This window comes from Enterovibrio makurazakiensis, assembly GCF_050336585.1.
GTDB classification, from domain to species: domain Bacteria; phylum Pseudomonadota; class Gammaproteobacteria; order Enterobacterales; family Vibrionaceae; genus Enterovibrio; species Enterovibrio gelatinilyticus.
Window position 1 is genome coordinate 1 of the sequence record NZ_JAKJSE010000022.1, and the last position, 57,671, is coordinate 57,671.

At 48.1% G+C, this 57,671-nt stretch carries 52 protein-coding genes, 4 tRNA genes and 2 rRNA genes (1 of these 58 running past the window's edge); 34 read left to right on the forward strand and 24 right to left on the reverse strand.

The genetic code is table 11. The features are described 5' to 3' along the window. The 3 genes from L4D06_RS16875 to L4D06_RS16885 form a co-directional block, all read left to right on the forward strand. Nucleotides 1–152: ribosomal RNA gene (locus tag L4D06_RS16875) — 23S ribosomal RNA — on the forward strand; the annotation flags it as partial. A 118-nt stretch (nt 153–270) separates the two neighbouring features. Then, nucleotides 271–386 (forward strand): 5S ribosomal RNA (rrf, locus tag L4D06_RS16880). Between the two features lie 106 nt (nt 387–492). Further along, nucleotides 493–569: transfer RNA gene (locus L4D06_RS16885), tRNA-Asp, on the forward strand. Nucleotides 570–654: 85 nt separating this feature from the next. On the opposite strand, the gene L4D06_RS16890 is transcribed toward L4D06_RS16885, so the two are convergent. After that, on the reverse strand, nt 655–948 hold the full coding sequence (locus tag L4D06_RS16890) for a SemiSWEET transporter (protein WP_274166973.1): 294 nt from the start codon (nt 946–948) through the stop codon (nt 655–657). A gap of 100 nt (nt 949–1,048) precedes the next feature. After that, entirely contained in the window at nt 1,049–1,939 is an 891-nt protein-coding gene (gene ilvY, locus L4D06_RS16895) for an HTH-type transcriptional activator IlvY (protein WP_429740504.1), read from the reverse strand. 154 nt (nt 1,940–2,093) lie between these two features. On the opposite strand from ilvY, the gene ilvC reads away from it, so the two are divergent. Beyond that, the gene (gene ilvC, locus L4D06_RS16900) at nt 2,094–3,578 is read left to right on the forward strand and encodes a ketol-acid reductoisomerase (RefSeq protein WP_274166975.1); all 1,485 of its coding nucleotides are present in this window, start codon (nt 2,094–2,096) and stop codon (nt 3,576–3,578) included. A gap of 97 nt (nt 3,579–3,675) precedes the next feature. On the opposite strand, the gene ubiK is transcribed toward ilvC, so the two are convergent. From ubiK to L4D06_RS16920, 4 genes are all read right to left on the reverse strand, one after another. After that, complete coding sequence (gene ubiK / locus L4D06_RS16905; RefSeq protein WP_028025735.1) at nt 3,676–3,936, reverse strand: ubiquinone biosynthesis accessory factor UbiK; 261 nt, start codon at nt 3,934–3,936, stop codon at nt 3,676–3,678. Nucleotides 3,937–4,121: 185 nt separating this feature from the next. Further along, nucleotides 4,122–7,181, reverse strand: a complete 3,060-nt coding sequence (locus L4D06_RS16910) for a multidrug efflux RND transporter permease subunit (protein WP_429740505.1) — start codon at nt 7,179–7,181, stop codon at nt 4,122–4,124. A 9-nt stretch (nt 7,182–7,190) separates the two neighbouring features. Beyond that, nucleotides 7,191–8,252, reverse strand: coding sequence for an efflux RND transporter periplasmic adaptor subunit (locus L4D06_RS16915; RefSeq protein WP_420791250.1), 1,062 nt, complete (start codon nt 8,250–8,252; stop codon nt 7,191–7,193). Between the two features lie 35 nt (nt 8,253–8,287). Continuing rightward, entirely contained in the window at nt 8,288–8,875 is a 588-nt protein-coding gene (locus tag L4D06_RS16920) for a TetR/AcrR family transcriptional regulator (protein ID WP_274166978.1), read from the reverse strand. Between the two features lie 216 nt (nt 8,876–9,091). Here L4D06_RS16920 and rep point away from each other — a divergent pair, with 216 nt between their 5' ends. Next, the gene (rep, locus tag L4D06_RS16925) at nt 9,092–11,110 is read left to right on the forward strand and encodes a DNA helicase Rep (protein WP_274166979.1); all 2,019 of its coding nucleotides are present in this window, start codon (nt 9,092–9,094) and stop codon (nt 11,108–11,110) included. A gap of 57 nt (nt 11,111–11,167) precedes the next feature. Here the strand turns inward: rep and L4D06_RS16930 are convergent, their stop codons facing one another. Then, nucleotides 11,168–11,746, reverse strand: a complete 579-nt coding sequence (locus tag L4D06_RS16930; protein ID WP_429740506.1) for a sugar O-acetyltransferase — start codon at nt 11,744–11,746, stop codon at nt 11,168–11,170. 137 nt (nt 11,747–11,883) lie between these two features. Then, nucleotides 11,884–12,300 carry a c-type cytochrome gene (locus L4D06_RS16935; RefSeq protein WP_274166981.1) on the reverse strand — a complete coding sequence of 139 codons (417 nt, stop codon included), beginning with the start codon at nt 12,298–12,300 and terminating at the stop codon, nt 11,884–11,886. 342 nt (nt 12,301–12,642) lie between these two features. On the opposite strand from L4D06_RS16935, the gene L4D06_RS16940 reads away from it, so the two are divergent. The 10 genes from L4D06_RS16940 (at nt 12,643) to L4D06_RS16985 (ending at nt 21,414) form a co-directional block, all read left to right on the forward strand. Then, a tRNA-Arg gene (locus L4D06_RS16940) sits at nt 12,643–12,719 on the forward strand. A gap of 38 nt (nt 12,720–12,757) precedes the next feature. Continuing rightward, nucleotides 12,758–12,833: transfer RNA gene (locus tag L4D06_RS16945), tRNA-His, on the forward strand. Nucleotides 12,834–12,835: 2 nt separating this feature from the next. After that, a tRNA-Pro gene (locus L4D06_RS16950) sits at nt 12,836–12,912 on the forward strand. A gap of 1,026 nt (nt 12,913–13,938) precedes the next feature. After that, a complete protein-coding gene (locus L4D06_RS16955) occupies nt 13,939–15,531 on the forward strand; it encodes an ABC transporter substrate-binding protein (RefSeq protein WP_429740507.1) in 1,593 nt (530 codons plus the stop codon). A gap of 71 nt (nt 15,532–15,602) precedes the next feature. Continuing rightward, nucleotides 15,603–16,616: an ABC transporter permease subunit gene (locus L4D06_RS16960; RefSeq protein WP_274166983.1), complete on the forward strand. Its 1,014-nt coding sequence runs from the start codon at nt 15,603–15,605 to the stop codon at nt 16,614–16,616. Between the two features lie 11 nt (nt 16,617–16,627). After that, entirely contained in the window at nt 16,628–17,533 is a 906-nt protein-coding gene (gene dppC / locus L4D06_RS16965) for a dipeptide ABC transporter permease DppC (protein ID WP_274166984.1), read from the forward strand. Nucleotides 17,534–17,542: 9 nt separating this feature from the next. Continuing rightward, a complete protein-coding gene (gene dppD / locus L4D06_RS16970; RefSeq protein ID WP_274166985.1) occupies nt 17,543–18,523 on the forward strand; it encodes a dipeptide ABC transporter ATP-binding protein in 981 nt (326 codons plus the stop codon). Next, nucleotides 18,520–19,500, forward strand: a complete 981-nt coding sequence (locus L4D06_RS16975; protein ID WP_429740508.1) for a peptide ABC transporter ATP-binding protein — start codon at nt 18,520–18,522, stop codon at nt 19,498–19,500. The genes dppD and L4D06_RS16975 overlap by 4 nt, the downstream gene beginning before the upstream one ends. 119 nt (nt 19,501–19,619) lie before the next feature. Continuing rightward, nucleotides 19,620–20,411 carry an SPOR domain-containing protein gene (locus tag L4D06_RS16980; RefSeq protein WP_429740509.1) on the forward strand — a complete coding sequence of 264 codons (792 nt, stop codon included), beginning with the start codon at nt 19,620–19,622 and terminating at the stop codon, nt 20,409–20,411. Between the two features lie 202 nt (nt 20,412–20,613). Then, nucleotides 20,614–21,414, forward strand: a complete 801-nt coding sequence (locus tag L4D06_RS16985; protein WP_429740510.1) for an SPOR domain-containing protein — start codon at nt 20,614–20,616, stop codon at nt 21,412–21,414. A gap of 59 nt (nt 21,415–21,473) precedes the next feature. Here the strand turns inward: L4D06_RS16985 and L4D06_RS16990 are convergent, their stop codons facing one another. From L4D06_RS16990 to L4D06_RS17000, 3 genes are all read right to left on the reverse strand, one after another. Next, entirely contained in the window at nt 21,474–22,823 is a 1,350-nt protein-coding gene (locus tag L4D06_RS16990) for a hypothetical protein (RefSeq protein WP_429740511.1), read from the reverse strand. A 329-nt stretch (nt 22,824–23,152) separates the two neighbouring features. After that, a complete protein-coding gene (gorA, locus tag L4D06_RS16995; RefSeq protein ID WP_429740512.1) occupies nt 23,153–24,508 on the reverse strand; it encodes a glutathione-disulfide reductase in 1,356 nt (451 codons plus the stop codon). 89 nt (nt 24,509–24,597) lie between these two features. After that, nucleotides 24,598–25,437: a 23S rRNA (adenine(2030)-N(6))-methyltransferase RlmJ gene (locus L4D06_RS17000; protein ID WP_274164332.1), complete on the reverse strand. Its 840-nt coding sequence runs from the start codon at nt 25,435–25,437 to the stop codon at nt 24,598–24,600. A gap of 385 nt (nt 25,438–25,822) precedes the next feature. On the opposite strand from L4D06_RS17000, the gene prlC reads away from it, so the two are divergent. Then, nucleotides 25,823–27,865 carry an oligopeptidase A gene (gene prlC / locus L4D06_RS17005; protein ID WP_429740513.1) on the forward strand — a complete coding sequence of 681 codons (2,043 nt, stop codon included), beginning with the start codon at nt 25,823–25,825 and terminating at the stop codon, nt 27,863–27,865. Nucleotides 27,866–27,929: 64 nt separating this feature from the next. Here the strand turns inward: prlC and gppA are convergent, their stop codons facing one another. Together gppA and rhlB are read right to left on the reverse strand one after the other, a co-directional pair. Next, on the reverse strand, nt 27,930–29,411 hold the full coding sequence (gppA, locus tag L4D06_RS17010; protein WP_429740514.1) for a guanosine-5'-triphosphate,3'-diphosphate diphosphatase: 1,482 nt from the start codon (nt 29,409–29,411) through the stop codon (nt 27,930–27,932). 21 nt (nt 29,412–29,432) lie between these two features. Continuing rightward, complete coding sequence (rhlB, locus tag L4D06_RS17015; protein WP_274164490.1) at nt 29,433–30,734, reverse strand: ATP-dependent RNA helicase RhlB; 1,302 nt, start codon at nt 30,732–30,734, stop codon at nt 29,433–29,435. A 113-nt stretch (nt 30,735–30,847) separates the two neighbouring features. Here rhlB and trxA point away from each other — a divergent pair, with 113 nt between their 5' ends. From trxA to fre, 6 genes are all read left to right on the forward strand, one after another. Next, complete coding sequence (gene trxA / locus L4D06_RS17020; protein WP_028025756.1) at nt 30,848–31,174, forward strand: thioredoxin TrxA; 327 nt, start codon at nt 30,848–30,850, stop codon at nt 31,172–31,174. Between the two features lie 186 nt (nt 31,175–31,360). Beyond that, complete coding sequence (gene rho / locus L4D06_RS17025) at nt 31,361–32,626, forward strand: transcription termination factor Rho (protein WP_028025757.1); 1,266 nt, start codon at nt 31,361–31,363, stop codon at nt 32,624–32,626. A gap of 263 nt (nt 32,627–32,889) precedes the next feature. Beyond that, nucleotides 32,890–33,888, forward strand: a complete 999-nt coding sequence (locus L4D06_RS17030; RefSeq protein ID WP_429740515.1) for a hypothetical protein — start codon at nt 32,890–32,892, stop codon at nt 33,886–33,888. Between the two features lie 90 nt (nt 33,889–33,978). After that, nucleotides 33,979–35,883, forward strand: a complete 1,905-nt coding sequence (ubiD, locus tag L4D06_RS17035) for a 4-hydroxy-3-polyprenylbenzoate decarboxylase (protein WP_429740516.1) — start codon at nt 33,979–33,981, stop codon at nt 35,881–35,883. Nucleotides 35,884–35,904: 21 nt separating this feature from the next. Continuing rightward, the gene (locus tag L4D06_RS17040) at nt 35,905–36,165 is read left to right on the forward strand and encodes a 2Fe-2S iron-sulfur cluster-binding protein (RefSeq protein ID WP_274164337.1); all 261 of its coding nucleotides are present in this window, start codon (nt 35,905–35,907) and stop codon (nt 36,163–36,165) included. Then, nucleotides 36,155–36,874, forward strand: coding sequence for an NAD(P)H-flavin reductase (gene fre / locus L4D06_RS17045; RefSeq protein ID WP_274164338.1), 720 nt, complete (start codon nt 36,155–36,157; stop codon nt 36,872–36,874). The genes L4D06_RS17040 and fre overlap by 11 nt, the downstream gene beginning before the upstream one ends. A gap of 99 nt (nt 36,875–36,973) precedes the next feature. Here the strand turns inward: fre and L4D06_RS17050 are convergent, their stop codons facing one another. Together L4D06_RS17050 and L4D06_RS17055 are read right to left on the reverse strand one after the other, a co-directional pair. Beyond that, complete coding sequence (locus tag L4D06_RS17050) at nt 36,974–37,849, reverse strand: carboxylate/amino acid/amine transporter (protein WP_429740517.1); 876 nt, start codon at nt 37,847–37,849, stop codon at nt 36,974–36,976. A 103-nt stretch (nt 37,850–37,952) separates the two neighbouring features. Continuing rightward, nucleotides 37,953–38,378, reverse strand: coding sequence for a universal stress protein (locus tag L4D06_RS17055; RefSeq protein WP_028025763.1), 426 nt, complete (start codon nt 38,376–38,378; stop codon nt 37,953–37,955). 285 nt (nt 38,379–38,663) lie between these two features. Here L4D06_RS17055 and ftnA point away from each other — a divergent pair, with 285 nt between their 5' ends. From ftnA to cspE, 5 genes are all read left to right on the forward strand, one after another. After that, nucleotides 38,664–39,191: a non-heme ferritin gene (gene ftnA, locus L4D06_RS17060; RefSeq protein ID WP_274164340.1), complete on the forward strand. Its 528-nt coding sequence runs from the start codon at nt 38,664–38,666 to the stop codon at nt 39,189–39,191. 56 nt (nt 39,192–39,247) lie between these two features. Then, nucleotides 39,248–39,589 carry a universal stress protein UspB gene (locus tag L4D06_RS17065; RefSeq protein WP_274164341.1) on the forward strand — a complete coding sequence of 114 codons (342 nt, stop codon included), beginning with the start codon at nt 39,248–39,250 and terminating at the stop codon, nt 39,587–39,589. Between the two features lie 101 nt (nt 39,590–39,690). Then, nucleotides 39,691–40,815 (forward strand): mechanosensitive ion channel family protein, encoded by a 1,125-nt coding sequence (locus tag L4D06_RS17070; protein WP_274164342.1) that lies wholly within the window; start codon nt 39,691–39,693, stop codon nt 40,813–40,815. A gap of 89 nt (nt 40,816–40,904) precedes the next feature. Next, complete coding sequence (locus tag L4D06_RS17075) at nt 40,905–42,089, forward strand: BaiN/RdsA family NAD(P)/FAD-dependent oxidoreductase (RefSeq protein WP_429740518.1); 1,185 nt, start codon at nt 40,905–40,907, stop codon at nt 42,087–42,089. A gap of 363 nt (nt 42,090–42,452) precedes the next feature. Next, entirely contained in the window at nt 42,453–42,665 is a 213-nt protein-coding gene (cspE, locus tag L4D06_RS17080; protein WP_274164344.1) for a transcription antiterminator/RNA stability regulator CspE, read from the forward strand. Nucleotides 42,666–43,064: 399 nt separating this feature from the next. On the opposite strand, the gene L4D06_RS17085 is transcribed toward cspE, so the two are convergent. The 3 genes from L4D06_RS17085 to L4D06_RS17095 form a co-directional block, all read right to left on the reverse strand. Next, nucleotides 43,065–44,507 carry a coniferyl aldehyde dehydrogenase gene (locus tag L4D06_RS17085; RefSeq protein ID WP_429740519.1) on the reverse strand — a complete coding sequence of 481 codons (1,443 nt, stop codon included), beginning with the start codon at nt 44,505–44,507 and terminating at the stop codon, nt 43,065–43,067. 75 nt (nt 44,508–44,582) lie between these two features. After that, nucleotides 44,583–45,194: a tRNA-uridine aminocarboxypropyltransferase gene (locus L4D06_RS17090; RefSeq protein ID WP_274164346.1), complete on the reverse strand. Its 612-nt coding sequence runs from the start codon at nt 45,192–45,194 to the stop codon at nt 44,583–44,585. A gap of 298 nt (nt 45,195–45,492) precedes the next feature. Further along, nucleotides 45,493–47,067 (reverse strand): COG3650 family protein, encoded by a 1,575-nt coding sequence (locus L4D06_RS17095; protein WP_429740520.1) that lies wholly within the window; start codon nt 47,065–47,067, stop codon nt 45,493–45,495. A gap of 113 nt (nt 47,068–47,180) precedes the next feature. On the opposite strand from L4D06_RS17095, the gene L4D06_RS17100 reads away from it, so the two are divergent. Next, a complete protein-coding gene (locus L4D06_RS17100) occupies nt 47,181–47,645 on the forward strand; it encodes an EVE domain-containing protein (protein WP_274164348.1) in 465 nt (154 codons plus the stop codon). A gap of 77 nt (nt 47,646–47,722) precedes the next feature. Here the strand turns inward: L4D06_RS17100 and L4D06_RS17105 are convergent, their stop codons facing one another. From L4D06_RS17105 to L4D06_RS17115, 3 genes are all read right to left on the reverse strand, one after another. Beyond that, on the reverse strand, nt 47,723–48,520 hold the full coding sequence (locus tag L4D06_RS17105; protein WP_429740521.1) for a Cof-type HAD-IIB family hydrolase: 798 nt from the start codon (nt 48,518–48,520) through the stop codon (nt 47,723–47,725). A gap of 145 nt (nt 48,521–48,665) precedes the next feature. After that, nucleotides 48,666–49,673 (reverse strand): alpha/beta fold hydrolase, encoded by a 1,008-nt coding sequence (locus L4D06_RS17110; RefSeq protein WP_429740522.1) that lies wholly within the window; start codon nt 49,671–49,673, stop codon nt 48,666–48,668. A gap of 210 nt (nt 49,674–49,883) precedes the next feature. Continuing rightward, nucleotides 49,884–51,485 carry an AbgT family transporter gene (locus tag L4D06_RS17115; RefSeq protein ID WP_429740523.1) on the reverse strand — a complete coding sequence of 534 codons (1,602 nt, stop codon included), beginning with the start codon at nt 51,483–51,485 and terminating at the stop codon, nt 49,884–49,886. A 234-nt stretch (nt 51,486–51,719) separates the two neighbouring features. On the opposite strand from L4D06_RS17115, the gene L4D06_RS17120 reads away from it, so the two are divergent. Next, the gene (locus L4D06_RS17120) at nt 51,720–52,721 is read left to right on the forward strand and encodes an acyltransferase (RefSeq protein WP_429740524.1); all 1,002 of its coding nucleotides are present in this window, start codon (nt 51,720–51,722) and stop codon (nt 52,719–52,721) included. Here L4D06_RS17120 and L4D06_RS17125 read toward each other — a convergent pair whose 3' ends face one another. Then, entirely contained in the window at nt 52,722–53,060 is a 339-nt protein-coding gene (locus tag L4D06_RS17125; RefSeq protein WP_274164353.1) for a DUF2500 domain-containing protein, read from the reverse strand. Between the two features lie 234 nt (nt 53,061–53,294). Here L4D06_RS17125 and L4D06_RS17130 point away from each other — a divergent pair, with 234 nt between their 5' ends. The 4 genes from L4D06_RS17130 to L4D06_RS17145 all read left to right on the forward strand — a co-directional run bounded on the left by L4D06_RS17130 (nt 53,295) and on the right by L4D06_RS17145 (nt 55,244). Next, a complete protein-coding gene (locus L4D06_RS17130; protein ID WP_274164354.1) occupies nt 53,295–53,657 on the forward strand; it encodes a DUF4145 domain-containing protein in 363 nt (120 codons plus the stop codon). Between the two features lie 315 nt (nt 53,658–53,972). Continuing rightward, nucleotides 53,973–54,599 carry a lysoplasmalogenase gene (locus tag L4D06_RS17135; protein WP_274164355.1) on the forward strand — a complete coding sequence of 209 codons (627 nt, stop codon included), beginning with the start codon at nt 53,973–53,975 and terminating at the stop codon, nt 54,597–54,599. Between the two features lie 13 nt (nt 54,600–54,612). Next, nucleotides 54,613–54,924, forward strand: coding sequence for a putative signal transducing protein (locus tag L4D06_RS17140; RefSeq protein ID WP_274164356.1), 312 nt, complete (start codon nt 54,613–54,615; stop codon nt 54,922–54,924). An 83-nt stretch (nt 54,925–55,007) separates the two neighbouring features. Next, nucleotides 55,008–55,244 (forward strand): YecH family metal-binding protein, encoded by a 237-nt coding sequence (locus tag L4D06_RS17145; RefSeq protein ID WP_274164357.1) that lies wholly within the window; start codon nt 55,008–55,010, stop codon nt 55,242–55,244. Nucleotides 55,245–55,340: 96 nt separating this feature from the next. Here L4D06_RS17145 and L4D06_RS17150 read toward each other — a convergent pair whose 3' ends face one another. Both L4D06_RS17150 and rsmD read right to left on the reverse strand, forming a co-directional pair. Further along, on the reverse strand, nt 55,341–55,613 hold the full coding sequence (locus tag L4D06_RS17150) for a DUF1145 domain-containing protein (RefSeq protein WP_274164358.1): 273 nt from the start codon (nt 55,611–55,613) through the stop codon (nt 55,341–55,343). Next, entirely contained in the window at nt 55,610–56,245 is a 636-nt protein-coding gene (gene rsmD, locus L4D06_RS17155; RefSeq protein WP_274164359.1) for a 16S rRNA (guanine(966)-N(2))-methyltransferase RsmD, read from the reverse strand. The genes L4D06_RS17150 and rsmD overlap by 4 nt, the downstream gene beginning before the upstream one ends. 281 nt (nt 56,246–56,526) lie before the next feature. Between rsmD and ftsY the strand changes: the two genes are divergently transcribed. Then, a protein-coding gene (gene ftsY / locus L4D06_RS17160; protein ID WP_429740558.1) for a signal recognition particle-docking protein FtsY crosses the window boundary here: on the forward strand, nt 56,527–57,671 show its 5' portion. 661 nt of this gene lie beyond the right edge of the window; the window shows 1,145 of its 1,806 coding nt (coding positions 1–1,145); the start codon lies at nt 56,527–56,529; its stop codon lies beyond the right edge, outside the window.

Consider the following 57,671-nt stretch of genomic DNA (forward strand, 5'->3'; position numbering starts at 1 on the left):
ATCTAAGCGCGAAGCGAGCCTCAAGATGAGTCATCCCTAGACCTTTAAGGTCTCTAAAGGGTTGTTGAAGACTACGACGTAGATAGGTCAGGTGTGTAAGCGCTGCGAGGCGTTGAGCTAACTGATACTAATTGCCCGTGAGGCTTAACCATACAACACCCAAGGGGTTTTAGCAGACTCAAAGTAGAACATTGAATGTGTAAGAGAAGCTAGTCAGACATTTTCCCAGATTTTCGTTTTTCGCTTAGGCGGGAAACACAACAAAATTTGCTTGGCGACCATAGCGTTATGGACCCACCTGATCCCATGCCGAACTCAGTAGTGAAACGTAACAGCGCCGATGGTAGTGTGGGGTCTCCCCATGTGAGAGTAGGACATCGCCAGGCTTCAAATTCGTTTTCGTCTTTTTAAGAAAAAGATGAAGGCAAAAAGATTAGATACGTGAGTTGAACGACATGTATCGGATAGACAGGAGACTGTTTATCACCGTGTGGAGCGGTAGTTCAGTTGGTTAGAATACCGGCCTGTCACGCCGGGGGTCGCGGGTTCGAGTCCCGTCCGCTCCGCCATTTATTAARAAGCCTCGCTAGCAATAGCGGGGCTTTTTATCGTCTGAGGGTTTTGGCGTTGTAAGCAGATCAGAGAGATTCAGGCTTAAAACGTCATGCCTGCATGAGCGATAATCCCTACGACCATCGCGACATACATGATGAACCCCAGCCCGTTACCAACCCAAATAGTTGGGTTCTTGTGATACAGCCCATATATGGTCCAGAGCGATGCAATAAACGTGTAAAGCAGCCATGTTATTAGCGATAAACCCTCAGCACTTTCACTGTGAGAGAAATAGAGTTTGTATATTTGCGGGAGTGTTGCCAGAGGGCTTATTAAACCCATTGCTAACATGAGTGGTTCTAGCGCTTTTCCTACTCTTTCTATAAATGACATTTTATGTCTGCCTGTAAGTGTCAATGAAGGCAGAATAGACGTCGTTGCGTGGAACTGACAAACCTTGTTGATTCATGCATGAGACGGAATTGATATTCGCCTAATTCTTGATGTTTTTCTCTTCTGCGATATCCCACAGCGCCTTAACTAAAGCGTTATCCAGCTGTGAGCGCAGGCTACACACCCCCAGCTCAAAAGGCTTGATGGGTGCCAGACGTAGCCGCTCAATCTTCTCCCTCACAGGACTGTTGTTGATGACAACATCTGGCGCGATACCCACCCCACAGCCCAAGGCAACCATGCTCACGATCGCTTCATGGCCAGATACTTGCGCGTAGATGTTGGGTTTTATCTTCATCTGCTTGAACCAAGTGTTGGCTCTTTCTCTGGCTGTACCTGCTTCGGGTACGATGAATGGAATCGCGTGCCAATCAGGCGTTTCTTTTTGTAGAGCCTCAGCAAAGCTACTGACACCCGCAGGTGCAATAACCGATAGCGGTACTTCGCTAATCGCTTTGAATGCTACTTTGGCAGGCAGTTGCTCTGGTCTTGCTGATATTGCGATGTCGGCTTCATCAAGAAGCACTTTGTCGATGGCTTGTGCGGGGTCGCCTGTGGAGAGCTTAAGCTCAATAAAGGGATGACGAATACGGAACTCTGAGAGCAATTCGGGTAAATGGCTATAGCTGGCAGTCACTGAGCAAAATAGGCGGAGTTCGCCTCGTAAGTCGTGTTCTGATGCGTCTGCTTGGCTTTGGTATTGCTGCCATTCCGACAGTATTCTCATCGCTATAGGTAATAGTTTTTTCCCAGCAGGCGTCAGCACAACACTTCTGTTGTCTCGAAGGAAAAGCTGCTGATTGGCTTCTTGTTCGAGCTTTTGTATCTGTCGGCTTAAGGCTGATGGACTGATGTGCATCGCCGCAGCAGTTTTTGAAAAGTTTTTGCTATCGCAAAGGTGGATGAAGAACTGAAGATGTTTGACGTCCATTGTCGATCTCTTATGTTGCATAAATTGCAATTACATGTTGTGAATATATCACTTTAAGCAATTTACTGCCTGATCTATTATGAACCCAATTCGGTGTGGCAGCTTGTCATGCACACATCGCTCAAGGACAGATTTTTCTTACGGAGTATTCGACATGTCTAACTATTTCAATACCTTGAACCTACGCGAGCAACTTGCTCAGCTGGGTGTTTGCCGTTTTATGGACAAAGCGGAATTTGCCAATGAAGCGGATTACCTAAAAGGTAAGAAAGTGGTTATTGTTGGTTGTGGTGCGCAAGGTCTTAACCAAGGCCTAAACATGCGTGACTCTGGCCTAGACGTGTCTTATGCACTTCGCCAAGCTGCTATCGACGAGCAACGTCAGTCTTACAAGAACGCCAAAGAAAACGGCTTCAACGTAGATAACTACGAAAACCTGATCCCACAAGCAGACTTGGTCGTTAACCTAACACCAGACAAACAACACACCAGCGTTGTTAGTGCTGTAATGCCATTGATGAAACAAGGCGCTGCACTGGGCTACTCGCACGGCTTCAACATCGTTGAAGAAGGTATGGAAATTCGTAAAGACATCACAGTAGTGATGGTTGCACCTAAGTGCCCAGGTACGGAAGTACGTGAAGAGTACAAGCGTGGTTTCGGTGTTCCTACTCTGATGGCCGTTCACCCAGAGAACGACCCACAAGGTGAAGGTCACGAAATCGCAAAAGCTTGGGCTGCTGCAACGGGTGGTCACCGCGCAGGTGTTCTTGAGTCATCTTTCGTTGCTGAAGTTAAATCTGACCTGATGGGTGAGCAAACCATTCTTTGTGGCATGCTTCAAGCGGGTTCAATCGTATGTTACGAGAAGATGGTTGCTGATGGTATTGACCCAAGCTACGCCGGTAAACTGCTGCAGTTTGGTTGGGAAACGATCACTGAAGCGCTTAAGTTCGGTGGCATCACTCACATGATGGATCGTCTTTCTAACCCTGCGAAGATCAAAGCATTTGAATTGTCAGAAGATCTTAAAGATCTGATGCGTCCGCTTTACAACAAGCATATGGACGACATCATCTCTGGTCACTTCTCATCAACCATGATGGCTGACTGGGCAAATGATGACGCAAACCTACTAGGCTGGCGTGAAGAGACTGCTGAAACTGCATTTGAACAATACCCAGATTCAGACGTTAAGATCTCTGAGCAAGAGTACTTCGACAACGGTATCTTGATGGTTGCAATGGTTCGCGCGGGTGTTGAGCTGGCGTTTGAAGCAATGACTGCATCAGGCATCATTGAAGAGTCTGCATACTACGAGTCACTGCACGAGCTTCCATTGATTGCAAACACTGTTGCACGTAAGCGTCTGTACGAAATGAACGTGGTAATCTCTGACACGGCTGAATACGGTAACTACCTGTTCGCAAACGTTGCAACACCACTGCTTCGTGAGAAGTTCATGCCAGGTGTTGGTACTGACGTTATTGGTAAAGGTCTTGGCGATGTAGGCAACGACGCTGACAACGCAACCTTAATTGCTGTTAACGACGCGCTACGCAACCACCCTGTAGAGTGGATTGGTCAAGAGCTACGTGGCTACATGACTGACATGAAGCGCATTGCGGTTGGTGACTAATTATTTCGCACTGACGAATTGAATACGAAAAACCCGGCGAAAGCCGGGTTTTTTAATTCTGGTTTTGCTTGAAAACCGACTTATTGAACCGCAATGATTATGCGTCAGATTTCTCGTTTAACTTCTGCTCGAACTCCGCCAACTTCTGCTCCATTTCACTTAGCTTTTGGCGAGTGCGAAGGAGGACTTGGGTTTGCACATCAAACTCTTCTCGACTCACTACATCTAGTTTAGCGAGTTGACCTTGAATCACTTCACGTACTTTCTGTTCAACGTCATTGCCCAGATCCTTCACTGGCTTTGGCATTGACTCATGGATTTGCTTGGCGATTTGCTCCAGCTTTTTGGGATCGAACATGCGTTACTCCTTATTTGATGCCGTTATTCTAAGCAACACGACTGCTTTTGTCGAAACTGTCTTTTGTACATTTGTCGGATGGCGATGCTTTTCTATACGTGAAAATATAAAAAGGGTCTCACTCAGAGACCCTTTATTTTGATGCGAAGATTCACATTGGCATCAGTACATTAATGTTTGCTGGCTTATGCCTTCAAGTCTTCTTCAAACTCAGGTAGCGGCTCATGGCGGCTAGCAAGGTAAGAATAGATGACAGGTAGCACGAACAAGGTAAACAGCGTACCAATCGCCAGACCTGCGACGATAACAATACCGATACTGAAGCGTTGAGCTGCACCAGCACCTGTTGCGTACATCAGTGGAATAAGACCCGCGATCATCGCTGCGGTTGTCATCAAGATCGGTCGTAGACGGACTTTCGCCGCTTCCATTACCGCGTCCATCTTGCTCAGGCCATTGTGGAGCTGTTCTTCTTTGGCGACTTCACAGATCAAAATACCGTGCTTGGTAATTAGACCAATCAAAGTAATCAAACCAACCTGCGAGTAGATGTTCATGGTCGCCGCGCCAGATGCCAACGCAATCAATGCGCCACAAATAGCCAATGGAACAGATACCAAGATCACCAGCGGGTCACGTAATGACTCAAACTGAATCGCCAGAACCAAGAAGATAACGGCCAAAGCCAGCATGAAGGTACCGACAAGCGCGCTACCTTCCGTCACGAACTGACGAGACTCACCTAAGTAATCATGCTGATAGCCCGCAGGCAGTTTTTCTGCCGCGATGTTTTCAAACCAGTTGATCACATCACCCATTGGCATACCTGCAGCGGCAACACTGATCGTGGCTGAGTTAAGCTGGTTGAAGTGAGGCAGTGAGCGTGGCTCTGCAATCACATCGATAGTAATGAGCGAGCCCAAAGGCACGGCATCACCGTTTGCGGAACGGACGTAGTAACCTTCGACAGACTCTGGGTTTTGGCGGAACTTACGTGCAACCTGCGGGATCACCTCGTATGAACGACCATCAAGGTCGATACGGTTAACATAACCGTCCGCCATCATGGTGCCCAAAGTAATACCGATGTCCTGCATGGTTACGCCATAAGCACCAGCCTTGTCTTTGTCGATGTTGATTTTCATCGTCGCAGAATCGAAGTTCAAATCCATGTCTGAGTAAACAAACTGAGGGTTGCTCTTCACTTCAGCCAAGATATCAGACGCAACTTGGAACAAGCTTTCGAAGTTGTTCGGCGTGGTAATAACAAATTGAATAGGCAAGCCTGAAGAGGCACCTGGTAGTTCAGGCATCTGGAAGGCAGTGACAGCCATTCCAGGAATATCCTTCACTTCCACACCCATACGCTGCACGACATCAGCCTGGCTGGCTTCACGCTCACTCCATGGAACGAGTGAGGCAATACCAAACGCCTGATTTGATTTAGGCACACCAGAGAACACTTGAGAGAACGCCACTTCAGGTTGTTCAGCCAGTTTCTGGTTCACTTCTGCCATGGTGTTTTGAATGTAATCAAGGTTGGCCGTAGACGGCGCTGTACCCATCATTACCAACACACCTTTGTCTTCAGCTGGCGCTAGTTCGCTTGGGATCAATTTGAACAGCATTGGTAAGCTTGCGAACACAATAACAGCGAAAGTGATGATCACTGGACGCATGCCCATCACGCCTCTCAGCATTGTGGCGTAGCGTTGAGTCATCGCATCAAGGAAATGATGGACCTTCGCTTCGAATTTGCTTGGTTGCTCATTGGCCTTAAGCATCTTCGAACACATCATCGGAGATAGCGTCAATGCGATGATACCGGAGACAAATACCGCACCAGCAAGCGTCAACGCGAACTCTTTGAACAGCGAACCGGTGATACCACCCATTAGAGCAATAGGGGCATATACTGCCGCCAGAGTCAGTGTCATCGAAATAACAGGCACCGCAATTTCTCGCGTACCAATGATCGCTGCACGGAAAGGCGGTTCACCGAGCTTGATATGCCGGTCAACGTTCTCCAAAACGACGATCGCATCATCGACCACCAGACCGATGGCCAATACCATCGCCAGTAGCGTCATCAAGTTTAACGAGAAACCGAATAGCTCCATCATCATGGCCACACCAATTAGAGACAGTGGGATGGTGATGATAGGGATCAATACCGCTCGGAATGAACCCAAGAACAAGGTAATCACAACCAATACAATCAATGCAGCTTCGATGATGGTTTTTACAACTTCATAAATCGATTCGTTAATGGCAACGGTCGAATCATAAAGGATGTTCATCTTGATGTTGCTTGGCATGTTGCGCTCAAGATCAGGTAGCTTCTTGAGTACATCAGCGGCAATGTTGATTGGGTTGGCTGTTGGTGCCGCGTTGATTGCTGCAACAACCGCCTCAGAGCCATTTGCTGTTGCGCGGTAGACATCGTGACTCTTCTCTAATGAGACGTCAGCAATATCACCAAGGCGAAGCACTTGACCATTCTGAGTAGCGACAACAAGACGTTTAAGTTCTTCCGTATCCGAAACCTGCGTATCTGCCGAGCCGTTGTATACCATATAGGTACCAATCGACTGACCCGTCGCAGATTGGAAGTTGTTGGCGTTTAACACGCCCATCACATCCGTTGCGGTAAGGTTGAAAGCCGCCATCTTCGCAGGGTCTAACCAGACGCGAAGGGCGTATTTCAGACCACCGTATAGGTCAATACTTGCAACACCGCTGACTGTAAATAGCTGTGGTTTGGTCACACGCTCTAGATAGTCAGTAATTTGGCTTGAGTCGAGCTCTTCAGACGTAAAGCCGATATACATCACCGCTGTCGTCGAGCCCGTCGACATCGATACCGATGGGTCCTCTGATTCGCCAGGTAGCTGCGCACGTACTGAATTCACCTTCGCCAATATATCGGCAAGGGCGGCATTCGGGTCGGTGTTGAGCTTCATGTACGCCGTAATTGTCGACGAGCCCAAGACAGACTCAGACGTCATGAAGTCGATGTTGTCGGCTTGCGCGACCGCTTGCTCAAGCGGCGTGGTAATAAAGCCCTGAATGAGATCAGCACTCGCACCGTAGTAACTGGTGGAAATGGTGACCACAGTATTGGTCATGTCCGGATATTCGCGCACCTGCATCTTGAACATCGATTGCAGGCCCAGCAAAGCGATCAGAAAACTGATCGATATCGCTAGCACCGGACGCTTTATGAAAATATCAGTGAATTTCATGGCGGCCTCTTACAGTTGTGGCAGCTCAGCCGGTGGGTTTAGGGCATCGCTTTCTACAACATTCACCTTAGCGCCGTTACTCAAGCGAACTTGACCAGACGTCACCACTTTGTCGCCAGCTTTCAAGCCATCAAGCACTTGTGCAATGTGACCTTTACGCTCACCAACTTTTACCACTTGCTGATATGCGCGCATTTCACCGTCTTCTTCACGAAGTACATACACATTCTCACCGTAAAGCGTGAAATTGATGGCGGTTTGCGCCACAACGATTTGATTCTCGAAGGTTGGCAAGATGATGTTGGCACGAGCAAACATACCTGAGCGCAACTGACCGTGGTTGTTTGGAATGTCAGCCTGTACTTGGATCAAGCCGCTTTGGTAGTTAACCGCAGGTTCAATCGCGCTGATTTTCCCGGTGAACGGGGTGTCAGGATACGCATCGACAGAAATGTCGATCTGTTGACCCAGTTTGATTTTCGCAATATCTGTCTGAGGAACAGTAAAGCGAAGGCGCATGATAGAGGTGTCTTCTAGGCGCACAATTTCATTGCCAGGCTGCAAGTATTGTCCAAGGAATACGTTGCGCAGGCCGACAATGCCATCGAATGGCGCATCGATAGTGCGACGGTCGATAGAAGCGTTGAGGCTTTCTACATCCGCTTGAAGTGAACGGAAATTCGCTTCTGCTTCGTCCAATGCTTCTTTGGAAATTGACCCTTTACGGAACAATCCTTGGTAGCGTTTGTATTTCGCTTCAGCTGCAGGCAAACGAGCTTGGGTACTCTTAAGGTTTGCTACTTCCACTTTAGAATCGAGCGCCAGCAGAACATCACCCGTTTTCACAGTTTGACCGGATTCGAAATTGATAGTTTCGATAACACCGCTCACTTCGCTGGTCAGCGTGACACCTTGATTCGGTTCGATGAAGCCGATTGCTTGGATGGTTGGTACCCAATCCGTCGATACCATTTCAGCAACAGTCACTGGGAACTCTGCTTCTGGCATGTTCTTAAAGGCTTCGTATTTAGCTAGGTTGTCATTAAGTTTATAGAGGACTGGCGCGGCCATAGCCGCCACAATGGCTAGCATAATTAACCATTTCTTCATGTAGATTGCTCCGATTCTTTATGAAGGCAAATTGCGTCCCAGCAAGCGTTGATCACGCTATCGAGTGCTGATTCGTCAAGGGATATAATCCCTTTCACCTGTTTCCGCGCTAAACAAATTGCCGGTTCAAGACCTATGCCGGACAGCACGTCGGTGGAAAGGGGTTTAAACGTTCCATCTGCGATCCCAAGTTGGAAAAACTGATGAACAGCAGAAAAAGCCTCTCTTTCTGTTGCTCTCTGCTCGCCATTGTTTTGGTAAGGCAGACTGTCAAACTGTTCTCGGTTAATCGCGTTGTCATCACGGCTGATCGTTAATCGCCAAGCGTTTAACCACAGCGTGACAAATTGTTGTTTCAAAGACATGTTATGACTGAAGCCTCCGAGCATCTTGGTCGCGCATTGGCGAACAACATGGCTCCTTAGCTGGCTTAACAAATCTTCTTTGTCCGAAAAGTAACGGTAAATTGTTCCCGCGGCGACACCCGCTTCTTTTGCCACCATCTGCATAGAGAGGCGGTCGAAACCGTGTTTTGCGAGTAAATGTTCCGTTGCTTCTAGGATCTGTGTTTTCTTATCAGACATAACACAGCGCTCTCAATGAATGAACGTTCATTCATTGTATGTTTTTTGATGCGTGGTGCAAGATAAAGTCGGCATTGAATTTATTGAGTTTTTTATTGAAAACGATATCGACGAGTGTTTCTGGGATACCTAAACAAATTTTCACTGAACAAGCATCTTGAGATTGCTGGGTATACAATACACGTGCTAACTATTGCCTAAATCATCGAGGACACCATGAAACTGAACCCAGCCCAAAATGACGCCGTCCACCACGTGTCCGGACCGTGCTTGGTATTGGCAGGCGCTGGCTCAGGGAAGACACGCGTTATCACCAACAAAATTGCGTACCTCGTACAACAGTGCGACTACAAAGCACGCCATATCGCAGCGGTGACGTTTACCAACAAAGCGGCGCGTGAGATGAAAGAACGTGTTGGTCAAACTCTTGGTAAGCAAGAATCGCGTGGCTTAACCGTCTCTACGTTTCACACCCTCGGGCTCAACATCATTCGCCGTGAATATAAAAGCTTGGGGTTGAAAGCAGGCTTCTCTTTATTTGACGACCAAGATCAAATGGCACTGTTAAAAGAGCTGACGGAAGATGAGCTAGAGGGCGATAAAGATTTACTCAAGCAATTGCTACATACCATCTCCAATTGGAAAAACGACATGCTCACGCCGCAGCAGGCTGAATCCGTTGCGATGGGAGAGCGTGACCAATTGTTCGCGCACTGCTACACCATGTATCAAAAGCAGATGAAGGCTTACAACGCATTGGATTTTGATGATCTGATCTTGATGCCAGTGATCTTGCTGAAAACCAACCAAGAGGTGAGAGAGCGCTGGCAGAGTAAGATTCGTTATTTGCTGGTGGATGAATATCAAGATACCAACACCAGCCAATATCAATTGGTGAAAATGCTGGTGGGGGAGCGTGCGCGTTTTACTGTGGTTGGGGATGATGACCAATCCATTTATAGCTGGCGCGGTGCACAGCCTAAAAACCTGTTGATGTTGAGTCAGGATTTCCCAAGTCTCAAAGTGATCAAACTTGAGCAGAACTACCGTTCAACCAGCCGTATTTTGCGCTCGGCAAATATCTTGATTGCCAATAACCCGCACGTGTTTGAGAAAACGTTGTTCTCGACGTTGCCAGATGGCGAAATGCTAAAAGTGCTCAAAGCCAACAATGAAGATCATGAAGCAGAGCGAGTGGTGGGGGAAATCATTGCGCACCGCTACATGCATCGCTCTGATTACAAAGATTATGCGATTTTGTATCGCGGTAACCATCAGTCACGTTTGTTTGAAAAAGCCCTGATGCAAAACCGGATTCCTTACAAGATTTCAGGGGGAACCTCGTTTTTCGCGCGTGCCGAAATCAAAGACATCATGGCGTATCTGCGTTTGTTAACGAACCAAGATGACGACAACGCTTTCCTTAGAATTGTAAATACACCACGTCGTGAAATTGGCCCAGTGACACTCGAAAAGCTGGGAACATACGCAAACATGCGTGGAAAAAGCCTATTTTCGGCCAGTTTTGAAATCGGTCTACAGCAGCACCTTACGGGACGTGGATTAGAATCCATTGAGCGTTTTACACGTTGGATCGTAGAGTTGTCTGATCAGTTTGAACGGGGTGATGCGGTGGATGCAGTACGCTCGCTTGTGCGTGATTCTCACTATGAAGATTGGCTGTATGAAACGTCTTCTAGCCCAAAAGCGGCGGAAATGGCGATGAAAAATGTCTCTGACTTATACAGCTGGATTGTGGCTGATCTTGAAGGAGACAATTATGACAACGAGCCGAAAACGCTGCGTGAAGTCGTTCAGCGTTTGACATTACGAGACATGATGGAGCGTGGCGAAGACAACGACGATGCTGACCAAGTACAGTTGATGACGTTGCACGCATCGAAAGGTCTAGAGTTTCCTTACGTGTTCTTGATTGGCATGGAAGAGGGTTTATTGCCGCATCAATCGAGCATTGATGAAGACAATGTCGAGGAAGAGCGTCGTTTAGCGTACGTGGGCATTACTCGTGCGCAAAAAGAAATGACCTTTACGCTGTGCAAAGAGCGTCGTCAGTATGGAGAGTTGATTAAGCCAATGCCAAGCCGCTTCCTTGAAGAGCTTCCTTACGACGATGTTGAGTGGGAGGAGAAGAAAAAACCTCAAACCCAAGAAGAGCGGATGGCAAAAGGAACGGCTGCCATTGCCAACCTCCGTGCGATGCTCAACAAAGATTAACTGAAAAGCCAGCGAAAGCTGGCTTTTTTAATGGGTGAACGAAGCGTATTGAACACATTAGACGAGGCCGGTTTCTTCCTCGGTTTCGTTTTCATGGATCTTGCGAATGACTTTGGCTGGCGACCCACCAACCAAAGAATCTGGTGGTACATCGCGAGTGACCACTGAGTTGGCCGCAATAACGGAGCGTGCGCCGATTGTCACACCCTGACAAATAACAGTGCTCCCGCCAATCCATACGTCGTTTTCCACCACAATAGGTTTACAGTACGTTTCCCATTGGCGTCTCCGGCGGTAGTCCAAAGGATGTGAAGCTGTGTAAAACTGGCAATTCGGGCCAATTAATACATTGCTGCCGATAGTGATTGGCGCGCCATCAAGCATCACTACTCCCATGTTCAGAAAAGTTTGATGGCCGATATGGATGTTCTTACCAAACTCGCACTGAAAGGGCGCCATCACCATGGATTCTGGGTCAAAGCTGCCAAACAATGCGTTGGCGATATCCGCGATACTATCGCTGCGTTGCTCATTGAGGGTTTTGAGAAGATGAAAGGCATTAGCTCGAATGGTGCTGATCTCATCGTCTATGCCATTAAATGCATGTCCTTGAGACATTTTTTCGAATTCGGTCATGTTGCGTGACTCGGGATTAAACACCCATACATTATGAGGAGTTTATGCAGATCTGTCAGTGTGATTACTGCCAGATTTTGGATGTCAAAAACAAAAAAGCGACCATGAGGTCGCTTTTATCGCGTATTGCAGTCCGTTTATAGAGACAGCATGTGATCGATTGCTGCCACGATTTCATCATCGGAACAATCCATACATGTCCCTTTCGCGGGCATGCCATTAAAGCCATTAATAGCGTGGCTTATCAGCGTATCTCTGCCTTGTGCTAAACGTGGTTCCCAAGCGGCAGCATCACCTGCTTTGGGAGCGCCTGCAGCGCCAGTAGAGTGGCAGGCCATGCAATAGGTGTTGTATACGGCATCACCTGCACGAGGGCCAGCAGGAGCCATTGCGGCTTCAACAGGGGCTTGGCCTTCTAAATAGACTGAGCCAACCGGTGCGATTCGCTCTGCAATGGCTTCTTCAGACATGTCTGCAGCATTTGCTGCGCCTATCAGAGACAGCGCGGCGATAGCTGACACTGCTAAACGTAAAAAAATTCCCTTTGCGCTCACGGTTTCACTCCCAATATGTTTTTGGCTCCGATAATTCGGGCGTTTTTTATGCTGTTAGTTATTTTTATCACAACTAAAGGGTCTTGATCGTCTAACTGGAGCGATCTTTTTAGCATTTGTGATAAGACTGACTACGAAGCTATGCCGTGATTAGGTTAACTCCGTGTAAACACTAAGTGATTATAGCGCTTTAGATTGTTGCGTTAAACCGTTATGATTACGCCTGTTAGTGCGGTTTTTATTCTGATTGGACAAAAACAGAGCGCTCGGAAAAAAAATTAAAAAAAGTGCTAGACGGCAAGGGGTGATATCCGTAATATGCGACTCCGCCGACAGGGACAAGCGCCCGTAGCTCAGCTGGATAGAGCGTTGGCCTCCGGAGCCAAAGGTCGCAGGTTCGAATCCTGTCGGGTGCGCCAATCCGGATACAGCAAGAAATTGGCAAAAAAATAATGTGGTGGCTATAGCTCAGTTGGTAGAGTCCTGGATTGTGATTCCAGTTGTCGCGGGTTCAAGTCCCGTTAGCCACCCCACTCGGTGAATAGCGCAGTTTGGTAGCGCATCTGGTTTGGGACCAGAGGGTCGGGGGTTCGAATCCCTCTTCACCGACCACATTCAGATTAAGCCCGCTCAATAGAGCGGGCTTTTTCGTATTTGTAGTTTGGAAAAGAGTTTAGATTTTGCCAATCCAAGGTCGGGTCGACGTGTCGAACCATTTGGAAGGCCGCCACGCTTGATGGCAAGCCCCACCGAATATCTCTTAATGATCACATTCAGATAAAGCCCGCTCAGTAGAGCGGGCTTTTTTGTCTCTTAATTAATACCCACACAAAATCAGCCTTTTATTGTTACCAGATAATCCGCCACATATTACGAAGAATGTTTTAATTCAATGAGATGACTTGTTAACAGCGACTCAGCATGATTTGTTTTGTCATCGTTGAGTAATATTCAACGCTGCGATGAAATGTATATGGTTAGTGTTTGCACGGATAAGTGTTTCGTTTATGACCATTGGGGAGTGACAGAACAGGAAATTATGTTTTCTTTGAAGTTTGTCATACTGAACAGCAGCCGCTGTCGTTAAATAAATGCACGATAACATCGGTATTTATTCATGATGCATGGATTGATGATTCGATGATTGTGCTGGAAAGGTGGTGATTTACTGGTCGTAAATGCTAGCAAATGTTTCGAATGTCACTACATCACTTAGTTTGTATCGCCTGGATTATCCATGCTCTCTATTCTGTTGTTAAATCCTATGTGTCGACTTATAAAATCAATTCGTTAAGTTTAACATGATGATTTTAAAGCATTTATTTATATCATTGTTTTTATATCATATTCGGTATCTTATGTCATGATGACTAAATATGCGTTTTGAGAGGGAAGGTATGGAATTTCGTGCTGCTTTGTTGATTTTTTGTGAAATCTTTGCCAGATTGATTTATCAACAAATTGCGCATCGAATGCGCAATTTTTGACTGGTCACTCTCATGCTTTTCGACATGGTTTGCTTGCAGCTCTAACTGACAAGCAGCCACCGTAAAACTCTTCGTAGGATGGCAAACATGTCGCTTACCTCTGAGCATGATGTGTGATTGATTATTGTTCACATCATATTGGAGCCAAACGATGAAAACAGGAATGTTGAAGCTGAGCGTAGCTTTGATCGCGTCAGCTGTGGCTGTCGGCGTTCAGGCAAAAACTTTGGTTTATTGCTCTGAGGGCTCTCCGGAAGGATTCAACCCATCGCTTTACACCTCGGGCACCACTTTCGATGCCAGTTCACGTCAAATATTTAATCGTCTTGTTCAGTTTGAACGCGGTACGACAAAAATCGGCCCAGGGTTAGCCGAGTATTGGACCGTGTCTGATGACGGGATGAAATACACCTTTAAATTGCGTGAAGGCGTTACATTTCACAAAACCAAAGAGTTCTCACCAACGCGTAATTTTAATGCTGATGACGTGATCTTTTCCTTCATGCGTCAGAAAGATGAAGGCCACCCTTACCACAAAATTTCAGGCGGCTCTTACGAGTACTTCAACGCCATGGAAATGGGTGACTTAATCAAGTCCATCGAGAAAGTGGATGACAACACCGTTGTCTTCAATCTTACACGCCCAGAAGCGCCGTTCATCGCTAACCTTGCCATGGATTTCGCATCAATCATGTCAGCGGAGCAAGCTGATCAGCTATTGAAAGCAGGCACGCCAGAGAAAATCGACTTTGAACCATCGGGTACAGGTCCATTCAAATTGGCGGGCTACAAGAAAGATTCCACCATTCGCTATTTAGCGCATCCAACATACTTTGAAGGCAAAGCACCGATTGACCGCTTGGTCTTCTCGATCACACCTGATGCTTCAGTACGCTACGCCAAGCTGCAAAAAGGTGAGTGTCATGTGATGCCGTACCCAAACCCTGCCGATCTCAAGCGCATGCGTACTGATGACGCGGTGAACCTGATGAATCAGGAAGGCTTGAATGTGGGCTACCTTGGCTTCAATACGCAAAAGAAACCGTTTGATGATGTACGAGTTCGCCAAGCACTAAATATGGCAGTGAACAAAGAAGCGATCATTGACGCGGTGTTCCAAGGTGCAGGTAAAGCAGCGAAGAACCCAATCCCACCAACAATTTGGTCTTACAACGATGCGGTCACTGACTACGCATACGACCTTGATAAAGCCAAAGCATTGCTGAAAGAAGCAGGTCTAGAAGAGGGCTTCACCACTAACATTTGGGCAATGCCAGTACAGCGTCCTTACAACCCGAATGCACGTCGTATGGCAGAAGTTATTCAGGCTGACTGGGCAAAAGTTGGCGTGAAAGCGGAAATCGTGACGTACGAATGGGGCGAGTACCTCAAGCGTTCTAAAGCCGGTGAGCATGACTCAGTATTGCTAGGTTGGACGGGCGACAACGGTGACCCAGATAACTTCCTTGCTGTACTGCTAGGTTGTTCTGGTGTTGGTGGTTCAAACCGCGCGCAATGGTGTCATCAGCCGTTTGAAGATCTGATCCAACAAGCGAAGAAAACTGCTGATGTTGCAGAGCGCACGCGTCTGTACGAAGAAGCGCAAGTGGTCTTCAAAGAGCAAGCACCTTGGGTAACCATCGCTCACTCCGTGGTCTTTGAACCTGTTCGCAAAGAAGTGAAAGACTACAAAATTGACCCATTCGGCGGTCACATCTTCTATGGCGTAGACATCGAAGAATAAGCACCATTCCAATTATGCGGCTGCGCTATGCAGCCGCGTTTTGCCTTTCTGGCATTTGAGCGAGTCGTTGTATGTTGCAGTTTATCCTTAAGCGATTAGGGCTGGTGATCCCAACCTTTATCGGCATAACCCTGCTTACGTTTTCACTTATCAGAATGATCCCCGGCGACCCCATTGAAGTGATGGCGGGCGAACGCGGTGTGTCACCCGAACGTCATGCGCAGTTGATGGCTGAGTTGGGTCTTGATAAGCCTCTTTTTGAGCAGTATTTCATTTATATCGGTAACTTGCTCCACGGAGATTTAGGCAATTCCTTGATCACCAAAGAGCCAGTGCTGAAAGAATTCATGACGCTTTTCCCCGCCACCATGGAGCTTGCCTTCTGTGCCGCTCTTTTTGCGATTTTGGTGGGTCTACCTGCAGGTGTTATTGCTGCCGTTAAGCGCGGTACCTTTGTCGATCACACCGTAATGACTGTTTCTTTGACGGGTTACTCCATGCCTATTTTTTGGTGGGCATTGTTACTGATTCTGTTTTTCTCTATTGGTCTTGACCTCACGCCAGTATCCGGACGCATGGATGATGCGACCTATTGGGTGGATGAAGTCACGGGGTTCATGTTGATAGATAGCTGGCTGTCTGGTGAAGAGGGAGCATTCGGTGCTGCTGTTCATCATCTCATTCTGCCTGCTATTGCACTTGGCACTATTCCACTGGCTGTGATCGCGCGGATGACCCGCTCTTCCATGCTAGAAGTGTTAGGTGAAGACTACATTCGTACTGCGCGCGCAAAAGGTCTGATGCCTTGGCGTGTTGTTCTTATTCATGGCCTTCGTAATGCCCTTATTCCCGTTATCACTGTGATTGGCTTGCAGGTAGGGATTTTGCTATCGGGTGCGATTTTGACCGAGACCATCTTCGCGTGGCCAGGGATAGGTAAGTGGTTGATTGAATCCATCGGACGTCGTGATTACCCCGTGGTTCAGGGGGGTATTTTGCTGGTGGCGACCATCATTATTTTGGTTAATTTACTCGTCGATATTCTCTACGGCGTTGTAAATCCGCGTATTCGACACGGTAAATAGGAGGGTGACAAATGACTGATACTACACAAACCACCAATCCTCCTCAGGAAAAGCAGCCGCTCACGCCGTTTGCCGAATTCTGGGCATATTTCTCAATGAACAAAGGGGCACTGGCAGGGCTGATCTATATCGCAGTCGTGATTGTGATTGCTGCGCTCGCACCTTGGGTAGCGCCCCATGACCCGACGGAGCAATTTCGTGACGCGCTGTTAATGCCGCCAGCATGGATTGAGGGCGGTTCTTGGAGCTACATTCTGGGCACTGACGATGTTGGACGAGATATTCTCTCGCGTTTGATATATGGGGCTCGATTATCATTACTTATCGGTTGCATGGTTGTCGTGATTTCACTGGTGATAGGCGTGTTCCTTGGCCTGTCTGCCGGCTACTTCGGTGGTATGGTGGATACCGCTATCATGCGCTTGGTCGACATCATGCTGGCATTGCCAAGCTTGTTGCTTGCCATTGCTATCGTTGCCATTCTTGGGCCTTCGATTTTTAACGCCTCCTTGGCGATTTCGTTTGTTTCTCTTCCTCACTATGTTCGCTTAACGCGAGCCTCTGTGTTGTCGGAAATTAACCGAGACTACGTCACCGCTTCTCGCGTCGCAGGCGCAGGCCATTTCCGATTGATGGTGTCTGTTCTCCTTCCTAACTGTCTAGCCCCTTTGATTGTTCAAGCAACCTTGGGTTTCTCAGCCGCAATTTTGGATATGGCAGCGTTGGGCTTCCTTGGCTTAGGTGCGCAGCCACCCACGCCAGAGTGGGGTGTCATGTTGGCTGATGCGCGTCAGTTCATTAACTCCGCGTGGTGGGTGGTGACCTTCCCCGGCGTGGCGATTTTGGTGACGGTACTCGCGTTCAACTTGATGGGCGATGGCTTACGTGATGCCCTCGATCCAAAACTCAAGCAGTAGGAGAGTGAGATGGCGATTTTAGAAGTAAACCAGCTCTCCGTGCATTTTGGTGATGAGAGCGCACCGTTTAAAGCGGTAGATAAAATTAGCTACACCATTGATGAGGGGGAAATCCTTGGCATCGTTGGTGAGTCAGGTTCGGGTAAATCCGTCAGTTCATTGGCGATCATGGGGCTTATCGATTTTCCGGGTCGTGTGAGTGCTCAATCCGTGGCATTTTCGGGGGGTAACCTTCTCGATATGCCAGAAAAAGAGCGTAAAAAGCTGACAGGGGCGGAAATCTCTATGATTTTCCAAGACCCAATGACCAGCTTGAACCCTTGTTTTACGGTGGGTTACCAAATCATGGAAGCCTTAGAAGTACACCAAGGAGGCTCGAAAAAAGAGCGTAAAGCGCGCGCAGAAGAATTGCTGCGCTTGGTGGGAATTCCTGACCCCGGCTCGCGCCTTAAAGTGTATCCACACCAACTGTCTGGTGGTATGAGTCAGCGCGTGATGATTGCCATGGCGATAGCGTGTAACCCACGTTTGCTGATCGCGGATGAGCCAACAACAGCATTGGATGTGACCATTCAGGCACAGATCATCGACCTGTTGCTCGATCTGCAAAAAGAGCAAAACATGGCGCTTATCCTTATCACCCATGATTTGGCGCTGGTGGCGGAAGCTGCACACAAAGTCATGGTGATGTATGCCGGACAAGTGGTTGAAACCGGGTCATCCGATATTATCTTCAAAGCACCCAAACACCCTTACACCCAAGCGCTCTTGCGCTCGTTGCCAGAATCTTCCGCAGGGAAAGATCGCTTAGATTCTTTGTCCGGCGTGGTGCCCGGCCTATTTGATAGGCCATCGGGCTGTTTGCTGAACCCGCGCTGCCCGTATGCGACTGACCTTTGTCGCTCGCAAGAGCCCGATATTCAAGGCCCTTCAGAGCGTGCTGTGAAATGCCACTATCCATTGAATGAGCAGGGAGAGCCAACGCGATGAGTGATCAACAAGCGCCACTGCTCGATGCGGTGGATTTGAAAAAGTACTATCCCGTGAAGCAAGGCATCTTCAAACCTGATGCTGAAGTGAAGGCGCTGGATGGCGTGTCTTTTACGCTAGAGCGTGGAAAGACCCTTGCAGTGGTGGGCGAGTCAGGATGTGGCAAATCCACGTTGGGACGTTTGCTCACCATGATTGAAGTGCCGACAGGTGGCACGTTGGATTTCCAAGGCAAAGATCTTCTTAAGCGTGATCCTGAATCGGATAAGCTTCGTCGCCAAAAGATTCAAATCGTGTTTCAGAATCCTTATGGTTCGCTCAATCCCCGCAAAAAAATTGGACAAATTCTTGAAGAACCGTTGGAAATAAACACCGATCTGAACAAAGCCGAGCGTAAAGCGCGAGCGCTGGAAATGATGGCGAAAGTTGGCCTGAAAACTGAGCACTATGATCGATATCCGCATATGTTCTCTGGTGGGCAACGCCAGCGTATTGCGATAGCCCGTGGTTTGATGCTAAACCCAGAAGTGGTGGTGGCGGATGAGCCAGTCTCCGCTTTGGATGTGTCCGTTCAAGCGCAAGTCCTCAACCTCATGATGGATTTACAGCAAGAGTTGGGCTTGTCTTACGTGTTTATCTCGCACGATCTGTCCGTGGTAGAGCACATTGCTGACGAAGTGATGGTGATGTATCTAGGGCGTTGTGTAGAAAAGGGCACGGCTGAAGTGCTGTTTAGTAACCCTCAACATCCTTATACACAAGCATTGCTGTCAGCAACGCCACGTCTTGACCCTGAGCATCGCCGTGAGCGTATCAAGTTAACGGGTGAACTTCCTAGCCCACTTAACCCACCCAAGGGCTGTGCGTTTCATGCAAGGTGTCGCCATGCCATTGATAAGTGTGCTGATGAGCAGCCCGTTCTAAAAACGTATAGTGATCGCCAAATTGCCTGCTTTGTGGTTGATGAACAGTTGTAGTTTATGAGTAGATAGGGCAGTGAATGCTGCCCTATCTCGACGAGATTTTGATCTGAAGAACACAAAATCGAGCTACGATAAGGTATTGAACAATAAACACTCCTCACTGGAGAAGGGTAATGCGTCTAGGTTCTTATCGCGTTATAGGTGTGCTATTCACGCTTCTATTGTCGAGCCATACCGCTCAATCGGCAGAGGACGACTGCCGTTCATCAACTCAAAATGATTGGAATGTTGTCGCTCAAACTTGCCCGATCGGTAAAGGGTTGTGGGGGCGAACACCCGAGAAAGCCTCGGGAGCATTTTGGGTGCAATGCGGGCTGATAAAGAAACTTCCTGAACCATCTTTTGCCAAAAACCTGCCTGATTCAATCGATAAAGATACCGTCGTGTTTCGCCAAGAAGGCAATCAGTTTCGATGCTTGGTTGGTCCATTTGAAAAATATGCCGCGGCATTGACGGCTCGAGACGCAATGCGTCAACACCCCGCATTTTCTGGTGCGTTTATACGAGATGCGTTGTTGCCCGATTCCGTCGTTACTAAGGCGCAAGGCAACAAGCCGTCGAATAAGAAGCCGAAATCTAAACCTGTGATGGCCCTCAAACGAGACTACTTTTCTGTGGCCGGCATCAAGAGCCCTAAGCCAAATGCCAACGAGCGTAAATATCGCGACGGTGAGATCGTTTGGTGGCGCGCGACATTGCAAGAAGCAACATTGGCGTGTGAGAGTGATGGAATGAAGTTGGTGTCGGAATCAACGTTAAGGGCCATAGCAGAAAGTGCTGAGGCAAATACGCAATTATCAACGCGGCTGCCTTTTTGGGTCGCAGAGCAAAACGCCTTTGATTCAACCATGATGGTGCCTATACCACTATCAAAAGAGTCAGCGCTGCTAGTTTTGTGTGAATAGGCGTTTTATCAACGTGTAAAATTGAGAACATGCTGTGGTGCCATATTGCATGTTGTGAAATCCGCTGTAGAAACTATCAACAAATACCTCAACTCTGATCTTGCCCTCTACAATATGCCGATTAACCCATGGCGTATATTGCTGCGAGAGGCTGAGGTCAAAAGATGGATGCGAGACAAACAAAAACACAGTTGGTGTTGGAGTGGTAGCGCAAGGCGTGAGACATGTCATTGTGGTCATGAGTTTACTGTTCGCTATTGGCGCTCATGGTTCAGAAGCATGCCCGACAGAGAAAGTCCTACAAGGAGTCAACATTGTCTCTGAGCAATGCCCTATAGGTAAAGGCTTGTGGAGCAAGAAGCCATCTGCGCAAGGTGGTGCGTTTTGGGTGCAATGCGGAATTTTGGATAGCCAGCCAAGAGCGGCTTTGAGACAAAGCATTGAAAAGCACATAACTAACAATGAGGATTGGGTTTTAAAGCCAGAAGAGAAAGGCTTTCGGTGCCTGCTAGGTCCATATGAAGCTTTCAACCAGGCTGTTGCTATTCGCGATAAAATTCGTCAAGAAACCGTAACATCAGACGCGTTTATCCGTCAGATAGATTATCCAGAGCAGTCTTCTACGATATCGACTAAAGCCCTGCCATCGACAAAACCAAAATCTAAGCAGGCCCAGAGGAGCGGGGCAACGACACGCAAACTTGACCCTGTTGTCGGGCTTTGGACGCCAAAGCCTCAAGGCAATGACGCGCGTTACTCCATCCACCAACGAGATTGGTGGCGTGCAACCTATTCCGACGCAAAAAGCACCTGTAGGCGCTCAGGAAAGAAATTAGCATCACAGTTTGCCATCCGCCGCGCCGTCGCGCGACAAGGCGCGAGAGAGCAATTCCCGACGACCATTCCGTATTGGCTCAATAACGGCAATGTGTACGATATTAAATTGGATATGGCGTTTGTGGCGATCTCAGACACGCTGACATTGAATGTGGTGTGTGAGTGACTTGGTAAAAATAGAAAGCAAAAAGCGGCCAAATAGCCGCTTTAAATCGAAATTGCCGATTAGATTGAAGTCCATTTCTTCATTAGCGAATTTGCCATCGACTCGTTGGTAATAAATAGACCGAACATGTTATTGACGGTCATATCCTCAGTCACCATGATGTTGCGATCTTTTGCGATGACCTTGAAGTTCATATCGTTATCACCTTCGGGGAAATCAATTAGCAAACTACCTTCTGCGGTGATCTCCCAGGTAAGCGGAAGCATAGTCTCTCCATCTTCTGAGATGACCACTTCGCTGTCGCCGAACACCATTTTGGCCATCATTGGGTCTGGGGCGTTGGTTGTTGAATCATCCGAAATAAAGAAGAACGTCTTGCCTGAGAAAGTTTCGTTGTAAACATTATCTTGGTTGCGGATGTCTTTCTTACTCCAGAGAATCATGTCGCCTGCGCTATGTGGCACTGCAATAGACACGTCATGAGAGAGATAGATAAAGGTATCGCGTTCGTTACCTTCATCACCAGTCAAGTCATCTCCTTCAATGTTGAACTCAAAGATTTCTTCTTCTCCGGTGTTGTAGCGCAGTGTCGTCATTTTGTTTGGAGTAGTAATAACTGTGTGATCAATGCCTTCATAAGTTGCATAGGCCTTATTTAAGCTTGTTGACCACATTTTTTCCCCAACTGAGAAGTAGCTGTCTAGCGTGTAGATAGGCTTGGTAACCGCTTGGCCTTTTTCATCCAACTCGATGTTGACCTTATCCAAGTTTTCACCTGCGTTGATAATAGATTCAACTTTCTCGGTGATTGTAGCTACCGATGCGTTTAGCGCTTCTTTCTCTACGATTTTCACCTCAGCTGGAAGTGTCCCTGTTACCGATCTAGCAACAGCATGCACTTTCGTTGCATCTTCATTTTCTGTGTCTTGTGCCATGGAAACGTAGTCGCCAGAAATCGCATCAATTGGCAGATTCAAGTCGGCAGCAACCTCTTCCAGAGTCATATCGTTTACGTAAGCCAGTGTGGTAAAAGGCGTTACGTTGATGGTGCTACCATTTGATATGTTGGCATTTGCATTAACGATGTACTGGAAATCGTTACCTAGCTTGCCACCCTTGTCTGAGTCGCTGGTGATAGATGCTTTAGCTGTCACGATAATGTTATGAGCAACATCTGCTTTGGTGATTTGTACTTCACCTTCTGCGTTAGTTAGTGTGTTTAGCACTTCTTCGGATTCACAAGACCCATTGTCGTTGCGGTCGACGCATACCTCAGCATTTGCCAAGTAGCCATCAATGGCTTTTACGGTAATGCTTGAAGGTGTTGTTGTGTTTGTTGAATCATCACTACCACAACCCGCCAAAACTAGTGCAACTGATGCTGCCAACAAAGATGTTTTAAAGTTCATTACTTACCCTAACTGAATAATTATTATCAAATAGATACCAAAAGGCTGCTTACGTGTAGGAGTGCTTTTTGGAATGGAACTCTAATTATTACAGTTGAGCTTATAAATCAATGGCTTGCTCTCATTATGAGACGTAAATTGATGGAAATGTCAATATAGTCACGTTGTGCCGTTTGCTAGATTTCATGTATGAATAGTTAGTCTTTAATCCATACGAGATTAGCTTGTTTATGTGTATGACTAACGTCGGCTGTTGAGTGATTTTTTAGTCAAAAAAAGCCGGAAGGGATACTTCCGGCTTGTTGTTTACATTTTGTCTATTTCTGTGCCTAACGCATGGTCACAAACTCTTCCGAGCCTGTTGGGTGGATAGCCACAACGCTGTCGAAATCCGCTTTGGTTGCGCCCATCTTCATGGCAACGCCAAAGCCTTGGATCATTTCATCAACGGCAAAGCCGATGCCGTGAAGACCAACAACCGTCTCTTCTTCACCCGCGCAGATTAGCTTCATGCGGCATGGCTGGCGGTGTTGGGTGACAGCGGTGTACATGGCGGTAAAACCAGACGTGTAAACCTTCACGTTCTCTTCGCCGTACTGTGCTTTCGCTTCTTGTTCTGTCAGACCAATGGTGCCGATAGGTGGGTGGCTGAATACCACGGTCGGGATCAGCGTGTAATCCATCTTGGCGTTGGTTTTGCCATTGAACAGACGCTCAGAAAGTTGGCGACCTGCTTTAACTGCCACAGGGGTAAGCTCAACGCCACCTTCCATGATGTCACCCACACAGTAGATGCCAGCCACGTTTGTGTTCTGGAACTCATCCACTTTGATGTAGCCGCGAGCATTGGTTTCAACGCCTGTTGCTTCCAAGTTGATTTTGCTGGTGGTCGGGTTACGACCAATCGCCCAGATGAGCAAATCAGTGTTGTGTGATGTGCCGTTTTCAAAGTGAAGCGTCACTGAACCATCCGCTTCTTTCACGACTTCTTTTGGCGTTGAATGGGTGTGAAGGCTTGGGCCTTCTGCTTCCATCACTTCTACCAAGGTATCGATAATCATCGGGTCGAAGGTACGAAGCGGCGACTCTTTACGTACAAACAGGTGCGTGTCTGTACCTAGAGCATTAAGAACACCGGCGATTTCAACGGCAATGTAGCCTGCACCCACAACAGCAACGCGTTTTGGTTGCTCAGTAAGCTCAAAGAAACCGTTTGAATCGATACCATGCTCAGCGCCTGGTACGTTCGGAATGGTTGGTTCGCCACCGACTGCAATTAGAATGTTGTCAGCGGTGTAGTGCTCGCCGTTCACTTCGACGGTTTTCGCATCTACAAATTTAGCAAAGCCATTGATGACTTCGATGTTGTTTTTGCCCAATACGTTTTCGTAAGAGGTATGAATGCGTCCAATGTAGGCTTCACGGTTTTCGACCAGCTTTGCCCAATCGAATTTGTTTACCGTGGTATCGAAACCATAGTCAGGGCCATACAGTTTGATCGCTTCAGCAACTTGAGCGCCGTGCCACATCACTTTCTTTGGAACACAACCTACGTTTACACAGGTGCCGCCTAAGTGTTTCGCTTCAACAATTGCTACCTTTGCACCATACATTGCCGCACGGTTAGCCGATGCAATACCACCACTACCACCACCGATACAGATGTAATCAAAATGCTTGGCCATTTTATTCTCCATGTGATTATTCTTATTTCCGCACTGATAGCGGTAATCCAATATTTCCCAATAGTAACAGACCCGATGGGGGCTGATTTTTACTCAGGTACAATCCATTCTACAAACTGATGACCTGTCGCGGGCGCAATTTTGCTTTGCAGCCACGGTAGAATTTCTTTCATCTGCGCTTCAAGCGTCCAAGGCGGGTTGATCACAATCATGCCTGACGCCGTCATACCGCGCTCTTCAGAATCGGGTGCAACCCCTAATTCGATTTGAAGGATTTTACGAACGCCGAGCTTTTCTAAGCCACGGGTGATCAAGTCGATATTTTTACGATACACCACCGGATACCAAATTGCATAAGTGCCAGTCGCCCAGCGGGCAACGCTTTCTTCAATTGCATCAACCACGTCTTGGTATTCGTGTTTTAGCTCATAAGGTGGGTCTATCAACACCACGCCACGACGCTCTTTCGGCGGAAGGCTAGCTTTCAAACGCGCGTAGCCATCTTCTTTGAACATTTTTACCTGACGGTCGCCACGAAATTCTTGCAGTAGCAGCGGGAAATCCGTTGGGTGAAGTTCGGAAAACATCGCGCGGTCTTGGTCACGCAGCAATGTTCTGCCGACTTTTGGCGAGCCTGGGTAGTAGCGAAGTGACTCGCCATCATTCAAGCTGCTAATGACATCCAAATACGGCGCTAATGCTTCCGGCACATCGTCGCATTGCCAAATCTTGCCAATCCCTTCTTTGTATTCGCCGGTCTTTTCTGCATGTTCATCGGCGAGATCGTAACGACCCGCACCGCTATGCGTATCGTGATACACAAAGGCTTTATCTTTTTGTTTAAGCGATTCAATGATAAGGCTCTGAACAATGTGTTTAACCACATCGGCATGGTTGCCTGCGTGGAAGCTGTGGCGATAACTGAGCATGATAGACCTGAATGAAAACGGACAAAAGTAGCGAGCATTATCGCTTATTGAGGCGTAATACCCAAGCGGCCAAGAGGGGCTGGATTTCAGAGTTAGTTAGCGTGTCCAATGCGAGACAAACTTTCAGAACAATAGCAGGCTATTTGATGTGAATTTGACGAAGTAGTGGGCATGCTGAAGCGCTTTCGAAGGGCGAGTGTACTATAAGGATGCGCTTAAACGGTTTTTAAAGGAATGAAGGGGAAAGTTGCGATCATGATGTCATTTACTTATCGCTGAAACCTGCTAATTCGGGTTGCTTGGGTATATCTGCAGCATCAGCATTGAAAACCCGTTCATTTGCCATCATAACTAGAGCATTGAGAAAGAGATAAAGGAATTGACCATGTCCAACCCGTTGCTGTCGTTTACCGATTTGCCTCCCTTTTCTGCCATTAAGCCGGAACATGTTCAACCCGCGGTGGAGCAAGCCATCGCTGATTGCCGCTCCGCGATAGAAGCGGTGTTGGAAAACAACACAGATCCAAGTTGGGACAACATTTGCGTGCCGCTCGCAGAGACTGACGACAGGCTCAGCCGCATTTGGTCGCCGATTGGACATATGAATGGTGTGGTGAATAGCCCTGAGCTTCGAGACGCTTATGAAGCATGTCTGCCGATGCTGTCTGATTACTCAACATGGGTAGGTCAAAACAAGCCATTGTATGACGCGTACAAAGCCATTAAAGCGCGTGACGATTTTGACTCTCTAACGCCAGCGCAGCAAAAGACCATCACCGATGCATTGCGTGATTTCGAATTGTCAGGCATTGCATTGCCACAAAAAGAGCAGCATCGATTTGGTGAGATCAGCAAGCGCTTGTCTGAGCTTTCTTCTAATTTCTCAAACAATGTGCTTGATGCCACGATGGGCTGGAGCAAGCAGATCACAGATGTGAACGAACTTGCAGGCATGCCTGAATCAGCACTGGCGGCTGCGCAAGCGCAAGCCGAGGCCAAAGAGCAAGAAGGGTACCTGCTAACGCTTGATATTCCGTCTTACCTGCCAGTGATGACCTATTGCGATAACCGCGAGCTTCGTGCAGAGATGTACCAATCTTATACCACGCGAGCCTCTGATCGCGGACCTAATGCGGGTAAGTGGGACAACACTGATCTCATTAGCGAAACCTTGTTGCTGAAAAGCGAGATATCTCGGTTGCTTGGCTTTGCTAGCTACAGTGAGCTGTCGTTGGCCACCAAAATGGCACAATCGACAGATCAGGTTTTGACCTTCCTTAATGAGCTTGTCGACAAAGCACGTCCACAAGGCGAACAAGACTTTCAGGCGTTGGAACAATTCGCTGAAGAGAATTTTGGCGTTGAAGCATTAGAGCCTTGGGATGTGGCTTACTATTCCGAGAAACTCAAGCAACACCAATACAGTATTTCGGACGAAGAACTACGCCCATACTTCCCTGAAAACAAAGTGGTAGCCGGTTTATTTGAAGTGCTTAAACGTGTCTTTGGCATGGACGTGAAGCGCCGTGATGACGTGGATGTGTGGCACGAGTCAGTATCGTTTTACGATATATTCGATGGCAAAGGTGAGCTGCGTGGCAGCTTCTATTTGGACTTGTATGCCCGTGAACATAAACGTGGCGGCGCATGGATGGACGATTGTCGCGGTCGTCGAGTGACGGCGTCTGGTGAGCTTCAAACCCCTGTCGCATACCTAACCTGTAACTTCAACAAGCCTATCGGTGGCAAGCCTGCACTGTTCACTCATGATGAAGTGGTCACTTTGTTCCATGAATTTGGTCATGGTATTCACCACATGTTGACGCAAGTGGACGAATCATCTGTGTCCGGTATTAACGGCGTGCCGTGGGATGCGGTAGAGCTGCCAAGTCAGTTTTTAGAAAACTGGTGCTGGCAAGAAGATGCACTAGCGTTTATTTCGGGTCATTTTGAAACCGGAGAGCCTCTGCCAAAAGACATGCTCGACAAAATGCTAGCAGCGAAGAACTTCCAATCAGCGATGTTCATTTTACGTCAGCTAGAATTCGCACTGTTCGATTTTACCCTGTTCACGCGCTTCGACCCAGAGGAAGGTGCGAAAGTATTGGAAACGCTCGCCGAGGTGAAAAGCCGAGTCTCAGTGGTGCCATCCCCAGAGTGGAATCGCTTCCCGCATTCGTTCAGCCACATCTTCGCGGGTGGTTACAGTGCGGGCTATTACAGCTACCTTTGGGCGGAAGTGTTGTCGTCAGATGCGTTCAGTCGCTTTGAAGAAGAAGGCATTTTCAATACCGAAACTGGCGCGTCATTCCTAGAGAATATTTTAGAGCGCGGCGGCAGTGAAGAACCCATGGAGCTGTTCAAACGCTTCCGTGGACGCGAGCCATCCCCCGATGCGTTTTTGCGTCACAGTGGCATTGGCGCTTAACTGACTGTTAAAGTCGTACAAAAAAGCACGGCAATTGCCGTGCTTTTTTATGCCTGAAACATCGCTAGGCGATGGTCAAAGGCCAGTGTTGGTCGCATTGACGCTGGGCTTCCAGTGCTAATTCTGCAGACATAAGCGGGTTATTCGCTTCCCATTCATGTGGCAGAGTGAGTGTCAGCGCATCGTTTTCTGCATCCAATGTCACGACGGGAAGCGTTTGGCTGTCACGGCGGTGGCATAAGATCACAGCAAGTCGCAATATGCGTAGAATGCGATTCGCGCTGGTGGCCGATACTGCGCTTTGCGCGCCAATTGGTTGCAGTTGTTCGCGATACTGACGAAGTAGCTGAGCAAGCAGTTGTTTCTGCGCTTGTGTAAAGCCCGGCAAATCGAGGTTTTTTATCAAGTATGCAGCGTGTTCGCCGTCTTTCTTGAAACCAATGCTCATGCCAATTTCGTAAAGCTCGGCGGCAGAGTTCAACATATCTTCTGCGATAGGCTCAACGATCCATTTATCACCACACTGGCGAAGCAGGTTGGCGGCCATGTTAGCGACGCTGTTAGCGTGAGCCTGATCGAGCTGATAACGAGACTGTATGCTTTGAATAGTACGGATGCGAATGTCTTGCTGCTGCATTGTATTCATCATGCCATACACTAGGCCTTCACGAAGCGCACCGCCTGCCAGTGTCATCGAATCGATGTCGAATTGCTCAAAAATCGCGATAAGAATTGATAGGCCGCTTGGGAATACCAAGGCACGCTCTAGCGTCAAACCATCAATATCGAGTTCTTCTACCTGACCAAACCCGATGGCCTGCTTGCGTAATCGATGCAATTTGGCGAGGGTGATAACTTCGTCCATGCCTTGTGCAATCATGATTTCTTGCAATGCCTGAACGGTGCCGCTGGCACCCACACAAACATCCCAACCAAGAGAGCGATAGCGTTCAACAATCGGTGTGAGGACTTGTTTGGCACCGTCAATCGCACGGTCAAAGCTGGCTTCTGTTAGCGAGCGGTCTTTGAAGTGTTGTTCAAGCCAAGTGACACAACCCATATCAAGGCTGGTTAATGCCGCAGCATCAAATCCTTCACCGATGATAAGTTCTGTGCTGGCACCACCGATATCCACAACCAATCGTTTACCTTTGCCACCAGAGGTGTGTGCGACACCTTGATAAATGGTGCAAGCCTCTTCCTCACCTGTAATAACCGTGATGGGGTGGCCTAAAATCTGATTGGCTTTTGCAATGAACTCATCGGTGTTTTTGGCGCTGCGAAGTGCTGCCGTAGCGACAATACGAATATTCTGAGGGTCGATATCTTGTAGACGTTCAGCGAACAAAGAAAGGCAATCCCAACCGCGCTGCATTGCTTCGCTGCTGAGGTTAAGGTGTTTGTCCAAACCTGCGGCGAGGCGGACTTTGCGTTTGATTTTTGCCAGCGTTTGCACACTGCCTTGAACCTCGCGAACAACCAGCATATGAAAGCTGTTTGAACCGAGGTCAATGGCAGCGTACAGGGGCGAACGCGCGTGATCCATGCTGTGTTACCCCTGAGTGTTTTACGCTTTATTCTGCGGCGGACGACGACGACCGCGGCCACGATTTTGCGGGCCAGTTTTGTTGCCTGACGTATTGCGGCGACTATTAACCTGACGCGGACGTTGCAGGCGGATAGGCGGCGGTAAATCGGTCATCAACGCGTCTTCACTGTATTCAGACACTGGGATTGCATGATCGATATATTCTTCAATGCCTGGCAGATTCACGGCGTATTCTTCACACGCGAAACTGATAGAGTGACCGCTTGCACCAGCACGACCTGTACGGCCAATACGGTGAACATAATCTTCGCTATCGTCAGGTAGATCGTAGTTGAATACGTGTGTTACCTGAGGAATGTGCAGACCACGAGCGGCAACGTCAGTTGCAACCAGAATGTCGATGTCACCTTTGGTGAAATCTTCAAGGATCTTCATGCGTTTTTTCTGAGGCACATCACCCGTTAGCAAACCAGCGCGTAGTTCATCAGCAGCCAAGTGGCCCCAGATTTGCTCACAGCGGTGCTTGGTGTTGGCAAACACAATCGCACGTTCTGGCCAATCTTCTTCGATCAAAGTCTGCAGCAAGCGCATCTTGTCGTTGTTTGATGGATAGAACAATTCTTCCTGAATGCGGTGACCGGTTTTTTGGTCGGGTTCAACCACAACATGTTCAGGGTTTGTCATGTGCTCAAACGCCAATTCCTGCACGCGGTAGGAAAGGGTCGCTGAGAACAGCATGTTTTGACGCTCAGCCGGAGCAGGCATGCGGCGGAACAAGAAACGAATGTCCTTGATAAAGCCTAGGTCGAACATACGGTCCGCTTCATCAAGCACGACGGCTTGAATTGCGTTCAGGTCGATCACACGCTGCTTGTAGAAGTCGATAATACGACCACAGGTGCCGATAAGAATATCAACGCCATTTTCCAGAACTTCTTTCTGCTTGTCGTACGCTTCACCGCCGTAGGCCAAGCCAGCGGTCAGTGAGGTTGAGGCCAGTAACGGGGCAGCATCGTTGTAGATCTGGATCGCAAGTTCGCGCGTCGGTGCCATAATGATGGCTCGCGGGCAGTTTTTCTTGCGGTCGGCAGGTGCCTCCGTTGTCAGCAAGTGATGGAAAGTCGCAGTCAGGAATGCCAGTGTCTTACCTGTGCCCGTTTGGGCCTGTCCTGCAATGTCTCGGCCGGTGAGCAGGACCGGCAATGCCAAGGCTTGAATAGGGGTACAATTATGAAACCCTTTTTCTTCCAAACCTTTGATGACATCGGCGTGTAGACCGAAGTCGGCAAATTTTTGCTCTGTGAGATGCGTCATTTTCATCAGCATAGAATATCAGCTTAGGCTTGCAATACGATAGTGAATACATTCAAATAGTGTGATGATTTACTGGTTGGTATATCACCAGTGACAAAAAGTAATCATTGGAGTGAAAGATGAGCGACAAGATTTTGCAGCTGACAGACGACAGCTTCGAGGCAGATGTTATCAATGCTGCAGGCCCTGTACTGGTTGATTTCTGGGCAGAGTGGTGTGGTCCATGTAAGATGATCGCCCCTATTCTTGACGAAATCGCTGAAGAGTACGAAGGGAAAGTCACTATTGGTAAATTGAATATCGACCAAAATGCAGGTACCCCACCTAAATTCGGTATCCGTGGTATTCCAACATTATTGCTGTTTAAAGACGGCGGTGTAGCGGCAACTAAGGTTGGCGCTCTGTCAAAAACTCAACTGAAAGAGTTTTTAGACGCAAACCTATAATGTGACAAATAAGCCGTGTACCACTCAGGACACGGCTTATTTGTTTCTAGTAACTAGACAGTTCCCCGATCTGGTGCTAACTTATTGCACGTAAAGTGTACATCTGTTCATCTCTTGATCACACCCGTGATTCCTAAATTCAAACTAATTCAGACCTCAACTTTGACTGACAAGACACCTACCACTATGAATCTTACCGAACTGAAGAATCAGGCCGTTTCTGAGCTGGTCGCCTTAGGCGAAAGCATGGGCCTTGAGAACCTTGCCCGCCTCCGTAAACAAGACATTATCTTCGCGATTTTGAAACAACATGCGAAAGGCGGCGAAGATATTTTTGGAAACGGCGTGCTGGAAATTCTTCAGGACGGTTTCGGCTTCCTGCGCAGTGCAGACAGCTCTTACCTTGCTGGCCCAGATGATATCTATGTTTCACCAAGCCAAATTCGCCGCTTTAACCTGCGAACTGGTGATACCATCTCTGGCAAAATTCGTCCGCCGAAAGACGGCGAGCGTTACTTCGCACTGTTAAAAGTGAACGAAGTTAACCATGACAAACCTGATAATGCCCGCAACAAGATCCTGTTTGAAAACCTGACGCCACTGCACGCTAACGAGCGTATGGTGATGGAGCGTGGTAATGGCTCAACCGAAGATATCACAGCACGTGTGCTGGATTTGGCATCGCCAATCGGTAAAGGTCAACGTGGTTTGATTGTTGCTCCGCCTAAAGCGGGTAAAACCATATTGCTGCAGAACATCGCACAGAGCATTGCCCACAACCACCCTGAGTGTGAGTTGATGGTACTTCTGATTGACGAACGTCCTGAAGAAGTGACCGAAATGCAGCGTTTGGTTAAAGGTGAAGTGATTGCTTCTACCTTTGATGAACCAGCAAGCCGCCACGTTCAGGTTGCGGAAATGGTTATCGAAAAAGCAAAACGCCTTGTTGAGCACAAGAAAGACGTGGTTATCCTTTTGGATTCTATCACGCGTCTGGCTCGTGCTTACAACACCGTGGTACCAAGCTCAGGCAAAGTACTGACGGGTGGTGTGGATGCGAATGCATTGCACCGTCCTAAGCGTTTCTTTGGTGCTGCACGTAACGTTGAAGAGGGCGGAAGCCTGACCATCATCGCAACGGCATTGGTTGATACCGGCTCTAAGATGGATGAAGTTATTTACGAAGAATTTAAAGGTACAGGTAACATGGAACTGCACCTATCTCGTAAGATTGCCGAGAAGCGTGTCTTCCCTGCGATTGATTTCACCCGCTCTGGTACCCGTCGCGAAGAGCTTCTAACGAAGTCTGACGAGCTACAGAAGATGTGGATCCTGCGTAAGATTGTTCACCCTATGGGCGAAATCGATGGCATGGAATTCCTGCTTGATAAGCTCTCGATGACCAAGACCAACGAAGAATTCTTTGAAGCAATGCGTCGTCAGAAATCGTAACGCGCATCATGCAACAAAAAAGCATCGCTTAGGCGGTGCTTTTTTTTGCCTGAATATTTTGATGTCGCTGCCCAGTAAGTTGTAGTGTGTGTCATTGGGTCGATCGCGGTGAGCGTTATTAGGGTCAGATTGCACCGAATACCTGCTTAACAGTGCGTCGATACGGGCGTATATGGGTTGCTAAATATGAGAATGAGCCTCAGAATTGAGCAAGCATATTATTCAGCCAGTGGATTAGGATGTACTGGTGCAGGATTTCTGGGATGAAACGTTCACTCGCTTTACTACTCATATTATTTTTCGTCCTCTTTGGCGGCGTTTCTCGTGCTATCACGATTTCTCCCGATGACGTTGCATCGCACATAGCCGATCCCAACTCCGTTTCCGCTATTCTTAAAGCGACCGCGCTTTTTGACGACAACAAAATCCCTCAACTCGATACTTATCTTGCTTCAATGCCAACCTTGCTGCGTGAAGAAACGCTGACGGTATTGGCGCGTAGCGCCTTGGATTTTTCCCATATGACGCCTGAGCGTGAAAAGTTTCTCGTTAAGATAAGCCATCAACAACCTAAGTATTTGGTGAAAAGTCAGGGCAATGGCTATTGGGTCACTATGCCAGCCTTTAACTATGCTGGAGAGGCAAAATGGGTGCTGAATCGTTGGAAGATCAAACTGCTTGAGAACGAAGCGAATCGCCTGCTTAACTATGATCAATTGTCATTGGCTAAATGGTTGTCTTTCTCGTCAGCTGACTATGCATTGCGCCGAGAAGCCTTAGTTAGCCTGATCTCCCATTTAACGCTGCCTGCTCTCGCCAAACTTGAAACCTTATATATCAACGATAAAAGTATGGTGTGGAGCCCAGATAATGCGGTATTGGCCGCATTGACGAGCAGAACGGGTAGTGATGAATTATACAATCTACTGTGGTTGCGACGTACGGACAATTACAGCTTAGAGGTGCTGCAAAAGCTCGATGTTCCGCCCATTACTGAGCTTGATATCGATCAGATGATCGCTGCAACGGTGAATCCCGTATTGGCCGACACGGCATTGAGACAACTTTCAAGTTTGAATCCGCTGCCAGACAGCGTGAAGGCGTTTTTACTGAAGAAAATTGGTGATCGTCGTCAGGGTGAAGCCATCGTTGTCTTGCTGGCTAAGAAGGGGCATCGAGGTTGGTTACTGCGAATGCAAAAGCAAGCATCAGGCGTAACCCGTCGTAATATTGAGAACGGACTAGAGAGTGTGAAAATCTAAAAGACATGTTCATCGTTTCTACTCTCTCGGCCGTGTTACAGGCAATACATCTCGTTATAATCAACCCCTCACATCTCATCTGGGAAGGCCATGAAATTTACTGATTTACGTGCATTTATCGACTATCTGGAATCTGTCGGTGAGCTCAAACGCATCTCTCATCCTGTCGACCCAAATCAGGAAATGACAGAAATTGCCGATCGTGTGTTACGAGATGGCGGCCCTGCTTTGTTGTTTGAAAACCCCGTGGGGTATGACATTCCCGTGCTGGCGAATTTATTTGGTACTCCAAAGCGTGTTGCTATGGGGATGGGGCGAGAAGATGTCACGGCACTTCGTGAGGTAGGGAAGCTGCTGGCATACCTTAAAGAGCCTGAGCCACCAAAAGGCTTTAAGGACGCGTTGGATAAATTGCCCGTGTTCAGGCAAGTGCTGAATATGCCGGCCAAAAAGCTTCGCAAAGCCCCTTGTCAGGATATTGTCTGGACAGGAGATGACGTCGATCTGGATAAAATCCCTGTTATGAGTTGTTGGCCGGGCGATGTAGCACCGTTGCTGACGTGGGGCCTGACGATTACCAAAGGGCCAAACAAAAAACGCCAGAACCTTGGTATTTATCGCCAGCAAAAAATCGGTAAGAACAAAGTCATCATGCGCTGGCTTGCGCACCGTGGTGGTGCGTTGGATTTACGCGATTGGATGGAAACCCACCCAGGTGAGCCATTTCCTGTCACCGTGGCGTACGGCGCAGATCCCGCCACCATTCTTGGTGCGGTCACGCCAGTGCCAGATACTTTGTCAGAATATGCCTTCGCAGGATTACTTCGTGGCAGCAAAACCGAAGTGGTCAAAAGTTTAAGTAATGACTTAGACGTGCCAGCCAGCGCAGAAATTGTTATGGAAGGCTTCATTGACCCGAGTGAGTATGCTGATGAAGGCCCTTATGGCGACCACACCGGTTACTACAACGAAGTAGAACGCCATCATGTGTTTACTGTGACGCACATTACTATGCGTCAAAAACCGATTTATCACAGTACTTATACAGGCCGTCCACCGGATGAACCAGCAGTGCTTGGCGTCGCATTGAACGAAGTATTTGTGCCTATTTTGCAAAAGCAATTTCCCGAGATTGTGGATTTCTATCTGCCGCCGGAAGGCTGTTCTTACCGCATGGCGGTAGTGAGCATGAAGAAGCAATACCCAGGACATGCTAAGCGCGTGATGATGGGCGTGTGGTCTTTCCTTCGTCAATTTATGTACACCAAATACGTCATTGTGGTGGATGAAGATGTTGATACACGTGATTGGAACAGTGTGATTAACGCCATGACTACTCGCATGGATCCGCAAAGAGACACTCTGCTGATAGAAAACACGCCGATCGACTCATTGGATTTTGCGTCGCCAGTGGTGGGGCTAGGATCAAAAATGGGCCTAGATGCGACCATCAAATGGGAAGCCGAGACCATTAACTCACCTGTGCCTAACGAAACCAAGCCAGATGAAGCTGTTCTTGATGCGGCGCTTAGTGCGGTACGTGAGCAGTATCCAGAGATTGTCGAACTCTATTTACCACCGGAAGCGAATGCGAGCCAGATGGCACTTGTGACTATCAAGAAGGAAGCGGTAGGACAAGGTCCTCGGGTGATGGAAGGTCTTTGGACCCAGCTAGGGCCGATCACTGACCTGAAATTTGTCATGGTGTTTGATGAGGGTGATGTCAACGTACGCGACTGGAACGATGTAATTTGGGCAATAACCACCCGAATGGATCCTGCTCGTGATACCCTATTTAGTTGTACTCGCTCGCTAGATACGCAGGCTGACTCTGATCAAGAGGCGTCGCCAGTTGCGCTGGGCGGGTCTAAAATGGGGTTAGATGCCACCAATAAATGGCAAGGTGAATCGACCCGAGAGTGGGGAACACCGATTGCTAAAGATCCGCAAATTGTCGCGAGCGTCGATAAAATGTGGGACAAACTGGGTATTTAGTCCGTGTTTAAAGTAAACCTAATGCCAGCAGGAACTGAGTTTGAGGTTCCTGCTCACCAAACACTATTACAAGGCGCGCTCAGCGCAGGAATAGCATTTCCTAACCGTTGTCAGATCGGTGCTTGTGCAACTTGTCTTTGCAGGTTGATAGAAGGTGATGTGCGTTATCATCTAGAGCCTATGCTCACCGAACAAGAAAAAGAGCAAGGCTGGATATTTGCCTGTCAGGCCATTCCTAGCAGTGATCTGGTGGTTAGTTTTGAGGAAAGCGATGACTATTAAATGTGAAGTAACGTCAGTGTCGTCACTGACCAATAACACCTATCGAATTTTATTAAAGCCAGAGCAGCCTGTGAGCTACAAAGCGGGTCAATACCTGCTTGCTGTGATGGGCGAGAAAGACAAACGTCCGTTCTCGATCGCGAGCAGCCCTTGTCGTCAAAATGGTCATGAGCTTGAGTTACACATCGGTGCGGCGGAAGAAAACGCTTATGCGATGGACGTGGTAAAAGCGGCTAAGCAGACTTTTGAGCAAGGCGACAACTCTTTTACTATCGAAGCCCCTCATGGTGATGCTTGGCTTCGTGAAGAGCGTCAACGTCCACTGATCTTGATTGCTGGTGGAACGGGTTTTTCCTACGTGCGCAGTATGGTCGATCATTGCTTGAGCCAAGGTTTCTCACAACCTATTTTCCTTTACTGGGGTGGTCGTGATATGAGCCAGCTTTATGCCAATGACGAAATGGAAGCCTTGGCGTTGAAAAACCGCCAACTGACCTACATACCTGTGGTGGAAAATGCCCCGGAAGGATGGCAAGGCAAGCAAGGTAATGTGTTGCAGGCAGTGATGGAAGATTTTGTCTCGCTGCCAGCGTACGATGTTTACATCGCAGGTCGCTTTGAGATGGCGGGTGCGGCGCGTGAGATGTTCTGCACCGAGCGTGGCGCAGAGCGCGATCACCTATTTGCGGATGCGTTTGCATTTCTGTAAACACAGAAGAGCACAGCATAAAAAACACCGCCATTTGGCGGTGTTTTTGTTTGGAAAGCGATAACACGTTTAAGTATGTATTTGTGCTTATGATTGCACTTAGGCGAGCGAGGACGCCTCAATTTTCTTCTTCACCCACGTTTCATTGATCCAAAGTGACGCCAATATCACCGCACCTCCCATCGCAAGCGTTCCCAAATCCGCATCGCGGTTCCAGATAAGCACATTGACCACAATACCTGCTGGCACTAACGCATTGTTCATGACAGCTAACGCCCCCGCATTGACCAGCGTTGCGCCTTTGTTCCAAAGGAAATAACCCAATCCAGATGCGATCGCACCAAGGTAAATCAAAATGCCCCACTGCGTCGATGTGGTTGGTAGCTTGTCTGTGTTACCCAGTAGTAAGAAAGCGGGTAGGGCAACGCACAACGCGCCGATGTAGAAGAGCCCAAATACAGTATGCTGCGGCAGACTATCTTCAGAGCGCTCCATCACGACTTTGTAGCTGACCTGTCCGATAGCAAAACAAAGGTTGGCGCCCTGAACAATCAAAAAGCCCTGCATGAAGTTAGGGTTGACCGAGGCAAACTTGATTAGTACTGCGCCAAGTACAGCCAATGCGGCGGTCATTAGGTACCAAGGTGAAAAACGGCGATGCAACAAGTCATACGTCAGCGTGACATAAACTGGCGTGAAAACCGTGAACAGTAAGACTTCAGGAACGGACAGATACAAAAAGGATTGATAGTAAAAGCAATACATCAATCCCAGTTGGATGCCGCCAATCGCCATAAGCTTGAGCATAAGCGGACGAGGTACGCCTTTGAGACGTAAGAATGGTAGAAAAACCACCGCCGCCAACGCCACCCGAGTGACCACAGAAAACCAAGCATCAACCTGCCCAGCCAAGTAAACGCCAATTAGGCTAAATGAAAAGGCCCATAGGAGTGTGATAAACGCGAGATAACCCATAACGATCCCTATTTGGTAGTAAATTGCCGCAAAGTGTACCCGAAATTGCAGCAATAGGTAGGGATCGTCAATCTGGACGGAGCAGAGGGTCGAGTCAGAGCGATCAGTTTGGCAGTGGCACCATGAGCATGTCGACAGGCGTCTTATTTATCAGCTGTTTGGCAGACGAAATCAAGGTGCTCCAAAAATCCTGATGATGACCACAGATCACCAGATCAATGCCGAAGTGTTGAATGGACTCGGTGATCTCTTCTGCTAAATCACCACTGGCAACCAAGGTGTTTGTCACTGGCACATCAACATGTTTCGCGAGCGTATTAAGCTGCGATTGTGCTTCATCAATGATGTGGTTGCGCGTTTCAACCATGTTGACGTCAATCAGCCCAGTGTAAAGCTGAGCGTAATTCACATCGATGTGGATCAATGACAGCTTTGCCCCCAATGGCTTTGCAAGCGCAGCTCCTTTTTGCACCAAAGATTCGCTATCTGCGGACAGGTCAACAGCGACCAAAATGTGTTTATAGCTCATAGCCTAACTCCTAAAAGGTTCTCATTGAGGCTTGCTAGCGTGGTTCGAGAGCCTGGTGTTTATTTTGCGTTGTGGTGCTCGTCGAACTGACCGAACGCAGTTCAGTGTTTACTAGCAATGAAATCTGATCAGAAATTACCACTGTCTCCAAAGCAAGACTGTAGCAGAGATCCCAATGCCAGATAGCACCATAAGAACTTATTACTTAAGAGGCATTGTGAGGGTTGAAATACAAACGCTTGCCAGACAAAATGCCCATTATATTGAAGAGAAGGGATACAGTTCATGCTAGCAAAACCAATGATTGACCAACTGAATGCTCAGATTAATTTGGAGTTTTTTTCATCAAATCTATACTTACAAATGAGTGCTTGGTGTGAAGACAGAGGGTTTGAAGGTGCAGCGCAGTTTATGCGTAAGCATGCGCAAGAAGAAATGGAGCATATGCAGCGCTTATTCACTTACGTGAGCGAGACAGGTGCAATGCCAATTCTTGGCACGATTGAAGCGCCGCGTCACCATTTTGAATCACTCGGCGAAGTGTTTCGTGAAACGTACAAACATGAGCAACTCATTACTGAGAAAATTAACCATTTGGCACATGTGGCGTTCACCACGCAGGATTATTCTACGTTCAACTTCCTGCAATGGTATGTCGCCGAGCAACACGAAGAAGAAAAATTATTCAAAAGTGTTATCGACAAAATTGAACTGGTAGGGGAAGACGGAAAAGCCCTGTTCTTCATTGATAAAGATTTGGCAGAGATGGCAAAACAAGCGCCTACTTCTGTGATGGATAGCCCCGTGGCGTAACACTATTATCGTGTCTTCGCTCGGGCTTCCCATCGTTAATAATGGGAGATGAAACCATGAGCGGAGACGCCTTAATTATTGCAATTTTTTTCGTCGCGCTAGCGAACATACTGCGCTATTTGAGTTCGCTTCGGGCGCTACTCGTGATGATGCGTGAAGCGAATCCGTTGCTGTATCAGCAAATGAACCGTGGTAGTAGTAACTTTTTCTCCTCTCAGGGCGACATCAGCCGCCAAAAGCGATTGTTTCACTATATTCGCTGTCAGGAATATCTCCATCACCATGATGGGGCATTTATTGCTAAGTGCAATAAAGTCAGACACTTGTTCATTCTATCGACCGCCCTTGTACTCGCTTTGATTTTTTCACTCTTTTTTGTGGCGTTCACTGGTCTTTAAGTTCCTTCTTAGTGCATAACAAAAAAACGCCGACAGATGTTGGCGTTTTTTTTGATACCCTCTTTACCAAGAAAAACATCGATAAATGAAAGGACAACGACGTGGATGGATTTTTGGCGTGGTGGCGCTCGAGTTCGGAAGAGCTCAATTTTGCTTGGCTTGAACATATTGCAGTACTACTCGCGATGGCAGCGTTTGCATGGCTTGTTTGGCGAGTTGTGTTTGGGCGCTTGGTCGCGATATCGATGAAAACCAAAACGGAATGGGACACCATCATGCTGCAATCGGTCAGCGTTCCCATCAGTGTATTGATTTGGTTGTGGCCCTCTAGTTTTGTGCTGGACAGCGTAATAGCCGTCACTGAAAAAACAGGTGAGAGTTGGCTGTTTATCTCCAGGAGAGTGATGGTATTCGCTGTCATTCTTTGGATCATGTTGCGCTTGGTTAATCGCATTGAAGCCTACTTGATGAAATCCGATACCCGCGACCAAACTACCGTGTCTGCCATGGGACATGTGCTGCGCTTGCTCCTAGCGGTTATCGGCGTACTGACGGCATTGCAGGCGTTTGGGATTAGCTTGACGGGGTTGCTGACCTTTGGCGGTGTTGGCGGGTTAATTGTTGGCTTGGCGGCGAAAGATTTACTGTCAAACTTCTTTGGCGGTTTGATGATCTACTTTGACCGTCCTTTTAGCGTTGGGGATTGGATTAGCTCACCTGATAGAAATATAGAAGGAACGGTTGAGCGCATTGGTATGCGCATGACCATGATACGCACCTTTGAAAGTCGCCCGTTATACGTACCCAACTCTGTTTTCAGTAGCATTGTGGTACAAAACCCTTCACGAATGCAGCATCGACGTATCAATGAAACCATCGGGCTTCGTTACAAAGATGCCAGCAAGATGGCGGCCATTGTGGCGGATGTTAAAGTCATGCTCGAGACACATCCTGACATAGAACAACGTTCAACCTTGATGGTGAACTTCGATGCTTTTGCTGGTTCATCGCTGAACTTCTTTATTTATACGTTTACCAAGACCGTCAATTGGGCGCGTTACCATGAAGTCAAACAAGACGTGATGCTGAAGATTGTTGAAATTGTTCATGCACATGGCGCTGACTTTGCCTTCCCATCGCGCACCATCTCCTTTGATAAAGACGAGGCTATCGAGGCTGCCATCCCCGTGCCTGAGGCCATTGGCGGCACATCAAATACGCCATGAGTGGTAAACTCACTGGCTCAAGGTGATCAGGGCGGCTACAATGCCGCCCTATTTGAAACCAGACCGAATTGAAGCAGTAGAGTGTAGTGATGAAGCAAGTTGATGTGGTGATCATTGGTGCAGGTGCCGCAGGCCTGATGTGCGCCGCGCAAGCAGGTAAGCGCGGTCGTTCCGTGCTGGTGGTCGACAATGGCAAAAAACCGGGACGAAAAATTCTTATCTCCGGTGGTGGTCGTTGCAACTTCACCAACTACGACGTCACAGCGGCGAACTTTGTTTGTCGTAACCCGCACTTTGCTAAATCGGCATTGGCGCAATATAGCCAGTGGGATTTCTTCTCCATGGTTAATGAGCATGGCATTGCGTGGGAAGAGCGTGATCACGGCCAATTGTTTTGCATTGATTCGGCGAAAGATATCGTCGAAATGCTGCTAAAAGAGTGTGATTTACCGAATGTTGAGCAGCGTTACCGTTGTGACGTGCATGACATCGAAAAAACAGACGAAGGTTTTACCTTAAAACTGGATACCGACACCGTAGCTTGCCAATCACTGGTCGTTGCTACCGGAGGGTTGTCCATGCCTAAATTGGGTGCGACGCCGTTTGGCTATCAAATCGCGGAACAATTTGGGCTAGCGCGAATCCCTACCACCGCTGGCTTAGTACCGTTCACGCTGCATGATAAAGACAAAGCGGCGTTTTCCGATCTGTCAGGCATTGCGATACCGGTTACTGTCACGTCAGAAAACGACGTGACGTTTAAAGAAAACCTCTTGTTCACCCATCGTGGTCTGTCTGGCCCTGTTGTGCTGCAAATCAGCTCTTACTGGGTGCCAGGAGAGAAGGTGACGGTGAACCTGCTGCCGGATTTGGACGTGGTAGACACATTGAATGCCATGCGAGAGAAGCATCCTGCGCAGAGCTTGAAGAATAGCTTGTCCCGCTTACTGCCTAAGCGCTTGGTTGAAGCGATGATCACGCGCGGTGATATTGAAGATAAACCGCTTAAGCAGTTAAATCCGAAAGACATTGAAAAGCTCGCAGAGTACCTGCACCAATGGAACATTGCGCCTAACGGCACTGAAGGCTACCGCACGGCGGAAGTGACCTTAGGTGGCGTGGATACAGACGAATTATCATCAAAAACCATGGAGACAAAGAATGTCTCTGGGCTTTATTTTGTTGGCGAAGTCATGGATGTATCAGGCTGGTTAGGTGGCTATAATTTTCAGTGGGCTTGGAGCTCAGGTTGGGTTGCAGGGCAACATGTTTGATGTGTGACCGTCACGGATCATGACTGACGGGTTTGGACGTAACTAATTGAAAAACAATCAAGATGGAGTCTTTGTAAGGCTCCATTAATGTGATGAAACACAGCTTTTTTTCTACGCGCTGACACGATGTTTTAAACCCTCAAAATAAACCTTTACAAAAATAACTGTTCGAGTATTATTCACCTCGCTCTGTTGTGCAGGGTTATTAATGAAACACGAAAGTAAAAGTAAAAATTCAGTTTGCCTTCCATTGTTGTGCCCTCTGCGTTTCCCTTAGCTTCATCGTAACATTCAATAATTCAGGTTCTCAGTGCATCGCATTATTGCGAATTTCTTATGAATTAATAAATTAAGGGACACACAATGTCTAACAAAACAACTGGTCTGGTAAAGTGGTTTAACGAAGAGAAAGGTTTCGGTTTCATCACTCAAGACAACGGCGGTGCTGACGTATTCGTTCACTTCCGTGCAATCGCTTCTGAAGGCTTCAAGACTCTGTCTGAAGGTCAGAAAGTATCTTTCGAAGTTGAGCAAGGCCAAAAAGGCCCACAAGCTGCGAACGTAGTAGCTCTATAATTTCGAAAGAAGACGCAGATGGTTATCCATCTGCGTTTTTTTATGTCTAAAATTCGCCAAATCCACTCTATATACCTTCTTCGTAATACTTTCTAACGCTTCTCAATTTCCTGTTTAAATTCTCTTCATGTGCTTCTTTGCGCAATTTCAGTTGATATTTTTATCCCAATTATATTTATTAGCCGCTTATATTTATGCCGTTATTTCGATAAGTCGTTTAGCCACTTAACGCAACGAACTGCGTGTTAAGCGGTATTATGAACAAAAAAGGCGCTACCCGAAGGCTGCACCCATTTGCGATGATGTGATGATATCTGCTCGAAGGGACTTAACCGAAATAATACGAAACACAGTTACCAAAAGGGTCTGTTGTTGCAGACCAGACCCTTGGGCGTAAATCTATCGCAAAAACAGCTTAAACATGATCTTCTGCCACCACTTTCCATAAGGGGGAGTCATGAGCTTTCCTGGGTTGAGCTTCCCGCGGGTGAAAACGGTTTTGGCATGGCTGAATGTACGAAACCCTTCAATACCGTGGTAACTCCCGAGCCCTGACGGCCCAACACCGCCGAATGGCGCATCGTCGACCGCCACTTGCATGATGGTGTCATTGATCGCGATAGAGCCCGAGTGGGTATGGCGGATCACATGACGTGTGAAGTTCTCATCGAAGGTCATCAAATACAGGGCGAGAGGGCGCGGCATTTCCTTTACTGTATTGATGACATCATGCACATCTTGATAGGTAATGATGGGCAGCAGAGGGCCAAAGATTTCTTCCTGCATGATGGCGCTTTCTTCGGGGGGGTTGATCACTAGATGAAGCGCCATTTTCCGTGATTCTGGTAAGGATGCGATATCGCTAAGTGGAATGACGTTAATGTCACGCTGTTTGGCATCATCAATCAGTGACTCAAGCCTTGCGAATTGGCGGTCATTAATAATGGCAGTGCGATCATCACTTTGTATGCCTTTCGGATAGGCGGCTTGCCACTGAGCTCGCAGCGCTTCGATCACCTCATCCAATTTATCTTCGTGAATAAATACATGGTCAGGTGCGACACAGATTTGTCCCGCATTGAGGTTTTTGCCAAATATTAGTCGTTCAGCCGCCAGTGCAGGGGAGATGTCAGGCGCAATGATCACCGGAGATTTTCCTCCTAACTCCAGTGTGACTGGCGTTAGGTTGGCGGCTGCCGCTTCCATCACTTTCTTACCCACTTCGGTAGAACCGGTGAACAGCAGGTGATCAAAAGGGAGTTGGGTAAACGCTGTCGCTACCTCAACCTCGCCTTCCACAACAGTGACTTGGTCTTCGGAAAAGGCATCGCTTAGTAGGGTTTTTAACGCTTGATTGGTGAGCGGGGTAAACTCGCTCATTTTCAGCATCACGCGGTTGCCGGCGGCGATCGCTGTCATCAGTGGGATAAGGCTTAACGTGATGGGAAAATTCCACGGCACGATGATACCCACCACACCAAGAGGTTGGTAATGCACTTCTACTTTAGCCGGTGTAAGTAATAGCCCAGCAGAGCGGCGTGAAGGCTTCATCCAGCGCTTTAACTTGCGCTTGGTATACCTGAGCATTTGAAAGCAAGGCATGATGTCAGCCATCAAGCTGTCGGTGTGGCTGCGATGACCATAATCTTGCGATAAGGCATTAACCAGCGCATCAGCATGCTTACTTAGCGCGGATTGAAGGCGAGTCAAATCATCAATGCGTTGGGCATAGCTACTATCGGAAACCTGACGACTCAAGCCGACTTGTTTAGAAAACTGTGCTTCCAACAACTCAATTTGTTGTTGAACTGGCATTGGATTGGCCATTGAGACCACTGTCATGTTTACGCGTCCTTCATGCGATATGCCTAGCGCTACATTAAATTGTGTCGCAAAAATTTGCAAATTTGATACATATTACGGTGTTACTGCAATGTGCTGGCGATCTGATTCGAAAATACGCATGAATTGCTCTAAATATGTCGACATGATGCTGGCATTTTTTTTCTCACCCAATGCGGCCATGAGTTCAATACCTACCTCACAAGTACAGAGCGACCCCGAGGGTTGATTGCGGCGCAATGAATAGCGGGTTGTCAGTCCTTCGGGCAACGTTACCGTTGGGACATCCTCTAGCCAAGGGCTTTGACGAAGCATTTTCCTAGCCTGTTGCCAGGTCGCATCCACAATAATGAAATGCAGCGGCTTGGCGTATGACGCAGATGATTGGCGAGATACGACCTTATCGAGTGGCTGCGCGGTATCGCTTGGGAAGACCAAGAAAGGCTGAACTGCGGGATCAGCCAGCAGGGTTAGCAACTCTGACGGTGGCGTTTTTCGCTGCCAAATATGGCGGCGGCAATGAGGTAATGCCGCCTCTAAAAGCCGACCGGTGTTGCTCGTGCGTTGAGCTTCGGTTTCGTGCATCAATAGCTCAATACGCAACTCGCTGGTTAGCGATGGAGTATGCTCGCATAAGCAATTGTAATGAAAGCCACAGCCTTGGCACGGTGCTGGTTTGGTCGACAAAATGGTTTCCTTAGGGTCTTTTGATCTTTGGTGGCTAAATTTTGTTCTAGCTAAAAGCGTTTAGGCGAGGCGAGGTGTGTGCCGCCTAGTCATTCTAAGCAAACACGCCTCAACAAAGCATAAAACGCTTTTGGCAGAACCCTTCGGGCAGCGTTTGTGGCGACTTTCTCCTGCGTTATCGACTTCTCATGTAGGCCACTACACATCGTAGCCTCTGCCTTGTATAAAGCCGCCACAAACTGCTGCAAAAATCATCACCAAAGATCAACAGACCCTAGTGATGATTTTCGTCATGGTGTTATTTGAAGGTGATGCCTTGTTGTTGAGGGTATATGCCGTCAGCAAACAAATAGGTATCACTTTCATCAGGAAGGCTCACTTCAGGGGCCAGCGAAGGGTTGCTCGGATAGCGTTTTCCGTCAAACATGAGCACGCGTGTGGAGGCTTTCGCACCGCCCCCACCCACTGGCATGATCAAATCACGCCAGCCGTTCTGCGTGATGCTTCCTAGCTGGAAGGGTAAATGCACCAATGTGATGCGACTGTTGAAGACCCAATCACCGTTTTGGTTGGCAAACACCAACAATGTACATCCACCGCTGCCGCACCAATCGGTAAAAACGAAAAGTTCGTCTTCGCCATCATCATTGAGATCTTGCGTTAACCAACGATAACGCATGCCCGCAGCTTCCTTGGCGGCATCGCCAAGGTATGCCAGCAATGCCGCATCCACGTCTGGGTTATAGATTGCAGAGCCTTCGACGCCGTAAGAGGTTACTTTTGAGCCCGTGGCAGACACGGCGGTTACTTCACTGCCTACCATCAATGATAAGGCCAACCCTTCTGTGCCTAAGCTGTACTCGCGGCCATTGACGGTTTCAGTTTTTGCCGTGAGTGTTAAACCATTGCGCTGAAATACGCGCTCACTGACCAGATATTGCCCTTGATGACGCGTCATCATCACTTGAACTTCAATGGGGCTGACTTGTTGCCATACGCCCGTTTCTTCGATATCAGGCTCATTGACTTGCTGGTAGCGTGTGGTCGCCGAATGATCAGCATTGAGGGTGACGGTGGTGGTGAGTCGAACCTCTCCTTGTGTTGTGATGCCTTGATAATCGCCGACCCAAGCTTGGGTGGGATCATTGGCTGACAAGGTGGCACAGCCTTCCCATGACTGATTGCCTTTGGTGAATGTGGATGTCCAGCCATAGATACTGTCACTCATGCCATCGCTACACAGTGCAGGGCGAAGTGTCAATGTGGCACCTTCTGCGTGGTAAATACGAGCTTCTTGGCTGATATGACGTTCCTTGAGCGTGAAGTTTTCACTTTCAAAGCCCAAGCGACTTAATTGCAGTGTATTGCTAGAGATCGACACTGACCAAAACGGTTCAGTCCCTGACGCCACAGTGAGATTGCGACGTTGCTGACAGCCATCAATTTCAGCAGACATGAGATTGAGTTGCGTGACTTTAAAGCTTGCTGGGTAATCTGCAGCAAATCCATCGTGTGGCGGAGCGACAAATTCACCAATCACTTCGCCATAAATGGTGTTGTACGGGCTTGAACTCAGCGCCATGCTTTGTTGAGCCGTGGCGGGATCAAACTGCAGCCAATATTGGCTATTACTACCACAGGGGGTAATGGCTCGAGCCTCGTGTCCTAGCGTTACTTCGCCGCGCAACATAAAGCGTTGGATTGATGGCGGCTTAGCGGCTTGGTCGGATGCCTTTTGGGATGCCTGCGGGGATAAGTCGTCCGAGTTGCCCAGTTCGACGGGGCCCGAGGGTGACAGGCTACAGGCCGAAAGCAAGCTAATCGCACTCGCGATGCTCAGTGTTTTGATAAGGCGGCAGTTTGAGGTTGGCAACGGAGATTCCTCTTCTCTTTCATTAGCTAACAGGGTATACCGAAGAATCCTGCTTCTTCAGGTTACTTGGGTATACAGCCTTGATGATGGCATTCACACCAATTGGGGGAATTATGGCGTATTGGCTGTTAAAAACCGAGCCAGATACTTTTTCTATAGACACTTTAAAACAGCAAAAGGTCTCTTGTTGGGAAGGTGTTCGAAATTATCAAGCACGAAACATGATGCGCGATGGTATGACGCTTGGGGATTTGGTGTTGATTTATCACTCGTCATGTAAAGACGTTGGCGTGGTGGGGATCGGAGAAGTGGTGAAAGAAGCCTATCCTGATCATTTCCAGTTTGACCCTGAAAGCCCGTACTTTGATCCCAAAAGCTCCCCTGAAAATCCTCGCTGGATCATGGTTGATATCGAATATCGCCAGCATCTGCGTTATGTCTCTTTGGCGCGCATCAAGTCCAACCCAGCGTTAGAGGAAATGCCACTGGTGAAGAAAGGCAGTCGTCTCAGCATCATGCCTGTCACGGACATGCAGTGGAATGAGATCCTTGCCATGTCAGCAACGCCAATCAGGTAACGAACGAGTCGAACAAGAAAAGAAAACGGCAGCGGGGGGAGCGCTACCGTTGGGATGTATGCGAGCAAGCTCCGTGCTTACAGCAGGTGCTTCTCAAGGTAGCGAGCAACGGCTTCGTCTGCATGGCTACCAATGACTTCGTTGTTTGGTAGTGTAGCCTTCACGCGAGGGTGCGCCGTTTCCATGACCAAACCTTTTTTCGCCGCCGTCAGCATTTCTACGTCGTTCATGCCATCGCCAAATGCGATGCACTCTTCGAGGCTAAAGCCTTTGATTTCCGCGACAGCTTTAAGTGCATCTCCTTTCGATACGCCTGCGCCCATGACTTCAAGACAAAAAGGCGTTGAAAATGCCACGCTGACTTTGTCGCCAAACTTTTCAACAAGCTTGTGTTCGTAAGTCGTTAGGTAGTCGTGGTCATGACGAATGAAGAAGATTTTGGCCACGTCTTCTAGCGGCGGATTCTCTGGGTCAAATAGCTCTGCACTAAAACCAGAATCTTTGTGGTATTTCGCAAGATCTTCATCAATGCGGTTGAGCAACCAATCGTTTTCACGGTAGATATGGATAGTGACGGTTTCATCGTTTTTCACCATATTGATCAGCTCAGGAATTAGCGCGGGATCGACATTTCGGCTAAATATCAGGTTATCGTCAGCATCATGAACGCGAGCACCGTTTGAGGTGATCATGAAAGCTGGAATACCCACGTTTTGTCGAATGTGTGCCACATCGATATGGTGACGGCCCGTTGCGAAGACAAAGTGTTCGCCTTTTTGATGCAGGCGCTGAAGGACATCGCGTGTGTATGGGGCGATGCTATGTTCGGGAGTCAGCAGAGTGCCATCGAGATCGGATGCAACGATTCTGTACATGTGTACCTCAAATTTAAAAAGGATATGCAATACATCCCCAGTGTATCGAAGCACCCGAGAAAGAAAAGGGATCAAATTGCCGGCGTTTTTTTCCTGTTTAGGTTAAATAACCGGCAACTTGCATTGGCGAGAATCGATCCCTTGATTACGCCGACTGCTCTAAGGGCTTGGTATCCATGTCATTGAAAAAGTTGAGACATAAGCTCAATACCGCGTCACGAATAGGGTCTTTCTCAAACAGCAGTTCGTGGCGAGAATCTGCGACTATCTCAAATTGGATGGGCAGACTTGCCGCCTGACGTTTACGGTGGAATTCGAACATAGCATGGTTGCACACCACTTCATCACGCGCTGCTTGCATCAATAAAATGGGCATGTCGATGATGTTTGCTGCATCTAGTGCACGTTCGCAGGCTGACAGACTTTGCCAAATCCATTGCGTGCTGGGGCCACCCACCTTAAGTGTACTGTTATCTTCATACAAGTCGCGAAACCATTGGTAGCGCGGATGAGAACTTGTCAGTAAATTGTGCTTAAACGGCTTTAACCAATAAGGCACTTGTCCCGGAGCATAGCCTGCAGGGTGATGGATCTCAGACAACAAACGACAGAGAGGCTTGGCCGCTTTTTGCAATAGTGGAGACAGGTTGATGCCAAACATCGGGGCACTCAATACTAACGCATCGATTGCCGCTGGCTTTCTCGCGGCATAAAGCGTGGAGATAGCACCACCCATTGAATGAGCGAGGATCATGCGTTGCTGGTGAGGCTTTTGTGTGACGACTTCGTCAATAAAGGTTTCGAGATCGTCAACATAGTGCTCAAACTCGACCACATGGCCAATGTCACTGCCTGTCACTAAACGATGACTGTGCCCCTGACCACGGTGATCGCAGCTGTAAACGTCATACCCTTGTTGGAATAAGTCGAAAAACACTTCCTGATATTTTTCTACTGACTCAATGCGACCATTGACCACCACAATAGCGCGAGTGTGTTCTGGCTTAGTAAAGGCACACCAGTTCAGACGCAGGCCATCTTGACCAATGACTTGCCCTTGCTGACGCGTTGCCCAAAAAGGGGCAATCTGATCCGTCATTGTATTGTTGAGTTCATCTTCGCGAGAAAATAAAAAAGGGCGTTCAATTGACATGTACATTCCGCTCTGGGGTTTTTATTTAGCATATCACGACAGGCGAGAAGTGCTTGGTTAAGTGTTAGCCAATCTCGCGGATAGATGCTGATACCGTTCGTTGAGACAAGATTTAGGCGAATAGAAACCACAAATAGTCACAAACAAAAACAGCCAGCAAAGGCTGGCTGTTTGGTCTTCATGCGAATTGTACTATTACGTCGAATGACTTTATTGCGCGAAGTTAAAGTAAGTGGCTGAGCCTGGGCCGACTGGCATACCTGCAACAAACACCCACAGGTAGAAGAACACGCTCCAGCCAACAAGGAATATCAGGCTGTAAGGCAGCATGGTGGCTATTAAGGTACCGATACCCAAGTCGCGCTTATATCGAGAAGCCACCGCCAGAATCAGGCCAAAGTAACTCATCATCGGGGTGATAAGGTTCGTCACTGAGTCACCGATACGGTAAGCCGCTTGAATGGTTTCCGGTGCGTAACCAACTAGCATCAGCATTGGAACGAATATTGGTGCCGTTACTGCCCACTGTGCAGACGCCGAACCGAGTGTCAGGTTGATGATGCCGCACATAATAATGAAAGCAAAGAACAGCATTGGCCCAGTCAGACCGATGTTTTGTAGAAAGTCTGCACCACCTACCGCGATGACTTGGCCGAAGTTCGTCCATTTAAACAGGGCAACAAATTGCGCAGCAAAGAAGACGAGAACAATGTACAGACCCATGGCGCTGATGGACTTCGCCATCGCGTCAATGACGTCACGGTCATTATTCATGGTGCCGACGGTTTTACCGTAGACGTAACCAGGGACAGCAAAGAACACCAGAATAAACGCGACGATACCTTTCAAGAACGGTGAACCCGCGACCGCGCCAGTTTCAGGGTGACGCAGGATACCCCACTCAGGCACGATGGTCAGTGCGAGTAATGCAGAGACAACCAATGCTGCGATACCAGCATTGCGCATACCGCGTCTTTCAAGGTCGGTGACTTTCCCTGCTTCTTTGGCTTCAAAGTCTTCTGCCGCCATAGATTGGTCGTATTTGCCCAACTTCGGTTCAACGATTTTCTCTGTGACCCACGCACCAAGGATGGTGATAAGGAAGGTTGAGGCAAACATGAAGTACCAGTTCGCTTCAGGGCCGACGGTATAGCTTGGGTCAATCATCTGTGCTGAGGTTTCGGTGATACCTGATAGTAGCGGATCGACGGTACCCAACAGCAAGTTAGCGGAGTAACCACCGGAAACACCGGCAAATGCAGCGGCAAGGCCTGCCAGCGGGTGACGCCCTAACGAGTGGAATATCATCGCAGCCAGTGGGATCAGTACCACATAGCCAAGCTCTGACGCGGTGTTTGATACGATACCAGCGAAGACCACCGTCAGGGTTACCATACGCGCTGACGCGCCCATAACCATTGAACGCATGGTGGCGGACAACAGACCTGAGTGTTCAGCGACGGCGACACCCATCATGGCAACTAATACTGTGCCTAGGGGGGCAAAACCAGTGAAGTTTTTCACTAGGTTGGTCACAATCAGTTGAACGCCTTCTGCGTTTAGCAGGCTTTTCACATAGATCATGCCATCGGCAGCGCGTCCGGCTGTGCCTTCAGGACGAGGATCGGCAACAGACATGCCGAAGTAACCTGCAATACCAGATGCAAAGAAAATGGCCACACACAAGATGGCGAACAAAGTGACGGGGTGTGGAAGCAAGTTACCGAGAAATTCTACGGAATCGAGAAAACGGGAAAAAAGTGATTTTTTCGGCTTCCCGCCATTGTGGTGTTGCGAAGCTGATGTCTGCATCAGTTCCTCCATGTTAGACAACTTTCCATTTTTGTTGGGAGCATGCTAGGTCATAAAAAAGGGTCAATGCAATACTTACTGCTACCAAATGACAATAAATCAGCCATATTATTTAAATAAAACGCAACATTTGGCGTCAAATGTTGTTTGGTTTTTGTTCGGTTTGGCTAAATTGTCAGCAGGTTTACAATTCCAATATCAATCGGTGCGGTTGTGCCACTCTCGGAAGATAAGATGCAGAAAAAAGTCTTTTATATTGAACTGTTGCGTGTGGTCGCCGCGATTGCAGTGATCGCAATCCATGTGTTGGGGCCATATCGCTACATTGTGGGCGATATTCCAGTGAGTGACTGGCTCTCCGCCATTTCAATTAATGGTGCAAGTCGTTGGGCGGTGCCTGTTTTCATTATGATCACAGGTGCATTAATGCTGTCGGACACTCGTTCGTTTTCCGCATCGTATTTTGTGAAACGCCGAGTCATGAAAGTGTTTGTACCCTTTGTTATTTGGTCTGTTTTTTATGCGGTTTTGGCGGCGATATCGTTACAAAATGTAAATTGGTCAGAAACCGTACAGCGATTGATGCAATTTCCAGTGGAAGAAACGTACTATCATCTGGGATTTTTCTACTATTTTCTGCCGCTATATCTTCTAATTCCAATATTACGGCCTATGGCACAGCAAAAATCGCCAGATGCCTTTAATGCCTTGTTAGCAATATGGCTTGGCTTATGCACCGCTAGGCTAATGGGGATGGACTTGGGGCTGGTTGAGGATTTTGTGCTGTACGGGGGCTACTTAATGCTGGGCTATGCACTGCACAAGTACGAAGCACCGTTCAAATTATTGTTCTTTATCGGTGTGCTGGCGCTGGTGGCGACAGAGTACACGGCGATTTCTCAAAGTGTCTCAAAAGGGTCATACACAAGTGCGGGTTGGTTTTCCTATAAAACAGTCAACACTGTGCTGATCGCCACCATGGTGTTTGTGCTGTGTAAGCGCTGGGCAGAAAACGTGTCTGAGAAATGGCAAAAGCGGATCACTGCGGTGAGCCGACACTCACTCGGTATTTACTTGATACATCCCATTTTCTTATGGCCACTGAGAGAGGCCAACATGGTGTTTGGCATGGCGTGGCTGAGTATTCCATTGGTGACACTGGCCGTGTTTGCATTGTCATATTGGGCCAGTGTCAGATTGTCGAGGTGGCGGGTTACTGCTTGGCTCGTGCCGTGATCACTGAATGGTTTGTAGTTTGGCAAAGTGAACAAAGTCCGAACCACGGTAGGTCAGTCGACCACAATCTCCTGGCTGCAGAGCATGGTAGTAGTGAATACCGACTTGGAATTCGCGTTTCGGGCCCCCTGACATGGGCTCGACATAAATCCAATACTCTTCAGGATCTTGGTGTTGTTCATCACTTGGTAGGGCAACGGCCTGTTTATCAAGTATACGAATGTCGATAGCACGCTCTTCTGCACCTTGTCCGAGAGTGTGTTTTTGAAAGGTGAATACAAAGTAGACGCCAGCGATCACAGCAAGGGCGATCACGAGCAAAATCACAGAAATGGGCACGTTTGTCTCCTTAATCCGGCCACAAAAGGCCGGCAGTGAGTCTACTTCAGAACAAGGGCTGACAAACCTTCACCAGAAAAAATTCGTGATCGAAAGCACTTATCTGAGTCAGATTTAACGCTAACGTAAGTGAAGTTAAAGAGTTTTCTCATTTTTAGTGATATGACGTAAGCTAATGGAAAGAGATATATTGGGTGATAGACACGGCTCAATGACGGACCCGAGGAGGCCAGCATGGATGACATTGCAGTTGTTGTGAGACAAAGTCGGCGTCTGGAGCGTTTGCTGAAAGAGCATTACCACGCCCAAGGGCGAGGGCTTCATGAACTTGTGAGCAGTTGTCAGGAGCGATTACCCCACGACGTAATTGCCAAACTGCGCTTCGTTGCCACGATCAGAAATAAAGCAGTGCACGAAGATGGCTACGAAGTGGATGACATGCGAGGTTTTGTTTCTGCCTGCAAGCAGTGCGAAAAAGAACTTCAACCTCGTAGTAGCCGAATGATTTGGCGCGCGGCTATTTTCCTGATTTTTGCCGTCACCGCCGGTGCGGTATGGTTTTATATCGAAAACTGGCGCCATATCGTCGGCAATTGATCGACGCGATAACGCGAAATTAAATAGAAGAGCACCTGTATCGGTGCTTTTTTTGTATCCGCGAGTCGTGCGATAAGGGGGTTCTGCGGTGCGAATTATCAAGTTTTCGTCGCTAAAATAAGACGAACAGTGACATGAAAAGGCTTACCCTTTTTAAGGGGATAGGCAGTACTGCCTTATGATTTTTTTCACCCGTACTCTCAGATGTTATCGACCCTAGAATTTGATGCGTGGTTCGCTTTCTGAGACATGTGCGGTGGACTTTCCATATTGCATCCCTAGACTTGGTTGGCTTGCAATTTAAGGGAAGAATTCATGTTGAGTTGGCTTGCTGTTTGGTGTTCAGGGCTACTGCACATCAATGCTGCTTACAAGGGACCTCGCTGGCAGTTTTATCTGTTCAAGCCATTGACGATTGCATTGATGATGCTGATTGTAGTGACTGGTGGCGAAGCAAACACTTATGCCTACTTAGTCTTGGCGGGGTTGCTGTTCTCGTTGTTTGGTGACGTATTCTTGATGTTGCCAAAAGACAGGTTCATTCCTGGGCTTCTCAGTTTTCTCGTTGCTCACATCTTCTATAGTGTCGCCTTCTGGCTGCAATTTGATGGGACGATGGTGTGGTGGTTGCCATCATTGCTTGGCGCTGCCAGTGTGATCATTTTTCTCTTACTGCTTCCCAATCTTGGGCCTTTATTAGTGCCTGTTGGTGTTTATATTGCCGTGATTGCGCAAATGGCGTGGGGGGCGGGTGAGTTTTGGATGAATACCCATTCCCAAATGGCTGCTTACGCATTTGGTGGTGCGTTGTTGTTTATGGTGTCGGATACCGTGCTGGCATTTGAGCGGTTCAAAGGACCGTTTCGCGCTTCCGTCGTCTTAGTGATGAGCACCTATTTCTGCGCACAAGGTCTTATCACGTTGTCCGCGATTTCTGGGTAATAAGGAGTCAAAGATGTCTTGGGTTCAAGTGTATAGTGCAAGCAATTCACTGGAAGCACATAGCCTGAAAGGGATGCTTGAAGCCATGGGAATGGACGTCATGCTAAAAGGTGATTCACTGTCGAGTGCTACCGGAGAGCTTCCTGCCGATGTGGTTGCAGTGACCTTATGGGTGGACGTGCTGCGCTCAGAGAAAGCGCGAGAGGCGCTTCATCAATATGAATTGCAGGCAGAAAGTCTTTGGTTTTGTTCCTCGTGTCAGGAGGAAAATAGCGGTAGCTTTGAGATTTGCTGGCAATGCAGTACACCGCGTAATGAATCCTGATCAAGATTGCGGCATGTCAAAGTAGTGGTAACGAGAGTGTGTTTTTATGCCTTTCGTTTAAGTTGTGCGCTGTTGGAGTTTGAATGTCTGCGTCAATTCATGTTCATGAGGTACTCAATTACCTCAAAGCTCAATCTGTGTCGGAACAGGCATTGGTTGATTGGGTGAGTGGTCAATGGGGAAGCTCGGCGCGTTTTCATACTTGCAGTCAAAATGGACTGTCATTGAGTGAAGTTCTCGCATTTTTGCGTCGACGTAAGAAAATTCTTGAGCAAGCAGGCTCATTAGTGGTGAACGAAGCGCGTGTTTGCCAACACTGATAACGATTTAATGAATTCAAAAAAGGCCTCGATGAGGCCTTTTTGCTGTTTGTCGCTGTTGATGTTGATCAGATTGTCACCGCGTCGCTGCCAGAATTACTCGCTCAGCATATATTTGCGGCGAATATCGAGCAGGGCAAAGATACCGAAAATCAAAATGGACCATTTCTCCCAGCGGGTCATGGTGATCTTATCGCCAAATGCACCGATGAATATCAGCATCTGTAAGCCGTGCATACAGAACAAGAAAGCGGTCATGATATACAGCGCCATTGCTGCTACACCAGGGAAGGGTGAAACGATATTGGCGATCAGAACCAACCAAACAAAACCAATGGCTGCTTTCGCTAACAAGATGAGTGCTTTCATTTTTCCTCTCTTAGATACAACCGGAAACTCACTTGTCCGGCGTGTTTTTCCTTAATCATGTCCCAGTGGGCAGGAACGTCAGGCAAGCCGAGTTCTTTTTCCGCCTCAATGTAAATCAATGCATTTTTATTTAGCCAGCCATTGTGCTCGAGTTTGGCTAGCGCGTCACTCAACAACTCTTTGCGAAAAGGTGGGTCGATAAAAACCACATCAAACGGCTGACCGGGTTGCGATAGGTATTGCAAAGCATCCGTGTTGTGCACGGTAGCATTGTCGGCTTTCAATGTGGCGAGGTTTTGGTTAATTTGCGCCGCCGCACCCTTGTCTAACTCTAACAAGGTGACGTGATCAGCCTGACGAGACAAGGCTTCAAGCCCCAAGCCACCACTTCCTGCGAATACATCTAAGCATTTCGCTTGGTGTAAATCTGCTGCCAACCAGTTAAAAACTGTCTCTTTGACACGATCTGTGGTTGGTCGTAGGCCTTCTACATTTTTCACAGGCAATTTTCGGCCGCGCCATTTGCCAGAAATAATGCGGACAAAACCAGAACCGCCCCCCGTATTTGATGCAGGCTGATTGCCCCTGCTGTGGGTTTGTTTTGCAGGGTTTTTAGGGTTACGTCTTACCATAGATTTTTTGACCGCCAAGAAGGTGTTAGTATATGTCGGTTCGGTAACGGCTCAGCATTTTCAAGGTCAATTTGCCCTTAATTAAATGATCAGCGACGTAAGGGTTTTTGGCCTCTTTCGCCGAATTTTCTGCGCCGCAATGTATGTACTATACCGCCGTTACCACACTGCATAAATAAGGCGCAGTGCTCACAGTTTAAGATCAGCTCGATGTTATCGCGCTGATTGTACCAATCATGCTTTAGGATTTGCCAATGGCAGAAAAAAAGAAACGCGGATTTATGTCCTGGCTGGGTTTCGGCCGCAAGAACGACGAACAAGAACAACAGGCTGAACAAGCTCGCCTTCAAGCGGAAGCTGACGCGAAAGCACAAGCCGAAGAGGCTGCTCGCCTTCAAGCGGAAGCGGATGTGAAAGCTCAAGCCGACGAAGCTGCTCGCCTTCAAGCGGAAGCGGATGCGAAGGCACAAGCCGAAGAGGCTGCTCGCCTTCAAGCAGAAGCGGATGCGAAAGCTCAAGCCGACGAGGCTGCTCGCCTTCAAGCAGAAGCTGACGCAAACGCTCAAGCTGAAGAAGCTGCTCGCCTTCAAGCGGAAGCTGATGCGAAGGCTCAAGCCGAAGAAGCTGCTCGCCTTCAAGCAGAAGCGGATGCGAAAGCTCAAGCCGACGAGGCTGCTCGCCTTCAAGCAGAAGCTGACGCGAAGGCTCAAGCCGAAGAAGCTGCTCGTCTTCAAGCGGAAGCTGACGCAAACGCTCAAGCTGAAGAAGCTGCTCGCCTTCAAGCGGAAGCGGATGCGAAGGCTCAAGCCGACGAAGCTGCTCGCCTTCAAGCAGAAGCGGATGCGAAGGCGCAAGCCGACGAAGCTGCTCGCCTTCAAGTGGAAGCTGATGCGAAGGCACAAGCCGAAGAGGCTGCTCGCCTTCAAGCGGAAGCTGACGCGAAAGCACAAGCCGAAGAGGCTGCTCGCCTTCAAGCAGAAGCGGATGCGAAAGCTCAAGCTGAAGAGGCAGCTCGCCTTCAAGCAGAAGCGGATGCAAAAGCCCAAGCCGACGAAGCTGCTCGCCTTCAAGCAGAAGCGGATGCGAAGGCACAAGCCGAAGAGGCTGCTCGCCTTCAAGCAGAAGCGGATGCGAAAGCAAACGCTGAGCAAGAAAAGCCTAAACGTGAAGGTCTATTTGCACGTTTAAAGCGTGGACTTCAAAAAACAAAAGCAAACATTGGTGCGGGTTTCTTTGGCCTGTTCAGTGGTAAGAAAATTGATGATGAGCTGTTTGAAGAGCTCGAAGAGCAATTGCTCATTGCCGATGTTGGCATGGACACCACGACAAAAATCATCAACAACCTAACTGATAACGCATCACGTAAGGCGTTGAAAGATGGTGAAGCCTTGTATGGTCTGCTTAAACAAGAAATGGCAGGTATCTT

Bases quoted from the DNA above. Each gene is read 5' to 3' on its own strand.
- ubiD (WP_429740516.1), top strand. From the start codon at position 33,979: ATGAAATTTACTGATTTACGTGCATTTATCGACTATCTGGAATCTGTC.
- L4D06_RS16960 (WP_274166983.1), top strand. From the start codon at position 15,603: ATGTTGCAGTTTATCCTTAAGCGATTAGGGCTGGTGATCCCAACCTTT.
- L4D06_RS17085 (WP_429740519.1), bottom strand. From the start codon at position 44,507: ATGACAGTGGTCTCAATGGCCAATCCAATGCCAGTTCAACAACAAATT.
- L4D06_RS17145 (WP_274164357.1), top strand. From the start codon at position 55,008: ATGTCTGCGTCAATTCATGTTCATGAGGTACTCAATTACCTCAAAGCT.
- cspE (WP_274164344.1), top strand. From the start codon at position 42,453: ATGTCTAACAAAACAACTGGTCTGGTAAAGTGGTTTAACGAAGAGAAA.
- L4D06_RS17140 (WP_274164356.1), top strand. From the start codon at position 54,613: ATGTCTTGGGTTCAAGTGTATAGTGCAAGCAATTCACTGGAAGCACAT.
- L4D06_RS17000 (WP_274164332.1), bottom strand. From the start codon at position 25,437: ATGCTCAGTTATCGCCACAGCTTCCACGCAGGCAACCATGCCGATGTG.
- ilvY (WP_429740504.1), bottom strand. From the start codon at position 1,939: ATGGACGTCAAACATCTTCAGTTCTTCATCCACCTTTGCGATAGCAAA.
- L4D06_RS16890 (WP_274166973.1), bottom strand. From the start codon at position 948: ATGTCATTTATAGAAAGAGTAGGAAAAGCGCTAGAACCACTCATGTTA.
- L4D06_RS16990 (WP_429740511.1), bottom strand. From the start codon at position 22,823: ATGAACTTTAAAACATCTTTGTTGGCAGCATCAGTTGCACTAGTTTTG.
- L4D06_RS17130 (WP_274164354.1), top strand. From the start codon at position 53,295: ATGGATGACATTGCAGTTGTTGTGAGACAAAGTCGGCGTCTGGAGCGT.
- rho (WP_028025757.1), top strand. From the start codon at position 31,361: ATGAATCTTACCGAACTGAAGAATCAGGCCGTTTCTGAGCTGGTCGCC.
- L4D06_RS17135 (WP_274164355.1), top strand. From the start codon at position 53,973: ATGTTGAGTTGGCTTGCTGTTTGGTGTTCAGGGCTACTGCACATCAAT.
- L4D06_RS17105 (WP_429740521.1), bottom strand. From the start codon at position 48,520: ATGTACAGAATCGTTGCATCCGATCTCGATGGCACTCTGCTGACTCCC.
- rep (WP_274166979.1), top strand. From the start codon at position 9,092: ATGAAACTGAACCCAGCCCAAAATGACGCCGTCCACCACGTGTCCGGA.
- L4D06_RS16915 (WP_420791250.1), bottom strand. From the start codon at position 8,252: ATGGCCGCGCCAGTCCTCTATAAACTTAATGACAACCTAGCTAAATAC.
- dppC (WP_274166984.1), top strand. From the start codon at position 16,628: ATGACTGATACTACACAAACCACCAATCCTCCTCAGGAAAAGCAGCCG.
- prlC (WP_429740513.1), top strand. From the start codon at position 25,823: ATGTCCAACCCGTTGCTGTCGTTTACCGATTTGCCTCCCTTTTCTGCC.
- L4D06_RS17100 (WP_274164348.1), top strand. From the start codon at position 47,181: ATGGCGTATTGGCTGTTAAAAACCGAGCCAGATACTTTTTCTATAGAC.
- L4D06_RS16980 (WP_429740509.1), top strand. From the start codon at position 19,620: ATGCGTCTAGGTTCTTATCGCGTTATAGGTGTGCTATTCACGCTTCTA.
- L4D06_RS17075 (WP_429740518.1), top strand. From the start codon at position 40,905: ATGAAGCAAGTTGATGTGGTGATCATTGGTGCAGGTGCCGCAGGCCTG.
- dppD (WP_274166985.1), top strand. From the start codon at position 17,543: ATGGCGATTTTAGAAGTAAACCAGCTCTCCGTGCATTTTGGTGATGAG.
- L4D06_RS17115 (WP_429740523.1), bottom strand. From the start codon at position 51,485: ATGCAGACATCAGCTTCGCAACACCACAATGGCGGGAAGCCGAAAAAA.
- L4D06_RS16930 (WP_429740506.1), bottom strand. From the start codon at position 11,746: ATGACCGAATTCGAAAAAATGTCTCAAGGACATGCATTTAATGGCATA.
- gorA (WP_429740512.1), bottom strand. From the start codon at position 24,508: ATGGCCAAGCATTTTGATTACATCTGTATCGGTGGTGGTAGTGGTGGT.
- L4D06_RS16910 (WP_429740505.1), bottom strand. From the start codon at position 7,181: ATGAAATTCACTGATATTTTCATAAAGCGTCCGGTGCTAGCGATATCG.
- fre (WP_274164338.1), top strand. From the start codon at position 36,155: ATGACTATTAAATGTGAAGTAACGTCAGTGTCGTCACTGACCAATAAC.
- trxA (WP_028025756.1), top strand. From the start codon at position 30,848: ATGAGCGACAAGATTTTGCAGCTGACAGACGACAGCTTCGAGGCAGAT.
- rhlB (WP_274164490.1), bottom strand. From the start codon at position 30,734: ATGAAAATGACGCATCTCACAGAGCAAAAATTTGCCGACTTCGGTCTA.
- ilvC (WP_274166975.1), top strand. From the start codon at position 2,094: ATGTCTAACTATTTCAATACCTTGAACCTACGCGAGCAACTTGCTCAG.
- L4D06_RS17065 (WP_274164341.1), top strand. From the start codon at position 39,248: ATGAGCGGAGACGCCTTAATTATTGCAATTTTTTTCGTCGCGCTAGCG.
- L4D06_RS17120 (WP_429740524.1), top strand. From the start codon at position 51,720: ATGCAGAAAAAAGTCTTTTATATTGAACTGTTGCGTGTGGTCGCCGCG.
- rsmD (WP_274164359.1), bottom strand. From the start codon at position 56,245: ATGGTAAGACGTAACCCTAAAAACCCTGCAAAACAAACCCACAGCAGG.
- L4D06_RS16975 (WP_429740508.1), top strand. From the start codon at position 18,520: ATGAGTGATCAACAAGCGCCACTGCTCGATGCGGTGGATTTGAAAAAG.
- gppA (WP_429740514.1), bottom strand. From the start codon at position 29,411: ATGGATCACGCGCGTTCGCCCCTGTACGCTGCCATTGACCTCGGTTCA.
- L4D06_RS17040 (WP_274164337.1), top strand. From the start codon at position 35,905: ATGCCAGCAGGAACTGAGTTTGAGGTTCCTGCTCACCAAACACTATTA.
- L4D06_RS17150 (WP_274164358.1), bottom strand. From the start codon at position 55,613: ATGAAAGCACTCATCTTGTTAGCGAAAGCAGCCATTGGTTTTGTTTGG.
- L4D06_RS17110 (WP_429740522.1), bottom strand. From the start codon at position 49,673: ATGTCAATTGAACGCCCTTTTTTATTTTCTCGCGAAGATGAACTCAAC.
- L4D06_RS17030 (WP_429740515.1), top strand. From the start codon at position 32,890: ATGAAACGTTCACTCGCTTTACTACTCATATTATTTTTCGTCCTCTTT.
- L4D06_RS17050 (WP_429740517.1), bottom strand. From the start codon at position 37,849: ATGGGTTATCTCGCGTTTATCACACTCCTATGGGCCTTTTCATTTAGC.
- L4D06_RS17055 (WP_028025763.1), bottom strand. From the start codon at position 38,378: ATGAGCTATAAACACATTTTGGTCGCTGTTGACCTGTCCGCAGATAGC.
- L4D06_RS16955 (WP_429740507.1), top strand. From the start codon at position 13,939: ATGAAAACAGGAATGTTGAAGCTGAGCGTAGCTTTGATCGCGTCAGCT.
- ftnA (WP_274164340.1), top strand. From the start codon at position 38,664: ATGCTAGCAAAACCAATGATTGACCAACTGAATGCTCAGATTAATTTG.
- ubiK (WP_028025735.1), bottom strand. From the start codon at position 3,936: ATGTTCGATCCCAAAAAGCTGGAGCAAATCGCCAAGCAAATCCATGAG.
- L4D06_RS16920 (WP_274166978.1), bottom strand. From the start codon at position 8,875: ATGTCTGATAAGAAAACACAGATCCTAGAAGCAACGGAACATTTACTC.